General features: G+C 58.5%; 49 protein-coding genes, 6 tRNA genes, 3 rRNA genes and 1 pseudogene (1 of these 59 cut by a window edge). 31 read left to right on the forward strand and 28 right to left on the reverse strand.

What is annotated here, in order from left to right:
- Positions 1-133: 133 nt before the first annotated feature.
- A complete protein-coding gene (locus tag QMK52_RS25120) occupies positions 134-2347 on the forward strand; it encodes a TonB-dependent receptor (protein ID WP_005786778.1) in 2214 nt (737 codons plus the stop codon).
- Between the two features lie 43 nt (positions 2348-2390).
- On the opposite strand, the gene QMK52_RS25125 is transcribed toward QMK52_RS25120, so the two are convergent.
- Positions 2391-2858, reverse strand: coding sequence for an SRPBCC family protein (locus tag QMK52_RS25125; RefSeq protein ID WP_194440390.1), 468 nt, complete (start codon positions 2856-2858; stop codon positions 2391-2393).
- A gap of 99 nt (positions 2859-2957) precedes the next feature.
- On the opposite strand from QMK52_RS25125, the gene QMK52_RS25130 reads away from it, so the two are divergent.
- Positions 2958-3359: a GFA family protein gene (locus QMK52_RS25130; protein ID WP_005786775.1), complete on the forward strand. Its 402-nt coding sequence runs from the start codon at positions 2958-2960 to the stop codon at positions 3357-3359.
- A gap of 1 nt (position 3360) precedes the next feature.
- On the opposite strand, the gene mrdA is transcribed toward QMK52_RS25130, so the two are convergent.
- The 6 genes from mrdA to QMK52_RS25160 form a co-directional block, all read right to left on the reverse strand.
- The gene (gene mrdA / locus QMK52_RS25135; RefSeq protein ID WP_005786773.1) at positions 3361-5253 is read right to left on the reverse strand and encodes a penicillin-binding protein 2; all 1893 of its coding nucleotides are present in this window, start codon (positions 5251-5253) and stop codon (positions 3361-3363) included.
- Positions 5254-5471: 218 nt separating this feature from the next.
- Positions 5472-5587 (reverse strand): 5S ribosomal RNA (gene rrf / locus QMK52_RS25140).
- 157 nt (positions 5588-5744) lie between these two features.
- Positions 5745-8636 (reverse strand): 23S ribosomal RNA (locus tag QMK52_RS25145).
- Positions 8637-8883: 247 nt separating this feature from the next.
- Positions 8884-8959, reverse strand: a tRNA-Ala gene (locus tag QMK52_RS25150).
- A gap of 30 nt (positions 8960-8989) precedes the next feature.
- Positions 8990-9066: transfer RNA gene (locus QMK52_RS25155), tRNA-Ile, on the reverse strand.
- 81 nt (positions 9067-9147) lie between these two features.
- Positions 9148-10684, reverse strand: a 16S ribosomal RNA gene (locus tag QMK52_RS25160).
- The 16S, 23S and 5S rRNA genes sit together here with 2 tRNA genes alongside, the layout of an rRNA operon.
- Positions 10685-11325: 641 nt before the next feature.
- Here QMK52_RS25160 and rhtA point away from each other — a divergent pair.
- The 4 genes from rhtA to QMK52_RS25180 all read left to right on the forward strand — a co-directional run bounded on the left by rhtA (position 11326) and on the right by QMK52_RS25180 (position 14123).
- Complete coding sequence (rhtA, locus tag QMK52_RS25165) at positions 11326-12213, forward strand: threonine/homoserine exporter RhtA (RefSeq protein WP_194440389.1); 888 nt, start codon at positions 11326-11328, stop codon at positions 12211-12213.
- Between the two features lie 162 nt (positions 12214-12375).
- On the forward strand, positions 12376-12657 hold the full coding sequence (locus QMK52_RS25170) for a hypothetical protein (protein WP_003190182.1): 282 nt from the start codon (positions 12376-12378) through the stop codon (positions 12655-12657).
- Positions 12658-12765: 108 nt separating this feature from the next.
- Complete coding sequence (locus QMK52_RS25175; RefSeq protein WP_005786768.1) at positions 12766-13497, forward strand: SDR family oxidoreductase; 732 nt, start codon at positions 12766-12768, stop codon at positions 13495-13497.
- 35 nt (positions 13498-13532) lie between these two features.
- Positions 13533-14123 (forward strand): 2-hydroxychromene-2-carboxylate isomerase, encoded by a 591-nt coding sequence (locus QMK52_RS25180; protein ID WP_005786766.1) that lies wholly within the window; start codon positions 13533-13535, stop codon positions 14121-14123.
- Positions 14124-14160: 37 nt separating this feature from the next.
- On the opposite strand, the gene QMK52_RS25185 is transcribed toward QMK52_RS25180, so the two are convergent.
- The 3 genes from QMK52_RS25185 to QMK52_RS25195 all read right to left on the reverse strand — a co-directional run bounded on the left by QMK52_RS25185 (position 14161) and on the right by QMK52_RS25195 (position 17681).
- Complete coding sequence (locus QMK52_RS25185; protein WP_005786764.1) at positions 14161-15969, reverse strand: aminopeptidase P family protein; 1809 nt, start codon at positions 15967-15969, stop codon at positions 14161-14163.
- Between the two features lie 49 nt (positions 15970-16018).
- Positions 16019-17179, reverse strand: coding sequence for a cysteine desulfurase family protein (locus QMK52_RS25190; protein WP_194440388.1), 1161 nt, complete (start codon positions 17177-17179; stop codon positions 16019-16021).
- Positions 17180-17411: 232 nt separating this feature from the next.
- Positions 17412-17681 carry a hypothetical protein gene (locus QMK52_RS25195; RefSeq protein ID WP_005786761.1) on the reverse strand — a complete coding sequence of 90 codons (270 nt, stop codon included), beginning with the start codon at positions 17679-17681 and terminating at the stop codon, positions 17412-17414.
- A gap of 487 nt (positions 17682-18168) precedes the next feature.
- On the opposite strand from QMK52_RS25195, the gene QMK52_RS25200 reads away from it, so the two are divergent.
- The gene (locus QMK52_RS25200; protein ID WP_005786759.1) at positions 18169-19272 is read left to right on the forward strand and encodes a sigma-54 interaction domain-containing protein; all 1104 of its coding nucleotides are present in this window, start codon (positions 18169-18171) and stop codon (positions 19270-19272) included.
- Here QMK52_RS25200 and QMK52_RS25205 read toward each other — a convergent pair.
- Positions 19261-19626: an antibiotic biosynthesis monooxygenase gene (locus tag QMK52_RS25205; protein ID WP_005786757.1), complete on the reverse strand. Its 366-nt coding sequence runs from the start codon at positions 19624-19626 to the stop codon at positions 19261-19263. The two genes, QMK52_RS25200 and QMK52_RS25205, sit on opposite strands and share 12 nt — an antisense overlap.
- A 100-nt stretch (positions 19627-19726) precedes the next feature.
- Here QMK52_RS25205 and soxR point away from each other — a divergent pair, with 100 nt between their 5' ends.
- Complete coding sequence (gene soxR, locus QMK52_RS25210) at positions 19727-20182, forward strand: redox-sensitive transcriptional activator SoxR (RefSeq protein WP_005786755.1); 456 nt, start codon at positions 19727-19729, stop codon at positions 20180-20182.
- A 74-nt stretch (positions 20183-20256) separates the two neighbouring features.
- A complete protein-coding gene (locus QMK52_RS25215) occupies positions 20257-20715 on the forward strand; it encodes a VOC family protein (RefSeq protein ID WP_005786753.1) in 459 nt (152 codons plus the stop codon).
- A gap of 106 nt (positions 20716-20821) precedes the next feature.
- On the opposite strand, the gene QMK52_RS25220 is transcribed toward QMK52_RS25215, so the two are convergent.
- The 4 genes from QMK52_RS25220 to QMK52_RS25235 are packed head-to-tail and all read right to left on the reverse strand — an operon-like array spanning position 20822 to position 25272.
- Positions 20822-22054, reverse strand: a complete 1233-nt coding sequence (locus QMK52_RS25220; RefSeq protein ID WP_320403611.1) for an MFS transporter — start codon at positions 22052-22054, stop codon at positions 20822-20824.
- Positions 22051-22767: a 2OG-Fe dioxygenase family protein gene (locus QMK52_RS25225; protein ID WP_005786749.1), complete on the reverse strand. Its 717-nt coding sequence runs from the start codon at positions 22765-22767 to the stop codon at positions 22051-22053. The genes QMK52_RS25220 and QMK52_RS25225 overlap by 4 nt, the downstream gene beginning before the upstream one ends.
- 4 nt (positions 22768-22771) lie before the next feature.
- Positions 22772-24139 carry an ATP-grasp domain-containing protein gene (locus tag QMK52_RS25230; protein WP_005786747.1) on the reverse strand — a complete coding sequence of 456 codons (1368 nt, stop codon included), beginning with the start codon at positions 24137-24139 and terminating at the stop codon, positions 22772-22774.
- On the reverse strand, positions 24136-25272 hold the full coding sequence (locus QMK52_RS25235; RefSeq protein ID WP_320403612.1) for a KamA family radical SAM protein: 1137 nt from the start codon (positions 25270-25272) through the stop codon (positions 24136-24138). The genes QMK52_RS25230 and QMK52_RS25235 overlap by 4 nt, the downstream gene beginning before the upstream one ends.
- Before the next feature lie 781 nt (positions 25273-26053).
- Between QMK52_RS25235 and QMK52_RS25240 the strand changes: the two genes are divergently transcribed.
- The 8 genes from QMK52_RS25240 to QMK52_RS25275 are packed head-to-tail and all read left to right on the forward strand — an operon-like array spanning position 26054 to position 32207.
- Entirely contained in the window at positions 26054-27256 is a 1203-nt protein-coding gene (locus QMK52_RS25240) for a PepSY-associated TM helix domain-containing protein (protein WP_005786742.1), read from the forward strand.
- Positions 27253-27789, forward strand: coding sequence for a hypothetical protein (locus tag QMK52_RS25245; RefSeq protein WP_005786740.1), 537 nt, complete (start codon positions 27253-27255; stop codon positions 27787-27789). The genes QMK52_RS25240 and QMK52_RS25245 overlap by 4 nt, the downstream gene beginning before the upstream one ends.
- Positions 27786-28109: a hypothetical protein gene (locus QMK52_RS25250; protein ID WP_005786738.1), complete on the forward strand. Its 324-nt coding sequence runs from the start codon at positions 27786-27788 to the stop codon at positions 28107-28109. The genes QMK52_RS25245 and QMK52_RS25250 overlap by 4 nt, the downstream gene beginning before the upstream one ends.
- The gene (locus QMK52_RS25255; RefSeq protein ID WP_005786737.1) at positions 28106-28666 is read left to right on the forward strand and encodes a DUF6162 family protein; all 561 of its coding nucleotides are present in this window, start codon (positions 28106-28108) and stop codon (positions 28664-28666) included. The genes QMK52_RS25250 and QMK52_RS25255 overlap by 4 nt, the downstream gene beginning before the upstream one ends.
- 19 nt (positions 28667-28685) lie before the next feature.
- The gene (locus tag QMK52_RS25260) at positions 28686-29606 is read left to right on the forward strand and encodes a metal ABC transporter substrate-binding protein (protein ID WP_005786735.1); all 921 of its coding nucleotides are present in this window, start codon (positions 28686-28688) and stop codon (positions 29604-29606) included.
- Complete coding sequence (locus QMK52_RS25265; RefSeq protein ID WP_005786733.1) at positions 29603-30349, forward strand: metal ABC transporter ATP-binding protein; 747 nt, start codon at positions 29603-29605, stop codon at positions 30347-30349. Before QMK52_RS25260 ends, QMK52_RS25265 begins: the two co-directional genes overlap by 4 nt.
- Positions 30346-31245 (forward strand): metal ABC transporter permease, encoded by a 900-nt coding sequence (locus QMK52_RS25270; protein ID WP_005786732.1) that lies wholly within the window; start codon positions 30346-30348, stop codon positions 31243-31245. The genes QMK52_RS25265 and QMK52_RS25270 overlap by 4 nt, the downstream gene beginning before the upstream one ends.
- Positions 31245-32207, forward strand: coding sequence for a metal ABC transporter solute-binding protein, Zn/Mn family (locus QMK52_RS25275; RefSeq protein ID WP_320403613.1), 963 nt, complete (start codon positions 31245-31247; stop codon positions 32205-32207). Before QMK52_RS25270 ends, QMK52_RS25275 begins: the two co-directional genes overlap by 1 nt.
- Here QMK52_RS25275 and QMK52_RS25280 read toward each other — a convergent pair.
- On the reverse strand, positions 32188-32913 hold the full coding sequence (locus QMK52_RS25280; RefSeq protein ID WP_320403614.1) for a UTRA domain-containing protein: 726 nt from the start codon (positions 32911-32913) through the stop codon (positions 32188-32190). The genes QMK52_RS25275 and QMK52_RS25280 overlap by 20 nt on opposite strands.
- Before the next feature lie 351 nt (positions 32914-33264).
- Between QMK52_RS25280 and QMK52_RS25285 the strand changes: the two genes are divergently transcribed.
- The 8 genes and pseudogenes from QMK52_RS25285 to QMK52_RS25320 all read left to right on the forward strand — a co-directional run.
- Positions 33265-34341: an ABC transporter substrate-binding protein gene (locus QMK52_RS25285; protein WP_005786727.1), complete on the forward strand. Its 1077-nt coding sequence runs from the start codon at positions 33265-33267 to the stop codon at positions 34339-34341.
- A gap of 177 nt (positions 34342-34518) precedes the next feature.
- Positions 34519-35325 (forward strand): alkaline phosphatase family protein, encoded by an 807-nt coding sequence (locus tag QMK52_RS25290; protein ID WP_005786725.1) that lies wholly within the window; start codon positions 34519-34521, stop codon positions 35323-35325.
- Positions 35326-35330: 5 nt separating this feature from the next.
- Positions 35331-36167, forward strand: coding sequence for an ABC transporter permease (locus QMK52_RS25295; RefSeq protein ID WP_194440666.1), 837 nt, complete (start codon positions 35331-35333; stop codon positions 36165-36167).
- Complete coding sequence (locus QMK52_RS25300; RefSeq protein WP_032876990.1) at positions 36154-36954, forward strand: ABC transporter permease; 801 nt, start codon at positions 36154-36156, stop codon at positions 36952-36954. The genes QMK52_RS25295 and QMK52_RS25300 overlap by 14 nt, the downstream gene beginning before the upstream one ends.
- Complete coding sequence (locus tag QMK52_RS25305; RefSeq protein ID WP_320403615.1) at positions 36951-37940, forward strand: ABC transporter ATP-binding protein; 990 nt, start codon at positions 36951-36953, stop codon at positions 37938-37940. Before QMK52_RS25300 ends, QMK52_RS25305 begins: the two co-directional genes overlap by 4 nt.
- Before the next feature lie 33 nt (positions 37941-37973).
- Complete coding sequence (locus tag QMK52_RS25310; RefSeq protein WP_320403616.1) at positions 37974-38627, forward strand: HAD family hydrolase; 654 nt, start codon at positions 37974-37976, stop codon at positions 38625-38627.
- A 361-nt stretch (positions 38628-38988) separates the two neighbouring features.
- The gene (locus QMK52_RS25315; protein WP_228309648.1) at positions 38989-41070 is read left to right on the forward strand and encodes a carboxy terminal-processing peptidase; all 2082 of its coding nucleotides are present in this window, start codon (positions 38989-38991) and stop codon (positions 41068-41070) included.
- Between the two features lie 180 nt (positions 41071-41250).
- Positions 41251-42291 (forward strand): annotated as a pseudogene (locus QMK52_RS25320) (GGDEF domain-containing protein); the annotation flags it as partial.
- Here the strand turns inward: QMK52_RS25320 and QMK52_RS25325 are convergent.
- The 4 genes from QMK52_RS25325 to QMK52_RS25340 all read right to left on the reverse strand — a co-directional run bounded on the left by QMK52_RS25325 (position 42288) and on the right by QMK52_RS25340 (position 44588).
- Positions 42288-42659, reverse strand: a complete 372-nt coding sequence (locus QMK52_RS25325; RefSeq protein ID WP_005786715.1) for a hypothetical protein — start codon at positions 42657-42659, stop codon at positions 42288-42290. The pseudogene QMK52_RS25320 and the gene QMK52_RS25325 overlap by 4 nt on opposite strands.
- The gene (locus tag QMK52_RS25330; RefSeq protein WP_320403617.1) at positions 42656-43003 is read right to left on the reverse strand and encodes a helix-turn-helix transcriptional regulator; all 348 of its coding nucleotides are present in this window, start codon (positions 43001-43003) and stop codon (positions 42656-42658) included. The genes QMK52_RS25325 and QMK52_RS25330 overlap by 4 nt, the downstream gene beginning before the upstream one ends.
- Before the next feature lie 97 nt (positions 43004-43100).
- Complete coding sequence (locus QMK52_RS25335; RefSeq protein WP_005786711.1) at positions 43101-43556, reverse strand: YkvA family protein; 456 nt, start codon at positions 43554-43556, stop codon at positions 43101-43103.
- A 291-nt stretch (positions 43557-43847) separates the two neighbouring features.
- Positions 43848-44588 carry an FKBP-type peptidyl-prolyl cis-trans isomerase gene (locus tag QMK52_RS25340; RefSeq protein WP_005786709.1) on the reverse strand — a complete coding sequence of 247 codons (741 nt, stop codon included), beginning with the start codon at positions 44586-44588 and terminating at the stop codon, positions 43848-43850.
- A gap of 247 nt (positions 44589-44835) precedes the next feature.
- Between QMK52_RS25340 and QMK52_RS25345 the strand changes: the two genes are divergently transcribed.
- Both QMK52_RS25345 and QMK52_RS25350 read left to right on the forward strand, forming a co-directional pair.
- Positions 44836-46644 (forward strand): di-heme-cytochrome C peroxidase, encoded by a 1809-nt coding sequence (locus QMK52_RS25345; RefSeq protein ID WP_005786707.1) that lies wholly within the window; start codon positions 44836-44838, stop codon positions 46642-46644.
- Between the two features lie 29 nt (positions 46645-46673).
- Complete coding sequence (locus tag QMK52_RS25350; RefSeq protein ID WP_005786705.1) at positions 46674-47807, forward strand: catalase family protein; 1134 nt, start codon at positions 46674-46676, stop codon at positions 47805-47807.
- Positions 47808-47896: 89 nt separating this feature from the next.
- Here the strand turns inward: QMK52_RS25350 and QMK52_RS25355 are convergent.
- The 4 genes from QMK52_RS25355 to QMK52_RS25370 form a co-directional block, all read right to left on the reverse strand.
- Positions 47897-47973, reverse strand: a tRNA-Asp gene (locus tag QMK52_RS25355).
- 19 nt (positions 47974-47992) lie between these two features.
- Positions 47993-48068 (reverse strand) — tRNA-Val (locus tag QMK52_RS25360).
- Positions 48069-48244: 176 nt separating this feature from the next.
- A tRNA-Asp gene (locus QMK52_RS25365) sits at positions 48245-48321 on the reverse strand.
- 19 nt (positions 48322-48340) lie between these two features.
- Positions 48341-48416, reverse strand: a tRNA-Val gene (locus QMK52_RS25370).
- A 159-nt stretch (positions 48417-48575) separates the two neighbouring features.
- Here QMK52_RS25370 and rdgC point away from each other — a divergent pair.
- The 3 genes from rdgC (at position 48576) to sugE (ending at position 50981) form a co-directional block, all read left to right on the forward strand.
- On the forward strand, positions 48576-49496 hold the full coding sequence (rdgC, locus tag QMK52_RS25375) for a recombination-associated protein RdgC (RefSeq protein WP_005786703.1): 921 nt from the start codon (positions 48576-48578) through the stop codon (positions 49494-49496).
- A 98-nt stretch (positions 49497-49594) separates the two neighbouring features.
- Positions 49595-50554: a bile acid:sodium symporter family protein gene (locus QMK52_RS25380; RefSeq protein ID WP_005786701.1), complete on the forward strand. Its 960-nt coding sequence runs from the start codon at positions 49595-49597 to the stop codon at positions 50552-50554.
- 112 nt (positions 50555-50666) lie between these two features.
- Positions 50667-50981: a quaternary ammonium compound efflux SMR transporter SugE gene (gene sugE / locus QMK52_RS25385; RefSeq protein WP_010211634.1), complete on the forward strand. Its 315-nt coding sequence runs from the start codon at positions 50667-50669 to the stop codon at positions 50979-50981.
- A gap of 107 nt (positions 50982-51088) precedes the next feature.
- Here sugE and QMK52_RS25390 read toward each other — a convergent pair whose 3' ends face one another.
- The 3 genes from QMK52_RS25390 to QMK52_RS25400 form a co-directional block, all read right to left on the reverse strand.
- On the reverse strand, positions 51089-52963 hold the full coding sequence (locus QMK52_RS25390; RefSeq protein ID WP_005786697.1) for an MFS transporter: 1875 nt from the start codon (positions 52961-52963) through the stop codon (positions 51089-51091).
- 59 nt (positions 52964-53022) lie between these two features.
- On the reverse strand, positions 53023-54171 hold the full coding sequence (locus QMK52_RS25395; protein ID WP_320403618.1) for a TDT family transporter: 1149 nt from the start codon (positions 54169-54171) through the stop codon (positions 53023-53025).
- Between the two features lie 111 nt (positions 54172-54282).
- Entirely contained in the window at positions 54283-55470 is a 1188-nt protein-coding gene (locus QMK52_RS25400; protein ID WP_320403619.1) for an MFS transporter, read from the reverse strand.
- Between the two features lie 91 nt (positions 55471-55561).
- Here QMK52_RS25400 and QMK52_RS25405 point away from each other — a divergent pair, with 91 nt between their 5' ends.
- On the forward strand, positions 55562-56101 hold the full coding sequence (locus QMK52_RS25405; protein WP_320403620.1) for a TetR/AcrR family transcriptional regulator: 540 nt from the start codon (positions 55562-55564) through the stop codon (positions 56099-56101).
- A gap of 36 nt (positions 56102-56137) precedes the next feature.
- Here QMK52_RS25405 and QMK52_RS25410 read toward each other — a convergent pair whose 3' ends face one another.
- Positions 56138-56418, reverse strand: partial view of an ABC transporter permease gene (locus tag QMK52_RS25410; RefSeq protein ID WP_005786689.1) — the 3' end only. 499 nt of this gene lie beyond the right edge of the window; only the last 281 of its 780 coding nucleotides appear in the window; its start codon lies off the right edge, out of view; the stop codon is at positions 56138-56140.

Below are 56418 nucleotides of genomic sequence, written 5' to 3' on the forward strand. Positions count from 1 at the left end.
AGTGCGCAATCGAATAAATTTGTTGCAGGACATTAATAATAATCACTATCATTTGCGCCGGAGTCGTATCCGCGCAGTGAGGAAGCGCAACGTCGCTGCCCCCTTCCTCATAAGTTAGCCGTCTGGATCGACCATGCCCCTCTGCAATCTTTTCGCTGCGCCATTTCGCCCGACCCTGCTCGCCCTTTGCTGCTCCGTGAGCCTTGCTGCACAGGCGGCAACCCCCGAGGCCGCAGACAACGTGCTGGAACTGGGCGCCACCAACATCAATGCCCAAGCACCCGCGCCCACGGCGCTGCCCCCTGAGTTTGCAGGTGGCCAGGTTGCACGCGGCGGCCAACTGGGTGTGCTGGGCAACCAGGACATCATGGATGTGCCCTTCAGCATGTCCTCCTACACCGAAAAGCTGATTCGCGACCAGCAGGCGGAAACCGTCGGCGACGTGTTGCTCAATGACTCCTCGGTGCGCCAGGCCTCGGGGTATGCGAACCAGTCACAGACGTTCATGATTCGTGGCCTGCCGTTGAATGGCGATGACATTTCCTATAATGGTTTGTACGGTGTCCTGCCGCGCCAGATCATTTCCACTGACGCCTTGGAGCGCGTGGAGGTATTCAAGGGCCCTAACGCCTTTATCAACGGCGTCACCCCCACCGGCTCGGGGATTGGTGGCGGCGTGAACCTGCAACCCAAGCGCGCCGATGATGTGCCACTGCGTCGTTTCAGTACCGACATCAGCAGTGATGGGCGGATTGGCGAACACTTGGATATTGGCCAGCGCTTCGGCGAAGACAACCGGTTTGGCGCACGGGTCAACCTGTCCCAGCGCGAAGGCGATACCGGGATTGATGATGAAAACCAGCGTTCGAAGCTGTTTGCCGTCGGCCTTGATTACCGCGGCGATGCGTTGCGGCTGTCCGGTGATTTTGTGTATCAGAAGCAGCGTATCAACGGTGGGCGTAACTCGGTGTTCCTTGGCACCATCACCCAGGTGCCGGATGCGCCGTCGGCAGACACCAACTACGCGCCAAGCTGGAGCAGTACCAACCTTGAAGACACCTTGGGGATGCTGCGCGCCGAATATGACCTGAATGAAAACTGGACCGCCTACGCGGCAACCGGTGCCAAGCACAGCCGTGAAATGGGGCGCTACTCGTCGGTGACCTTGAGCGATAATCTCGGCAATGCCAGCGCCAGCGGCTCGACTATCGCCCACGAAGAAAACAATACCAGTGCCATGGGTGGCCTCAATGGCAAGTTCCACACCGGCCCGGTGAGCCATCGGCTTAACTTCGGCCTGGCAGGCATCTGGACCGAGGCGCGCAACGCCTATGTATTTGCCAGCGCAAAAAACCCGACCAATATCTACAACCCCGTAACCGGCGCGCCGCCGGCCCTCAACAGCCCACGCAATACCCCAGGCACCGACTTCAGCGATCCGACCATCACCGGCAAGACATTCGTGCGCAGCGTCGCGGTATCCGACACCTTGGGGTTCTTCGATGACCGCCTGTTAGTGACCGTTGGTGCACGTCGCCAGCAGATGGTGGTGCAGAGTTACAACTACATGAGCGGTACCCGCACCGCCAACTATGACGAATCGATCACCACACCGGTCTACGGCATTGTGTTCAAACCGTGGGAGCACGTATCTCTGTATGCCAACCGCATTGAAGGCCTGGCTCAGGGCCCGACGTCGCCGCTCAAATCAGGCAACCTGACGGTCATCGGTGGCGGGCAAGCTTATGCGCCTGCCCGGTCCAAGCAGATCGAAGCGGGTGTCAAAGTGGACATGGGCACCTATGGCGCGACCCTGGGTGTATATCGTATCGAGCAGCCCGGCGCGGGTTATGCCGAAGCCATCGACGCCACCACCGCCCGTTATGTGCGGGAAGGTCAGCAGATCAACAAGGGCGTCGAGCTCAACGTATTCGGCGAACCGGTCAGCGGCCTGCGCTTGCTGGGCGGGGTAACCCTGATGAAAACCGAACTCAAGGGTACCCTCAACGGCGCCAACGATGGCAACCGCGCCATTGGCGTACCCTCATTCCAGCTCAATGCCGGGGTGGATTGGGATGTGCCCGGCCTGCAAGGCGTAAGCCTCAGCGGGCGTATGCTGCGCACCGGCGGGCAGTACGCCGACGCGGCCAACAACCTGAGCCTGCCGGCCTGGAACCGCTTCGACGTGGGTGCGCGCTACACCTTCGCCGTGGACAAGCGCGAGGTGACATTGGGTGCCACGGTAGAGAACGTCGCCAACCAGAAATACTGGGAGTCGGCCCAGGGCGGGTTCCTGAGCCAGGGTGATCCGCGAGTGGCGAAGTTGTCGGCGTCGATTGATTTCTAGAACGTGATTACGTTGGGGGGCTGATCTGCCCCCTTTCCCACCATCATACTGGTCGGGTTTCGCTCAGATAGGTTTCGATATTGCCCATCTGCTCATCCCAACCACGGGAGTTCATCTTGAACGCCTTCTGGCGCCGCGCCTCGGGAACCTGGTCGAAACCGGATTCGACAACCCGCAGCAGGATGCCGGGGGCGCGATCCTCGATGGTGAACTCCACCAGGGTCGGTGTTTCGTTGTCGTAGTCGACGCCCTCTTCCACTGCGAAAGGATGCCACCAGAAAGAGAACAGGGTTTGCGGCAGGACGCGTTCGATCCTGGCCTCCCAGACTACATGTTCGTAACCTGGGTAAGTAATTGGCGCTTCGATGGTTTGCCCGGCTACAAAGGTTTTGCCCTTGAGCGCGATACCGAACCAGCTGCCAAATTGCTCGGCATCCGTGAGAGCCTCCCAAACCTGTTTACGCGATGCATTGAGCAGGACTTTGCGTTCGATTCGATCTAATACGTGCATGAGTCACCTCCTTCTTTGAACAGTAGGCGACATCGACCAATGCGCAACCTTGCATTGTGCGCGATGATGATGACCCCCTCCTTGACCTGGCCATAGGTTATGACTGACCCATTGAATGGAAGTTGCTTGTGCAAAGGTGTGCGCTATCAGGTGGACAGCCTGGACATGCCCATCAGCCACTGCCATTGCGACAGCTGTCGCAAAGCACACGCAGCTGCGTTTGTTGCCACTGCCGGGGTGATGCGCGAGCATTTTCGCTGGACGCACGGTGAAGAGCTTTTGGCATCCTTTGAATCCTCGCCGGGGAAACTCCGACGCTTCTGCTCGCGCTGCGGCTCACATCTGATTGCCGAACGGGGGCATCAGCCCCACGTGATCGTGCGGGTGGCGACGCTGGACGATGATCCCGGCGTCAGGCCCACCTCGCATATCTGGATGGCCCATGAGGTGCCATGGCTGGCCTATGACGGCGTAGAGCGCTGGGTCGAGTGGCAGGCCTGAGTCAGACGCGTGGGTCGCCTGGCGCTTTGGCTGGCGTCGCATATTGCGGCTTGAGATGACCTTCCTGATCAAGCAACCAGGCATCCATGATTTGCCGCACTACCGGCCCAGCCACACGGCCTCCGGCCTCACCGTTTTCAATCATGACGGAAATCACGATTTTCGGATGTTCGGCCGGCGCAAAACCGACGAACAAGGCGTTATCGCGATGACGCTCCAGCGTCTTGTTGCGGTTGTAGCGCTCACCCTGCTTGATCGCCACTACCTGGGCGGTGCCGCTCTTGCCGGCGATGCGGTATTGGGCGCCTTGCGCTGCCGCCCTGGCGATACCGCGTGGGTCGTGCATCACCAATTGCATACCATGGTTGACCTGCTCCCAATCACGCGGATCTTTTAAGACTACGTTGGGCATCGGGTTCTCATCCACCGGAGGCACTCCGTTGATGGTCTTGGCCAGGTGCGGACGGTTCCAGATGCCTTTATTGGCGATCAATGCGGTGGCTTGAGCCAGTTGCAGCGGCGTCACCTGCATATAGCCCTGGCCGATGCCGAGGATCACGGTTTCGCCTGGGAACCAGGGCTGGCGACGGGTCGCACGCTTCCAGGCTTGAGAGGGCATCAGACCTGCGGACTCTTCGAACATGTCCAGGGACACCTTCTGACCAAGGCCGAACTCGGCGAGGTAGTCGTGCAGGCGATCGATGCCTAGCTTGTGGGCCAGGTCGTAGAAGTAAGTGTCGTTGGAACGCATGATGGCGGCGTCCATGTCTACCCAACCGTCGCCACTGTGGTTCCAGTTGCGGTATTTGTGATCGAAGTCCGGCAGCTGGTAATAACCGGGATCGAACACCCGGGTTTGCGGGGTAACAACGCCACTGTCGAGACCCGCGATCGCCACTTCCGGCTTGATGGTTGAACCCGGCGCATAGAGCCCACGTAGCACGCGGTTGAACAGCGGCCGATCAATGGAATCGTGCAGCGCGGCGTATTCCTTGAAGCTGATGCCGGTGACGAACAGGTTCGGATCGAAACTCGGTTTGCTGACCATAGCCAGTACTTCACCGGTTTGCGGGTCCAGAGCCACGACCGAACCACGCCGGTCGCCCAGGGCTTCTTCGGCGGCTTCCTGAAGCTTGACGTCGAGGCTCAGGACGATGTTTTTGCCAGGGATCGGATCGGTGTGCTTGAGCACGCGTAGTACGCGCCCCTGGGCATTGGTCTCGACCTCTTCATAACCGACATGGCCGTGCAGCTCGGCCTCGTAAAAACGCTCGATCCCGGTTTTACCGATGGATTGGGTACCGCGGTACTCCACGGAATCAAGGGTCTTGGATTCTTTCTCATTGATGCGGCCGACATAGCCGATGGAGTGGGCAAAGTGCGCACCCAGCGGGTAGTGGCGGACAAACTGGGGCTCGACGTCCACCCCTGGTAGACGGAACTCGTTGACGGCCAAAACGGCGATCTGTTCTTCGTTCAACTCATAGAACAACGTGACCGGAACAAACGGGTGACGAGCCTGCTTAAGCGCCTTATCGAACATCGCTCGGTCTTCGGCAGGCAGATGCAGCAGATTGACGATCGCGTCCAGCTCACCCTTGAGATCGGTGGTGCGTTCACGGGTGATGGTCAGGTTGTAACTCGGACGGTTGTCGGCCAGGACTACACCATTACGGTCATAGATCAAGCCGCGAGTTGGCGTGATCGGCAGTACGTGAACCCGATTGTTTTCCGAGATCGTGGAGTGGTAGTCGTACTGCACCACTTGCAGAAAATACATACGCCCCACCAGGGCACAGGTGATGCCTACCACTAGCAGTGCACAGGCCAGCAAGCGTTTGTTGACCAGGCGGTTTTCTTTTTCGTGATCTTTGATAGGTATCGGTTCAGGCATTTCTACAGCATCTCGTTGGAAAATAGCGACGCCGCCTCCTGCGGGTAACGATCAGTCCTTGTGAAAATGTGCTGCACCATACCAAAAATGCAGAAACACTTTGCATTGATTTCCCCAACGGCACGTTATTTAAGCGAGAGTCCCAGAGGCAGCCGGCTTTTCAACCGCCCAAAACAAAACCCCTGTTTGCGTTAGCAAACAGGGGTTTCGGAATTTAATCTTGACGATGACCTACTCTCACATGGGGAAACCCCACACTACCATCGGCGATGCATCGTTTCACTGCTGAGTTCGGGATGGGATCAGGTGGTTCCAATGCTCTATGGTCGTCAAGAAATTCGGGTACTGAGTCGCGACCAGTTGGCCTCGCTTCAGCAAATTGGGTATGTGACAGCTTTCGGTGTTTTGTGAGCGTCGAACTTTCGGTTCATCTTCGTCTTCACACACCGCAATCTGATGCTCTTTCGAGAAACAAATTGCTTGGGTGTTATATGGTCAAGCCTCACGGGCAATTAGTATTGGTTAGCTCAACGCCTCACAGCGCTTACACACCCAACCTATCAACGTCGTAGTCTTCGACGGCCCTTCAGGGAACTCAAGGTTCCAGTGAGATCTCATCTTGAGGCTAGTTTCCCGCTTAGATGCTTTCAGCGGTTATCTATTCCGAACATAGCTACCCGGCAATGCCACTGGCGTGACAACCGGAACACCAGAGGTTCGTCCACTCCGGTCCTCTCGTACTAGGAGCAGCCCCTCTCAAATCTCAAACGTCCACGGCAGATAGGGACCGAACTGTCTCACGACGTTCTAAACCCAGCTCGCGTACCACTTTAAATGGCGAACAGCCATACCCTTGGGACCGGCTTCAGCCCCAGGATGTGATGAGCCGACATCGAGGTGCCAAACACCGCCGTCGATATGAACTCTTGGGCGGTATCAGCCTGTTATCCCCGGAGTACCTTTTATCCGTTGAGCGATGGCCCTTCCATACAGAACCACCGGATCACTAAGACCTACTTTCGTACCTGCTCGACGTGTCTGTCTCGCAGTCAAGCGCGCTTTTGCCTTTATACTCTACGACCGATTTCCGACCGGTCTGAGCGCACCTTCGTACTCCTCCGTTACTCTTTAGGAGGAGACCGCCCCAGTCAAACTACCCACCATACACTGTCCTCGATCCGGATAACGGACCTGAGTTAGAACCTCAAAGTTGCCAGGGTGGTATTTCAAGGTTGGCTCCACGCAGACTGGCGTCCACGCTTCAAAGCCTCCCACCTATCCTACACAAGCAAATTCAAAGTCCAGTGCAAAGCTATAGTAAAGGTTCACGGGGTCTTTCCGTCTAGCCGCGGATACACTGCATCTTCACAGCGATTTCAATTTCACTGAGTCTCGGGTGGAGACAGCGCCGCCATCGTTACGCCATTCGTGCAGGTCGGAACTTACCCGACAAGGAATTTCGCTACCTTAGGACCGTTATAGTTACGGCCGCCGTTTACCGGGGCTTCGATCAAGAGCTTCGCGTTAGCTAACCCCATCAATTAACCTTCCGGCACCGGGCAGGCGTCACACCCTATACGTCCACTTTCGTGTTTGCAGAGTGCTGTGTTTTTAATAAACAGTCGCAGCGGCCTGGTATCTTCGACCGGCATGAGCTTACGGAGCAAGTCCTTCACCCTCACCGGCGCACCTTCTCCCGAAGTTACGGTGCCATTTTGCCTAGTTCCTTCACCCGAGTTCTCTCAAGCGCCTTGGTATTCTCTACCCAACCACCTGTGTCGGTTTGGGGTACGGTTCCTGGTTACCTGAAGCTTAGAAGCTTTTCTTGGAAGCATGGCATCAACCACTTCGTTAACTAAAAGTTAACTCGTCATCAGCTCTCGGCCTTAGAATCCCGGATTTACCTAAGATTCCAGCCTACCACCTTAAACTTGGACAACCAACGCCAAGCTGGCCTAGCCTTCTCCGTCCCTCCATCGCAATAACCAGAAGTACAGGAATATTAACCTGTTTTCCATCGACTACGCTTTTCAGCCTCGCCTTAGGGACCGACTAACCCTGCGTCGATTAACGTTGCGCAGGAAACCTTGGTCTTTCGGCGTGGGTGTTTTTCACACCCATTGTCGTTACTCATGTCAGCATTCGCACTTCTGATACCTCCAGCAAGCTTCTCAACTCACCTTCACAGGCTTACAGAACGCTCCTCTACCGCATCACTTACGTGATACCCGTAGCTTCGGTGTATGGTTTGAGCCCCGTTACATCTTCCGCGCAGGCCGACTCGACTAGTGAGCTATTACGCTTTCTTTAAAGGGTGGCTGCTTCTAAGCCAACCTCCTAGCTGTCTAAGCCTTCCCACATCGTTTCCCACTTAACCATAACTTTGGGACCTTAGCTGACGGTCTGGGTTGTTTCCCTTTTCACGACGGACGTTAGCACCCGCCGTGTGTCTCCCATGCTCGGCACTTGTAGGTATTCGGAGTTTGCATCGGTTTGGTAAGTCGGGATGACCCCCTAGCCGAAACAGTGCTCTACCCCCTACAGTGATACATGAGGCGCTACCTAAATAGCTTTCGAGGAGAACCAGCTATCTCCGAGCTTGATTAGCCTTTCACTCCGATCCACAGGTCATCCGCTAACTTTTCAACGGTAGTCGGTTCGGTCCTCCAGTTAGTGTTACCCAACCTTCAACCTGCCCATGGATAGATCGCCCGGTTTCGGGTCTATTCCCAGCGACTAGACGCCCTATTAAGACTCGCTTTCGCTACGCCTCCCCTATTCGGTTAAGCTCGCCACTGAAAATAAGTCGCTGACCCATTATACAAAAGGTACGCAGTCACCCAACAAAGTGGGCTCCCACTGCTTGTACGCATACGGTTTCAGGATCTATTTCACTCCCCTCTCCGGGGTTCTTTTCGCCTTTCCCTCACGGTACTAGTTCACTATCGGTCAGTCAGTAGTATTTAGCCTTGGAGGATGGTCCCCCCATATTCAGACAAAGTTTCTCGTGCTCCGTCCTACTCGATTTCATGACTAAGAGATTTTCGCGTACAGGGCTATCACCCACTATGGCCGCACTTTCCAGAGCGTTCCGCTAATCTCAAAGCCACTTAAGGGCTAGTCCCCGTTCGCTCGCCACTACTAAGGGAATCTCGGTTGATTTCTTTTCCTCAGGGTACTTAGATGTTTCAGTTCCCCTGGTTCGCTTCTTGCACCTATGTATTCAGTACAAGATAACCATCTTATGATGGCTGGGTTCCCCCATTCAGACATCTCCGGATCAAAGTCTGTTTGCCGACTCCCCGAAGCTTTTCGCAGGCTACCACGTCTTTCATCGCCTCTGACTGCCAAGGCATCCACCGTATGCGCTTCTTCACTTGACCATATAACCCCAAGCAATCTGGTTATACTGTGAAGACAACATTCGCCGAAAATTCGAATTTCTCGATTAAGAGAACTCACAAATTTTACCTTAGCCTGATCCGTTACCAGTGAAAGTAACGTTCAGTCTATCTTTCTATCACATACCCAAATTTTTAAAGAACGAACTAGTCAAAGACTAGAAATCAACATTCACCATCACAACGATGGAATGCTCATTTCTAAGCTTTATACAAACAGAAGCAGTAGTGGTGGAGCCAAACGGGATCGAACCGTTGACCTCCTGCGTGCAAGGCAGGCGCTCTCCCAGCTGAGCTATGGCCCCGTATTTCTACAGGCGTTTCCCACACAAAATTGGTGGGTCTGGGCAGATTCGAACTGCCGACCTCACCCTTATCAGGGGTGCGCTCTAACCAACTGAGCTACAGACCCAATTTCGGGCTGCTTCTTTCGTCTTCTTCAATGAATCAAGCAATTCGTGTGGGAACTTATGGAGCAGCTGATGTCGTCGATTAAGGAGGTGATCCAGCCGCAGGTTCCCCTACGGCTACCTTGTTACGACTTCACCCCAGTCATGAATCACACCGTGGTAACCGTCCTCCCGAAGGTTAGACTAGCTACTTCTGGTGCAACCCACTCCCATGGTGTGACGGGCGGTGTGTACAAGGCCCGGGAACGTATTCACCGCGACATTCTGATTCGCGATTACTAGCGATTCCGACTTCACGCAGTCGAGTTGCAGACTGCGATCCGGACTACGATCGGTTTTGTGGGATTAGCTCCACCTCGCGGCTTGGCAACCCTCTGTACCGACCATTGTAGCACGTGTGTAGCCCAGGCCGTAAGGGCCATGATGACTTGACGTCATCCCCACCTTCCTCCGGTTTGTCACCGGCAGTCTCCTTAGAGTGCCCACCATTACGTGCTGGTAACTAAGGACAAGGGTTGCGCTCGTTACGGGACTTAACCCAACATCTCACGACACGAGCTGACGACAGCCATGCAGCACCTGTCTCAATGTTCCCGAAGGCACCAATCCATCTCTGGAAAGTTCATTGGATGTCAAGGCCTGGTAAGGTTCTTCGCGTTGCTTCGAATTAAACCACATGCTCCACCGCTTGTGCGGGCCCCCGTCAATTCATTTGAGTTTTAACCTTGCGGCCGTACTCCCCAGGCGGTCAACTTAATGCGTTAGCTGCGCCACTAAAAGCTCAAGGCTTCCAACGGCTAGTTGACATCGTTTACGGCGTGGACTACCAGGGTATCTAATCCTGTTTGCTCCCCACGCTTTCGCACCTCAGTGTCAGTATTAGTCCAGGTGGTCGCCTTCGCCACTGGTGTTCCTTCCTATATCTACGCATTTCACCGCTACACAGGAAATTCCACCACCCTCTACCATACTCTAGTCAGTCAGTTTTGAATGCAGTTCCCAGGTTGAGCCCGGGGATTTCACATCCAACTTAACAAACCACCTACGCGCGCTTTACGCCCAGTAATTCCGATTAACGCTTGCACCCTCTGTATTACCGCGGCTGCTGGCACAGAGTTAGCCGGTGCTTATTCTGTCGGTAACGTCAAAATTGCAGAGTATTAATCTACAACCCTTCCTCCCAACTTAAAGTGCTTTACAATCCGAAGACCTTCTTCACACACGCGGCATGGCTGGATCAGGCTTTCGCCCATTGTCCAATATTCCCCACTGCTGCCTCCCGTAGGAGTCTGGACCGTGTCTCAGTTCCAGTGTGACTGATCATCCTCTCAGACCAGTTACGGATCGTCGCCTTGGTGAGCCATTACCCCACCAACTAGCTAATCCGACCTAGGCTCATCTGATAGCGCAAGGCCCGAAGGTCCCCTGCTTTCTCCCGTAGGACGTATGCGGTATTAGCGTCCGTTTCCGAACGTTATCCCCCACTACCAGGCAGATTCCTAGGCATTACTCACCCGTCCGCCGCTCTCAAGAGAAGCAAGCTTCTCTCTACCGCTCGACTTGCATGTGTTAGGCCTGCCGCCAGCGTTCAATCTGAGCCATGATCAAACTCTTCAGTTCAAACATCTTTGGGTTTTTAAGAAACCCTAAACTTGGCTCAGCAATCGTTGGTTACATCTTTGATTTCTCGCGGAGTAACTTGTGATGCTGATAATCTTGTTGACTATCAGTCTGACTCCACAAGCACCCACACGAATTGCTTGATTCAGTTGTTAAAGAGCGGTTGGTTAAGATCTTTCGTCTCAACCGAGGCGCGCATTCTACAGCAGCCTCATTTGCTGTCAAGTGATTATTTTCAGAAGCTTTCGAAGATTTCTTCAACAACTTCAACCACTTGCGCTTAAGATCTCTCCGAAGCGGGAGGCGAATTTTACAGCGTTACACGCTGCTGTCAACACCTCTTTTTCAACTTCCTTTTGGCTTCGATGAACTGAAGCAACTTGCTGCCGAGAACTACGTAACTCATTGTTTACCAAGGAGTTTTCCGTTTCGACTGCGCCGGAAGTGGGGCGAATTATAGGCTTCCAGAATCTGCCGTCAACTCTTAATTTGGGTTTTCTATTAAATCCGCGGCAAACTCAAGAATTACACTATATAGACAACCACTGCGTGCGATTTGAGCAATATATTGCTCATCGCTTAACAGTTAAGCATCATAGCGTCTTCTGCTTATTGACTACGACCTCAGAAGAGCCCTCTCAATGACCACTTCACCCCGCAGCCTGGCCTCGGCACTGTTTCCCGTCGGCCTGCTGTTGATCGCCATGGCCTCCATCCAATCCGGGGCATCATTGGCCAAGAGCATGTTCCCCGTTGTCGGCGCACAAGGCACCACCGCCCTGCGTTTGATTTTTGCCAGTGCGATCATGCTGCTCATATTGCGACCATGGCGCGCCAAGCTGACGGCCAAGTCACTGCGCACAGTGATCATCTACGGGATGGCGCTAGGTGGCATGAACTTCCTCTTCTATATGTCACTGCGCACTGTCCCCCTGGGAATTGCCGTAGCGCTCGAATTCACAGGCCCGCTTGCTGTAGCTATCTATGCCTCGCGCCGAGCTGTCGACTTCGTGTGGATTGCTCTGGCGATCATTGGCCTGCTTCTGTTGATTCCGATGGACAAGGCCAGTAGCGGCGTTGATCTGATAGGGGCCGCTTACGCGCTGGGCGCCGGCGTATGCTGGGCGCTCTACATTTTGTTTGGCCAAAAGGCGGGAAATGACAATGGCGTCCAGACCGCCGCGCTCGGCGTAATGATTGCCGCCCTCTTCGTTGCACCGATCGGCATCGTGCATGCCGGCGCCGCGCTGCTGACGCCAGCACTGATCCCTGTCGCCATCGGCGTGGCGATTCTGTCCACTGCACTGCCCTACACCCTTGAGATGGTCGCACTAACACGCCTTCCCGCCCGTACTTTCGGCACACTGATGAGTATCGAGCCGGCGTTCGGCGCCCTCTCCGGCCTGTTTTTCCTGCACGAGCATCTATCGCTCGCCCAGTGGCTGGCCATCACCTGCATTATCCTGGCCTCGGTCGGTGCCACTTTGACGATGCGCCACGAATCCAAACCACTGGTACCCGCCGACTGATCATCTTTAACCCCAGCTCTGGTATTTGCCGCTCATTTAGGCCATGTTTAGGCCGTAACCGAATGTCATTCATGGAGAATTTCGACACGGACTGCATGAACGCTTCGCTCGAGAGCGAGTAAAGCAGCCCTGTTCTTTGCAGGGCGGCTATTAAGGATGGGAATGAAACGAATTTTGATACTGTTGCTGGTTGTAGGCATCGCGGGTTGTGCCGCCACCACTAAAACAGAAGTGAAACGCGGTAAAAAAGGACTGCATATCAACTGTTCGGGCCTGTCCTCCTCCTGGGACCAGTGCTACACCAGTGCCGCCAATTCATGCGGCGCCAAGGGTTATCGAGTGATTGCCAAGTCCGGCGACAACTCCGAAGAGCCAGGGGACTATCCCTTCGGTCTCAACCCTGCCGGCTATACCAGCCGCAGCATGATCGTCATCTGCAAATAGCTGCCCGAGCAGTCTCCCTGACTGCTCATCTTAAATTTCCACACAGGCCAGGCCATTTACGACATGGCGACTAAACTCCTGCTCGATCATCGAGCCAATGGAGTTCCCATGACGCACAACAACAAAATCGTATTGGTGGTAGGCGCCGGTGACGCAACCGGCGGCGCCATAGCCAAGCGCTTTGCCCGCGAAGGTTACATCGCCTGCGTGACCCGTCGTAGTGCCGACAAACTGCAACCACTGGTAGACAGCATTCAATTGGCGGGCGGGCAAGCCCATGGCTTTGCCTGTGATGCACGTAAAGAAGAAGACGTGATCGCACTGGTAGAGCAAATCGAAACGGAGCTGGGGCCCATTGAAGCGTTCGTCTTCAACATCGGTGCCAATGTGCCTTGCAGCATTCTGGAAGAAACCGCACGCAAGTACTTCAAGATTTGGGAGATGGCGTGTTTCTCCGGTTTCTTGAACGCGCGCGAAGTCGCCAAGCGTATGGCCACCCGTAAACGCGGCACCATCCTGTTCACCGGCGCCACTGCCGGCTTGCGCGGGGCCGCGGGATTTGCCGCATTCGCCGGGGCCAAACACGGTATCCGCGCCCTGGCCCAAAGCATGGCGCGGGAATTAGGCCCGATGAACATCCACGTCGCCCATGTAGTAGTCGATGGCGCCATCGATACCGAGTTCATCCGCGAGAACTTCCCGCAAAAATATGCTCTCAAGGATCAGGACGGCCTCCTCAACCCTGACCACATCGCCGAAAACTACTGGTACCTGCACAGCCAGCCCCGGGACGCCTGGACGTTCGAGATGGACCTGCGCCCCTGGAACGAACCCTGGTAACACGCCCCTATAACAATAAGCAGCGAGTATCGACCATGAGTAAAACCCTGGAATTTTTCTTTGATCTCGGTAGCCCCGCGACTTACCTGGCCTATACCCAACTATCGGCACTCTGCGCCGAGACCGGCGCGCATCTGGTCTATCAACCGATGCTGTTGGGCGGCGTATTCAAGGCTACTGGCAACGCCTCACCGATCACTGTGCCGGCCAAGGGTCGCTACATGCTGGATGACTTGGCGCGCTACGCCAAACGCTACAATGTACCGCTCAGGTTCAACCCGCACTTTCCCATCAATACACTGGTACTGATGCGCGCAATCACCGGCATACAAATCCATGAGCCTGAGCGCTTCCCCGACTTTATCGACTGCCTGTTCCGCGCCCTCTGGGTGGAAGGCCGACACCTGGGCGATCTCGAGGTCGTGGCCCATGTGCTGACCGAGCATGGGTTCGACCCAGAGCAGGTATTGGCCCTGTCCAATGATGAAGCCGTCAAAAGCGCGCTCAAAGACAAAACCGAACAAGCCGTTAAACGCGGCGTGTTCGGTGCCCCCAGCTTTTTTGTAGGCAATCAGCTGTTCTTTGGTCAGGACCGGCTGGATTTCGTGCGCGAAGCCCTCAGCTAAATATCACTTGCAGCCGGCACAGGCCGGCTGCAGCCAATCAAATAGCTGTGGTACGCACCTGCAACCACTCAAGCGCCGCACCACTGAGCAACGGGCTCAAGCGCTCACGCACCTGGGCGTGATAGGCGTTGAACCATTCGCGCTCATCCGCCGTCAGCAACGACGGTTCCAGGCAACGGGTGTCAATCGGGCACAAGGTCAGGGTTTCGAACTTGAGGAACTCCCCAAACTCGGTCTTGCCCGCTTCACGGTTCAACACCAGGTTTTCGATGCGTACACCCCAACGACCAGGGCGATAAGTCCCCGGCTCGATGGAAGTAATCATCCCGGGGTGCATCGCTGTTTGTGGCGCGGCAGCGGCCTGGTAGGCAATAACCTGCGGCCCCTCATGCACATTGAGGAAATAACCTACGCCATGACCTGTACCGTGACCGTAGTCCACCCCTTCGGCCCAGATCGGCGCACGGGCAATCGCATCCAGCAACGGTGAGAGAATACCTTTGGGGAAGTGTGCACGGGACAGGGCAATCACACCCTTGAGTACCCGCGTGCAATCGCGCTTCTGCTCATCACTCGGGGTACCGATGGGCACCATCCGCGTGATGTCCGTGGTGCCCCCCAGGTACTGGCCACCGGAATCGATCAATAGCAAGCCATCGCCTTCGATCAGGGCATGCTCTTGTTCAGTCGCGTGGTAATGCGGCATGGCGCCGTTGGCGTTGAACGCAGCAATGGTGTTGAAGCTCAGCGACACATAGCCAGGGCGACGGGTACGCGCCGCAGTCAAGTGTTCGTCGATCGTCAGTTCGGTAATGCGCTCGCGGCCCAGGGCGCTGTCGAGCCAGGCAAAAAATTCGCACAACGCAGCGCCATCCTGCTCCATGGCCTGACGGATATGTTCCGCGTCCGCCAGGCTTTTGCGGGATTTTGCGAGCGTGGTCGGGTTGAGTCCTTCAACCAGCTTGACGCCGGCATCGAGATTTTCCAGCAAGCCGGCCGTCACGCGTGCGGGGTCCACTTGCAAACTGGCCCCCGACGGTACGGCACGCAGTGCATTGGCCACTTCGCTGTAGTCGCGCAACGTCACGCCATCCTGCTCGAGCATCGCCCGCAACTCGGCATCGACCTTGCCCAGCGCGACAAACAACGTAGCCTGCTGTTGGTTGATCAACGCAAAAGATACAAACACCGGGTTGAAGGACACATCACCGCCACGCAGGTTGAACAACCAGGCGATGTCGTCCAGCGTCGCGATGAAATGCCAATCGGCGCCCTTGTCTTTCAAGCTGGCGCGCAGTGCGGCGAGTTTCTCGCCACGGCTGACGGTGGCTTGAGGCGGCAGATGCTGGTAGATCGGCTGGTTCGGTAGCGTCGGGCGGTCTTGCCAGACTTCGTCGAGCAGGTCGATATCAGTGCGCAAGCGGGCGCCGCGCTCGGCAAGCTTGCCCCCCAGAGTACGTGCCGAAGCCACGGCCATGACCGCGCCGTCCACAGCCACTACGCCACCTTCAGGGGTTTGCTCGGCCAGCCATTCCAACGGCCCAGGCTGGCCCGGCTGCAGCTTTACCAACTCAATGCCACTGCCCTTGAGTTCCTTGGTCGCCTGTTCCCAGTAACGACTATCGGCCCAGACCCCGGCAAAATCCGCTGTGACGATCAGTGTCCCCACCGAGCCATGGAACCCCGACAACCATTGGCGCCCCTGCCAGTAGCCCGGCAAGTATTCGGACAAGTGCGGGTCAGCCGATGGCACCAGCAGGGCGTGAATGCCCTCGCGGCGCATCAGTTCACGGGTATGCGCCAGGCGCTGGGGAACCGTTCCATGGGTCAAAGGCTGCGTACTCATTGTGTCTCCTGCTAACCACGAATAATTATTATATGTTGCCAATGATAAATCAGACCGCCCAAAACGCCGGTGCGCTGGCCAGTGCGGCCTTGATCAGCCGGGCCGCTTCGTCGATATCCTGTTCGGTGGTAAACCGGCCCAGGCTCAAGCGGATAGTGCGTCCGGCGCTGCGAGCATCATGCCCCAAGGCCAGGAGCACATGGGACGGCGCATTGCTCGCCGAATTGCACGCCGAAGTCGCGGAAAAGGCAATGCCCGCGCTCAGTGTGGCAGAGTTGAACTCACCCTCGCTGAACGTGAGGCTCAGGGTATGTGGGATACGTTGGGTTGGGCTGCCATTGAGGCGCAAGCCGGTAACCGACGTCAGGTGATCCAGCAGGCGCTGGCGCAACGCTACAATACGAGCCTTCTCATCAGCAAAGGACGCTGCCGCCAAGGCAAACGCCGTCCCCATGCCGGCAATTTGATGGGTCGCCAGGGTGCCGGAACGCAAGCCCCCTTCGTGTCCACCGCCATGAATCTGCGCCAGCACTTTCTGTTGCGCCAAAGGCCCGACATACAACGCGCCGATACCTTTGGGGCCGTACAGCTTGTGCGCGGAGAACGACATCAAATCCACCGGCCACAGGCCCAGGTCGATGGCTACCTTGCCAGCCCCTTGCGCCGCGTCCACATGAAACAACGCGCCATGCTCACGTACCCGCGCACCGATGGCCGGGATGTCATTCAGGGTGCCCAACTCGTTATTGACCAGCATCAGCGAGACCAGGAAGGTGTCCTCGCGCAGGGCTTCGCTGACCGCTTCGACGCTGATCAAGCCGTCCGCATCCGGCACCAGGTAGGTCACCGCCACGCCGGCTTCCTGCAGTTGCCGAGCAGTATCCAGTGTGGCCTTGTGCTCGATCTGGCTGGTGATGATATGCCCACCCGCCACACCACGGGCCTGGGTCACCCCCTTGAGTGCCAGGTTGTTGGACTCCGTGGCGCCGGAGGTCCAGACGATCTGCTCCGGCTGGGCGCCGACCAGCTCGGCGACCTGGCGACGCGCCTGTTCAACCGTGTGCCGGGCCGCCTGGCCGAATGCATGGGAACTGGACGCCGGGTTACCAAAGTTGGCATTGAAGCCCAGGCACTCGACCATCACCTGGATAACCCGCTCATCCACCGGCGTGGTAGCGGCGTAGTCAAAATACAACGGACGTTTATTCATGACGTTAAAACTCGCAGAGCGTGCTCCCGAAAGCAGCCTCTCGGGGGGCATCGACCGGAACAGAGGTCGTCAGGTTTAACCGATCGAATGCCATTAAAGAAGGTAACTTTATTTAAATGTGCGTAGGAACGCTCCTGGAATTGAGCTTAACAGGCTGAAGTAGCTCCATGGCAAACAAAAAGCCCGAGGTTCCTTAAGGGAATCCTCGGGCTTTTTATCGCAAAAGGCCGGCTCAACTGGGGCGACCATGCAGGACTACGCTGCGCTCGGCGTTCATTTCACCCTGGCGATCAAAAGAGAAAGGCTTCTGTGGCTGGCCAAGCAACGTAGCGCGCTGCTGCTGATATTCGTCAAACGACAAGCCGCGACGGCTCAGCGCCTCCAGGGCCAATTGCCGGGTCTCCTCGGCGGTGTATGGACGCAATTCCGGGGCTGGATGGGACGCACATCCGGCAAGGACAGAGGTAACAAGTAGCAGCGAAACAGCGAGGAAACGGTTCATGGCGGCGGCTCTGCGAGAGGGGTTTCAAGTCAATGAACACAGGCTACTCCCGGTCCCTTCCACTGAAAAATCATCGCCCGTGATAGTCGCTATCAACCGGCACGCCACCTTCAACAATCGGCCGCCAATATTCCTTAAAGATCTATAAATATGCAAAAACATCCATTTACGGAATAAATCATTTTATCTATAAATAGCTTCACACGTCAGCAACTGTGCAGTGGCAACAGCCAACCCCAAAACTGCGGTCAGACAACAACTCCCTTTCTCGGCAGCGAGCGCCATACCCATACAGATCAAGGCCTGAACCCGTTGGTACAGCCCTTGTTCAACCTACTTCGCCTCTGTTGCTCAGTACCCCGCCGTTAAAGGAGCTGTTAACTAGTGTTCCCGTTGCTACCGCAGCTGTATGCCAGCCTGACGGGGCCGTTGGGGCATTGAGCCAGTCCCTGCCGATCCCGACGTTCTACTCCTGAAAGAGGTGCCCATGCAGCTTTTGACCCTACCGCCCTCGCCCGCCCTTGCGACCTCGATCCGCGCCACGGCCCAGGTCTTCGAAGACCCCAAATCCCAGGCACTGCTCGACCATATCCGACAAGTGGCGCCCAGCGAAGCCAGCGTGCTGATCATCGGCGAGACCGGCACCGGCAAAGAGCTGGTGGCGCGGCATATCCACAACCTCAGCGCCCGGCGCAACCGGCCGTTCGTGGCGGTGAACTGCGGGGCGTTCTCTGAATCTCTGGTGGAAGCCGAGTTGTTCGGCCATGAGAAAGGCGCGTTTACCGGCGCCCTCAGCGCCAAGGCCGGCTGGTTCGAAGAGGCAGACGGCGGCACCTTGTTTCTCGATGAGATCGGCGACCTGCCGATGGCCATCCAGGTCAAGCTGCTGCGGGTGTTGCAGGAGCGCGAAGTGGTGCGCCTGGGCTCGCGCAAAAGCATACCTATTGATGTAAGGATCCTGGCCGCCACCAACGTACAACTGGAAAAGGCCATCAACGCCGGGCATTTTCGCGAAGATCTGTACTACCGCCTCGATGTGGTCAGTCTGGAGCTGAGCCCGCTGCGCGAGCGCCCCGGCGATATCCTGCCGCTGACCCGCCACTTTATCCAAGCCTACAGCCAGCGCCTGGGCTACGGCCCGATCACCATCAGCAGCGAGGCCGAGCACAAACTCAAGCGCTACAGTTGGCCGGGCAATATTCGCGAGCTGGAAAACGTGATTCACCACACCTTGCTGATCTGCCGCAACGGCGTGATCGAACGCGACGATCTGCGCCTGTCAAATATGCGCATCGAGCGCCAGGACGACAGCCAGCACGCCACCGACAACAGCGCCGAAGCCTTGCTTGCGCGGGCGTTTCAAAAGCTCTTCGAGGAACAGGCCGGCGCCCTGCATGAAAAAGTCGAGGACGCTTTATTACGCGCCGCTTACCGCTTCAGCCATTACAACCAGGTGCACACCGCCAACCTGCTGGGCCTGAGCCGCAACGTTACGCGCACGCGCCTGATCAAGATCGGCGAACTGGCGGTAAACAAACGCCGGCCCGGGCAAACGCTGCAGGGCGAACGGATGCTGCATTTATCCATTTAAGCGGCAGTGCAAAGCATCGTCCTGACTGCGCTCAAAACTGCGCAACACCTGGAATGATCCGAAGGTCACAGCCGTCGCTTGATGCGCGCGGATCAGTGTCCAGAAATCTTCGTCGCCGTGCTCGAAACGCTTGAAGGCTGCTTCTCCGTCCTCGCGGGATTGCCATTGCAGGTAATTGAGCACCCGCCGCCCATCATCACTGACCTGCACACTGGCGCTCAGAAAGCCGCCATGGCTTGCAGCGAGGCGCTCGCTCTGGGTGGTCAAAGCCGCCACCAGGGCTGATTGCTGGCGGGGCTCGATCTGAAATTCGATCAATTGAGTGAAGCTGCGATTTTTCTCTGATACCTGCATGAGCACTCCCCTTTCTCTGTAGGCAGAATCTTGCGATTCGATGTCACGCAGGGTAAAACCTCTAGTTAAGTCGAGGTCAAGCACTGTTTGGGAGTCTTACATGCTCAGCAACGAACTCAGCGTCGGTCAGTTGGCCGCCCGCAGCGGCGTAGCGGTCACCGCCCTGCACTTCTACGAATCCAAAGGACTGATCAAAAGCAATCGCAATGCCGGCAATCAACGCCGCTATCCACGGGACGTACTGCGCCGGGTGGTGCTGATCAAAATCGCTCAACGCCTGGGCATTCCGCTGGCGACCATTGGCGAGGCATTGCGGGCCCTGCCCGATGGGCGTACACCGAACGCTCACGACTGGGAGCGGCTGTCGGCGTTGTGGCGTGAAGATCTGGATGAGCGCATCAACAAGCTGATGCTGCTGCGCGACAAGCTCAATGGTTGTATCGGGTGCGGGTGCCTGTCGATGGAGGCGTGCCCGTTGCGCAATCACGATGACCAGTTGGGTGAGCGTGGCCCCGGTGCGCAACTGCTGGAGCCCACGCTTGATTCCGATCGGTAAAGCCGGTTGCGCAATGCAACGTGACCTATAGTGAAAAGGCTGTAACTCCATAACCACAATCAAAGGAGAACGTTATGAGCGTTAAACCTATTCCCGAGGGTTACCACGGCATTACTCCCTACCTGGGCATCAACGAGGCCGCAAAGGCGATCGAGTTCTACAAAAAGGCCTTTGGCGCCTCAGTGTTCATGCGCCTGGACATGCCCGACGGCAGGGTCGGCCATGCGGAGCTGCGTATTGGCGAAGCGGTGATCATGCTGGGCACGCCCTGTGACGAAACGGCCCTGCGCAATCCCGACTCACATCCCAGTGTCGGTTTGCACCTGTATGTGAATGACGTGGACGCACAATTCAAACAGGCGGTTGATGCCGGCGCCAGCGTAGTGTCCGAGCCGCAGGATCAGTTCTATGGGGATCGCTCGGCGAGTGTGAAGGATCCGTTCGGTCATCTCTGGTTCCTGGCCACCCATAAGGAGGACCTGACCGAGGAGCAAATCCGCCAACGTGCCATGCAGATGTTCAAGCAAAATTAACCCTGTGGGCGTGAGCTTGCTCGCGCCTGCAACACGCCACGCCTTGCCCCAGGTTCCAATCGGCCTGTTCCGGCAAGCTAAAGGCCTACGTGGAGTCTGGAACACTTCAAGGGCTTGTCGATCTGACACCCCGGTACGCATTGCGCCCCAGCCATATCGTCATGACCAACAAGGCGGTCAATGGCAGCCCATGGAACAACACGATCACCTGGGCCGGCGTCCACGTCACATAGAACGGCCCGACCACCAGCATGCCCACGCCAAAACCGGCCATCTGGATCAGGGTCAAGAGGCTGAACAGCGGCAAGCGCAAGCTATCGGGCTCGCTTTGCGCACGGGAGATCAACGCCACCTCGGACAATCCATCGCCCAGCCCTGCCCACACCACCAGCAACAGCGCCAGCCACAGTTCGGTCTGCTGGAATGTCAGGATAAAGCCGCTGGACATCAACGCCACACCGAGCATGAACAAGCGCTCCATGCCTTGGGTGCCACGACCTTTCAACACTGCACTGGCGATGCGCGCGCCAACAAACTTGCCACAGGCCCACACGGCCAGCAGATAGCCCATGACCGTCTTGGCCGTGTCCGGTGAAATGTACTGCGACAGCACTGGCCAGCCGACGTTATGGGCCGCGCTGCCAAGGGTGTCGAGCATGCTGATCAACAACATCGCGGCCAGCACCGGCGCACCGCGCAATCCCTTGGTCAGCTCGTGCCATTCGGCGGCCAGCCCGCGATGCGCGGCAACAGCAACGCTAAACAACGCGCGCAAGGGCAAGACCAGGCAAGCGGCAATCACATAGGTGCCGATGTTGACGGCAAACACCGCTTCAAATCCTCCCGTGGCGATCAGCAAGCCGGAGAGCAAACTGCCGAAGACCGCGCCGGTGGCAGCCGCCGAGGTGATCCATGCGTTGGTATTCACCCGCTGCTCAAGCGCGACCCAGGTGGGCAACTGACTGTTGAGGCCAATGGCAAACAGCGAATTGCACAGGCCGATGCCGAAGGCGATAAAGGGAAGAAGGGTGAGTTGATGGGCCGGTAACAATACCAGCAGCGGCGTCAGCAACAGCGCCCGGGCCAGGTCCAGCCCCGCCAACGTCCCACGCCCGGCAAACCGCCGGAAAAACGGGATGCCAAACAGGCTGGCGACAATCCCGCCGGTGACCCGGCACGCCAGGAAGATGCTGACAAACACTACGCTCTGGCTGAGCCAGTACACATAAGTGGACAACGCCACCATGTTGAGGAACGCGCCAAAATCCGACACACCGCGAGCAAAGATGATCAGGCGAGCGTTGCGGGTCGACAGATTCAGTTGTTGATCGTGGCTCATGCAGGCTGTGCCTCCTCGACACTGCGCAGGCTTACCAAGAGCACATCGCGCCAGGCCGGTGCCGTCTCCACCCGCGGTCGCACCTCCCCGGCCCGATGGTAGAACCCACGGTCGTTGATCACGATAGTCTCCAGAAATTTCTCCATCGGCAGTTTCAGCAGCCGGCTGTGCTCCGTTTCGTCGGCAAACACCTCCGACACCACCGGCACCGTGTTGCATTCGCCAATAAAGTGCATGAACACCCAATCCAGGCCGTCCTGGTGAATCCCCGAAGTGGTCGGGCTGCTCGATGGCCCATCCGCCCGCACCCGAAACTGATGGATATCGATCGTATAGGTCTGTTCGCCCAGGTGCGGGGCAATCACTGCAAGGTCCGTCGCCAGCAGCTTCTGCATGAGTGGGTGCTCGATAAAGCCCTCCTCGCTGTAGCTCAGGTGGTTCACGCCCTGGCGATAGTTCACCGCGTAGGTGACCGGCGATTTGAACGCCGTATTCCTGTCGATCTGCAATTGCCGTGACGGTAACAGACGATAGCGCAAGATGCGCCGTTCGCGGTGGGTGTAAGTCCTGAACGCCTCGTCGCGCACCAGGTTATCCCAATACGCGCGAAAGCTTTGCTCCTCACCGGGTTCAACTTTGACCAGTTCGCGAAAGTCCGGGCGATGACAAAAGTGATGTTCGCGCAAAAGCGCCGAAATCTGAGGGATGTCCATATCGCTATCCTGCAACCGGTGGATCGATGAGGATGCGCAGGTGTTGCTGCAACGCATCGTGCAAGGCATGGGCGTCGGCGGCATTGCCAACCTGGGCCCAGCATTTGAGCAAATAATGCTCCTCGATATCCGCGTCAATGTAGTGGCCGGGGTCCTGCGGGGCGTATTCCAGCACCGAGCGGTGTTGGTCCAGGAACTGCAGGCCGTCAATGCCCCTGAAAAGGCCACTGTGCTGCGGATAAATCGCCAGCATCGCGTAGTGTTGCCGCGCCTCGGCGTTCTTATGTGCGCCGGCCTCCAACTGTGCATTGATGCCCTTCTCGCCCAACAACAATCCCATATACAACTGATAAGGATCGATACCGGCCAAGTCGCGGAACGCCGAGTTCACATACAGTCCGCCCAGGCGCGGGTTGATCTCGATGACCACCGGCCCTGCGTCCGTCATGCGAAACTCGAAATGCACCACGGCGTTGGTCAGGCCCACCGCGTGCAGGCAGTCCACCGCGTACTGGCGGATCTGCTCGCACTGGGCCTGGCTGAACGACGTCGGAGGGGAAATCAGCAGGTTCTCAAGGACCGTGCCGCTGCGCTCGGTCAGCAGCAGTTTTTCATTGATCAGCAGCGGATGGACACGCTCGCCGGCAATCACACATTCCACACTGCCTTCGATGCCAGGAATATAACCTTCCAACAGAATGCTGCGCCCTGGCAGGTATTCACGCCGCAGCCCGTCCTCAGGCGGCAGGGCGTGCGCACAGCCGTAGAAGTCCGCATAAGCGGCGGCGCCATGATCACTCACGAAATGCCGATAGTGGCTGCGTAGCTCCTCCCAGTTCGAGCATTTTTTGATAAACGCCGAAGCCCCGCCAAAGGGCGGTTTGGCGATCAGTGGATAACCCACGCGCTCGGCGCCTTGCTGGAGTTCCGGTTCGTTGTTGCACAGCACGAACGGTACCGAACGCAACTCATGCTGTTTCAACACGCGGCGCATCAAGAACTTGTTATTGCACGCCGCAATCGCCTCTGGGTGGCTGTAGACCAAGCCCAACCGCTGACACGCCTGCGCAACGATACAGCCCACCTCCCCTTGTGCGGACGGGTGCCCGGCCTGGCAGAAAATCCCCCGCACCTGATAACGCCCGTCCAACTGTCCGACCAACTCCAGGATGGACTGCTCACTGAGCGTTTCGAGCAGGAACACTTCGTCACTGTCGGCCGTGAGTCGTTGCAGCTGCTTGCGCCCCGCCACGGCGGCCGTCAAACACGCCAAGCCGTGGGTGCGAGCCGCCGTGAAATGCGGTTCCCGGTAGCGGTAGCGAGCGCAAGCGCTGTCATCCACATCAATAAACAGAATCGCATCCTGTTTCATACCGCATCCTGCCAACTGCACCAGTGGCCCTCCCAGTTGCGAAAACGGTAAGTACGCTGCCCATCGCGAACTTCAAAATGCGGTAAGTCTTCAGGCTTTTCAAAGTCCAACAATGGCACGGTGAACTTGCCTTGTGCGTGAGGCAGTACATATTCGGGCAGGGCAATATTGGATACGCGGCGTTTGAGCCGATCCATTATGACGATGGCTTGGCTGATCGAGGCCTTATACTCTGAAGCACCGGGTGAAAACGGCATGAAGTGATATAAGTAATAGGGCTTTACGCCCAGACGATAAAGATCAATGAATAATTTATGCAACGTCGCTTCATCATCATTCACGCCACGCAACAGCGGCATGTTAGAGAATACTATCGGTACCACACCCTGAATCCGTTTAACCGCGACGGCAAAATCAGCACTGAGTTCAAGGGGGTGGCAGACATGCACACCAAATGCATTGACTTTGTACTTGTCCAGCATCGCCACCAACTCATCGGTCACGCGAAACGGGTTGAAACTCAAGGCCCGCGAATGAATGCGTATCAGCAGGTCATCACGAATGCCGCGCAATGCGGCCAGCATCTCCTCAAGCTTGCGGTCGGCCAGCATCAGTGGGTCACCGCCGCTGAGAATCACCTCTTCAATCGCCGGGTTACTGCGAATGTACTCCACCGAATCCTTGAACGAGTCGGTGTTGGCGTTAGCTTTGTCGGTACCCACCTGCAGCGTGCGCAGCGCCTCGAAACAGAACTGGCAATAGGCATTGCAGGTGTTGGTGGTACGCAGGATCACGCGGTTGTCGTACTTGTGCTGGCAGATGGGCGTCTTCATCTCATGATTGAGTTCCCAGTTTTCGGAACTGCCGTCATAGTCGCCCTGCACCTGTTCGCTCCAATACGGTACTACCTGGCGCCACAGTGGGTGGTCCATCACCTCGCCGGTGGTGAGTGAACGCTTGATCAAATCAATGTAGTAAGGCGTGATCTGCATCTTGCGATCTTGCAAGTTGTGCTCGATATGCGCCGTTGTGGCCTCGCCCCATCCACCGCAGGCATTGCGCAGTGCAGGTTCATCGCGGATGGCATGCTTCTGCTGCCAGCGCCAGTCTTGCCACTGAACTGAACGATGCATGGCTTGATCAAAAATCGACATGAGTTTGAACTCTCTGTTAAGGCATAGGGACGCGTACTTTTCCAGCGCAGGAAAAGTATTATTCGCAACAATGACAACCGACGGGCAGGCGACAGACCACGATCAAGTAACTAATTTGATCATCGGCACCAGAGAGATATAACAGTTCACCACGTGATGGCGCGAATAAACGACTAGCACGGTCATGCAATCAACTTCCTTTTTATAATATTCCGACTTCCAAGTCCGCACTCACTAAAGCCGATGCCCGCCAATGTGTCAATACAATAACCTTGTGATTTTTCTGGAATTAACCTGCACCCGTGCCAACACCCTTTAATGACAAGGGGGGCTTTCGTTCAAGCCAAGCTATTTGAAAAACAAATAATACTGAAAGCAACGCGCGCCGCTGTTATAGAGAGGGTTATTTCTACTTATATAACTACGTAGCCGCACTTCCGCTGAGCCAGGGGCTGGGCGCGAGGCAGTGGCGCTCAAACGCATGGCTGATGACGAAATCACCCAGCGGCATGATCACGTCCCTGGAGGTCAGGCCCGGCCTCACGCAAGCCGCTGAACGCCTAGGGGCCGGTGTATTGCGTGTTCGATCAGCTCTCAAATCCGGCCTGAATGTGAACCTGAAACATTTTCTTTCATATGCGCCTTAGGGATTTCTCATTCTCATTCGTCTTAATTTAGATACAGCCCGTCGCGTCAGCAAAAGCTACGACTGGCCTTTTCCGGGCTTTCATTGCCCCCTTCGCTCAAGACCCTCATTCATATGTCGAAGAAGTCACGCTCCAAACTCTGGTTTCTCGTACATAGCTGGCTGGCGTTGCCCATCTGGTTCTTTGTACTGATCGTCTGTGTCACCGGCACCCTGGCCGTGGTGAGCCAGGAAATCGTGTGGCTGGCCAACCCGGATATCCGTGCGAGCAAGCCGTCGGATGACGCCCAGCCGCTGAGCTTTGACCAGGTGATCGCGGCCATCAAGCGCGATGAGCCCAAGGCAATCGTCCAGTCCATCATTCGCCCGGATGAGTCGCACTTCGCCCTGAGCGTCGGCCTCAGCTACCCGGATGGGCGCTCGGTGGACGTCTACGCCAACCCCTATACCGGAGCGATCCAGGGCATCAGCCCCTCGTTCAACTTTCAGCAATTTACCCGCGCCCTGCATGGCTGGTGGCTGGTGCCTTTCACCAATGGGTACAGCTGGGGCTGGTACCTGGTATCCGCGCTGGGCTTGCCACTGCTTGCCTCGCTGGTCACCGGGCTGGTGGTGTACAAACGCTTCTGGAAAGGTTTCCTGCGCCCTACCCTGCGTATCCGACACGGTGCGCGGATCTTCTGGGGCGACTTTCACCGCCTGAGCGGCATCTGGTCGATCTGGTTTATCGCGGTCATTTCAATCACCGGCACCTGGTTCCTGATCGAGGCGGCCTTGAGCGACAACCAGATATCCATTTCCAGTGAGCCCATCGTGCCGGTGATTGCCCGTGAAAAGGTGCCATTGTCGGCGTCGGGCGTCCCGGCACCGATGATCCCTATCGATAAGGCCATCGACATCGCCGCCGAAAAAATCCCGGGGCTGGACGCCAGCTTTGTGTTCATGCCAAGCAACGCGTACAGCCACCTGCAAATCGGCGGGCGCGGCTGGTACCCGTTGATGTTCCAGACCGCGCAACTGAACCCCTATGACGGTGAAATTGCCGTCTCGAACCTGTTGTCCGACCGCACCCCCCTGGAGTTCGTCACCGAGTCGATGCGCCCGTTGCATACCGGTGACTTCGGCGGCTTGTGGATCAAGTTGATCTGGGCCTTCTTCGGCCTGGTGCTGAGCATGATGGTATTGAGCGGCTTGCTGATCTGGACCAAGCGCACGGCCCTGGCCACCCTCAATGCCCTCAAGCGCGAAGCCAAGACGCAACGCCAACCCGCTTCTATCCCGGCCATGCACGCCAAAACCTCGGAGGCACAGCGATGAGCAAGGTCGCGACCGTACCGCCATCCCCACTGCGCGCCCTCTGGCTGAAATGGCGTTTTCACATCAATGTTCTGCTGTTGCTGATACCGCTGGGGTTCATGCCCAAGTACTTCGCCGACGCCGCACTGTTTCGCGGGGATACCGGTATCGGCGAGCGCGTAGCCGGGCAAGTGCAAGTCGGCCCCTGGAGCCTGACCCTGGCCGAGTTCCGCAATGAAGGCCCGAGCCCGAACCCGGCCGGGCCGATGAAATTCTTCAACGCCGCCCTGTGTGACACCTGCGCCAACGAAGTCAAGGCCACCTACCTGCGTATCGGTAAACCCCGCAGCCTGCGCGCCGCCGGGGTGATCTTCTTCGGTACGCCATACCGCATGGGCGCCGCCCTGCCAGTGCCGGAACGCACACCGGTGGACGCCGAAGTCTGGGTGACCATGGAAGGCTGGGACGGCAGCATGCACCAGGGTTCCATCCCGCTGAACCAGGCTTCGCCTGCCACCATTGCCTGGCTGAACAAGCAAGGAGTTAAACCATGACGTTCAAGCGCCTGACCCGCGCCGCACTGTTACTGTGCGCCGGCTTGAGTACCACCGCCTTTGCCCACAACCCGATGTGCGAATGCAAGGAAATCCCCGGCGAGCAGATCCAGTGCAAGGGCGGCTTTTCCGACGGCAGTGGCGCACCCGGCGTGACGCTGGATGTGATCGGCTACGACGAAACCATCCTGGTGCCCGGCAAGCTCGGTGAAGATTCGACCCTGACCTTCAAGAAGCCCGCAGCCGAGTTCTATGTGCTGTTTGATGCAGGCCCCGGCCACGTGGTGGAAATCGACCAAGCGGATATCCAGGCGCAATGAGTACTACACAGGTTGTACGCCCCGCCGGTGCCGGCCATGAAACGCTCTATGTGCTGCTGCTGTGCCTGCTCATCCTGGCGGTGGCGGGCACGGTCGTGGCGCTGCACGGTGAAACCCAGGAAATTGCGGCGCTGCCAAGCCACCAGTTGGACGCCCGCCGTGACCTGAGCGCCGCCGAGCAAGGCATCTACGCCGACCTGCGGGTGACTCTGGATGAAATCCACTTGTTGCAGCAGGAGCAAAGCGCCCTGCCGACACCTGAGCAACTGGCCGACGAAGGCTTCGCCCCCTTTGCCCAGGATGCCAGCTCGGTCAGCCGTGGTGGCCATCGCTGGCAGTTACTCCCCTCGGCCGCCTACCTGGGCTTGAGCCAGGCACCGGCCACCAGCGGCTCGCTGCTGATGCGCGTGCAGAGCGACGAGCCGGATATCTGGCTCAACCGCAGCGTCAATCTTGCCGCCCCCTCCGACCTCACTGACCAGGCACTGATCGCAGCCGGCTGGCAGCAAGTGGTTGCGCAATTCGATGCCGGCGTGACCCGCCAGCATCGTCACTGAACGAGAAGACCGATTGCCCATGTCTATTTCATCGCCCCTGTTGCGCCTGTTACTGGTCAGCTTCCTCAGCCTGCTGCTCGCTCCCCTGGCGAATGCCGAAGCAGCGAAACGCCTGCGTATCGGCATCACCCTCCACCCCTACTACAGCTACGTGGCCAATATCGTCGGCGACAAGGCCGAAGTGGTACCGCTGATCCCGGCCGGCTTCAATCCACACGCCTACGAGCCCCGCGCCGACGACATCAAGCGCATCGGCACCCTGGACGTGATCGTGCTCAACGGGGTTGGCCATGACGACTTCGCCGACCGCATGATCGCCACCAGCGAGCGCCCGGACATCAAGGTGATCGAGGCCAACGCCAACGTGCCGCTGCTGGCGGCCACCGGCAATGCCGCGCGCGGTGCGGGCAAGGTGGTCAACCCGCACACCTTCCTGTCGATCAGTGCATCGATTGCCCAGGTCAACAACATCGCCCGCGAGTTGGGCAAGCTCGACCCGGACAACGCCAAAACCTACACCCAGAACGCCCGCGCCTATGGCAAGCGCCTGCGCCAGATGCGCGCCGACGCCCTGGCCAAGCTGACCAGCGCCCCCAACCCGGACCTGCGCGTTGCCACGGTGCACGCAGCCTACGACTATCTGCTGCGCGAATTCGGCCTGGAAGTCACCGCAGTGGTAGAACCGGCCCATGGTATCGAGCCAAGCCCCAGCCAGTTGAAGAAAACCATCGATGAACTGCGCGCCCTGGATGTGAAGGTGATCTTTTCGGAGATGGATTTCCCGTCCACCTACGTCGAGACCATCCAGCGTGAATCCGGGGTCAAGCTGTACCCGCTGTCGCATATTTCCTATGGCGAATACAGCGCTGAAAAATACGAAGTGGAAATGACCGGCAACCTCAACACCGTAGTCCGCGCAATCCAGGAGTCAGGGGCATGACCGCGGCGCAACAACTGAACGCCGTCAGCGTCGGCCCGACCCTGAACTTCGACCAGGTCTCGCTGACCCTGGGGCGCACCGTGATCCTCGACGACGTGAGTTTCCAGGTACAGCCAGGCAGCATCCATGCGCTGGTCGGTCCGAATGGCGGCGGCAAAAGCTCGCTGATCAAGACTCTGCTCGGCCAAACGCCCCACCAGGGCCGTTTAAGCCTGGAGTGGCCGGCCGCGCCCGGCACCATTGGCTACGTGCCTCAGGCGCTGGAGTTCGACCGCGGCCTGCCGATGACCGTCGACGATTTCATGGCTGCCATGTGCCAACGGCGGCCTGCGTTCCTTGGCCTGTCCCGGCATTACGCAGCGGCGATCGGTGACGCACTTGAGCGCGTCGGCATGCATGACAAACGCAAGCGTCGCATGGGCGCGTTGTCCGGCGGTGAACGCCAGCGCGTGCTGCTGGCCCAGGGCCTGATCCCTGCACCGCAATTGCTGGTGCTGGACGAACCCATGTCGGCCCTTGATGAAGCCGGCATCCAGGTGTTCGAACGGCTGCTCAATGATTGGCGCCTGGCCGGGATCACCGTGCTGTGGATCGAGCACGACCTGGAAGCCGTCGGCCGCCTGGCTGACCGTGTCACCGGCCTGAACCGCCGCGTGCTGTTCGACGCCACGCCAAAAGAGGCGCTGACCCCGGACCGCCTGCTGACCCTGTTTTCCACTCACCCGCGGAGCCCGGCACAATGAGTTATGAAGCCTTTCGCTTGATGGTCCAGGGCTGGGCGTCTTCCGGTTACCTGCCGGAAGCCCTGGCCTATGGTTTTGTGGTCAACGCCCTGCTCGCTGGCTTGCTGATCGGCCCGGTGCTGGGCGGCCTGGGCACGCTGGTGGTGGTCAAGCGCTTTGCGTTTTTCTCCGAAGCGGTCGGCCATGCTGCGCTGACCGGCGTGGCCGTGGGCATCCTGCTCGGGGAACCCTACACCGGGCCTTACGGCAGCCTGTTCGGCTACTGCCTGCTGTTCGGCATCCTGCTCAACTATCTGCGCAATCGTACCGGCCTGGCGCCGGATACCTTGATCGGCGTGTTCCTGTCGGTGTCGCTGGCGCTGGGCGCCAGCCTGCTGCTGATCCTGGCCGGCAAGATCAACGTGCATATCCTCGAAAACGTTTTGTTTGGCTCGGTACTGACGGTCAACGGCAATGACTTGCTGGTACTGGCAATCGTCGGTTCGCTGGTCATGGCCCTGGCATTGCCGCTGTACAACCGCATCATGCTCGCCAGCTTCAACCCGCAACTGGCGGCGGTGCGCGGTGTGGCGGTGAAGACGTTGGACTACCTGTTCGTAATCCTGGTGACGCTGATCACCGTGGCTGCGGTCAAGGTGATCGGCGCGATCCTGGTCGGTGCGCTGCTGGTGATCCCTGCCGCCGCGGCGCGCCTGTTGAGTCAATCGCTCAAGGGTTTTTTCTGGGTCTCGGTGCTGATCGCCACTGTGAGTACCCTGTGCGGCATCCTGCTGCCGATCATCTTCGACCTGCCGATCCCGTCCGGCGCTGCAATCATTCTGGTTGCCGGTATCGCCTTCGCCTTCGCCGCCATCGCTCGCGGCACCGTGCCCAGCCTCAAAGGGAATCTTGGATAATGCGCCCTGTCTTTCGCCCAATGGCCCTGGCCATCGCTTGCTTGATCAGTACATCGGCACTGGCTGCCGTTGATGGTTTTGACCCGAAGGAATTCAAGGCCAATCACGGCCTCGGCCATGCCGCGCTGACCAAGGCCAAGTCGGTAAAACCGGTCAAGGTGTTGGCCTCGCTACCCATTACCTACGGTTTGGCCGAAGTGCTGCTCAAGGATACCGACGTGCAGCTTGAACGCGCCGCGCCAGCCAACCTACCCGGCTCGCGGCAGGTGTCCTACTTCACCGGCCGCGGCGCGGCGGCACTCAACACCTTGGCGCAGGACGCCGACGCCGCCATCGGCTTGCGCTCGCTGTGGGCCGATGATCCGCTGTACCCCGTGGCACGGCGCAGCAATATCCGCATCGTTGAAGTGGACGCTGCACGCCCGGTGGACGGTGGCTTGCCGGGCATTGCGGTACAACCGGGTGTCACCGATGGCCTCAACAGCCAACCCTGGCAATCGAGCAACAATCTGGGCCGTATGGCCGATGTATTGGCCGCCGACCTGAGCCGTCTCGCCCCAGGCGCCAAACCAAAAATCGATACCAACCTGGCTGCACTCAAGCAACGCCTGCTCAAGCTCACCGCCGACAGCGAGGCGCGCCTGGCCAAGGCCGATAACCTGAGTGTAGTCAGCTTGAGCGATCACTTTGCCTATTTGATCAGCAGCTTGAACCTGGAACTGGTCAGCACCGATGCTCGCCCAGACGCAGACTGGACGCCTGAAGCGCTGCAAAAACTCAGTGCGCAGCTCAAGGACAACGAAGTGGCGGTGGTGCTGCACCATCGTCAGCCGAGTGACGCGGTAAAAGCAGCTGTCACTGCAGGTGGCTCCACACTGCTGGTGTTGAATGTGGACGGCGCCGAACCGGTGACAGAGTTGCAAACCAATGTGGATCAGGTGATCAAGACGCTGACGCCATAACATCCACCCCAACATGAATCGCATCATGTCGCCAGAACTCCAGGTCACAATCGATCAGGCGCTGGTGTTGGTCATAGTTAACCCGGGCGATGCGCAAGCCCGGGCTGCCCACCGAGACGCGCAGCGCAGCGGCCGCTTCCACCGGCAGTGAGGTTGGCACAATCTCGAAACGCACCCGCCCGTAGTGCAAGTCATATTTGCTGGCATACAGCTCAGTCATCGACTGATTCAAATCACACGCCAGGATCCCCGGAAAATACTGCGGGTTCAGGTAGTGCTCCACGTACAACACCAGGCGTCCGTCAATCCTGCGGCCCCGGCAAATCTGGATCACGCTCGACAACGCCGGCAACTGCAACCACGCGCACACCGCCGCCGACGCCGGTTGCAAGCGTGCGGAAATGACCTGCGTGGAAGCCTCACGCCCCTGGTCGCTGACCATCGCGTGAAAGTGGCTGCGCTGCATCAGGTTATAGGCCAGCCGCGGTGGAGAGACGAACCAGCCCCGGCGCTCTTCGCGATAAATCTGCCCTTGGGCCTCCAGTTGTAACAAGGCTTCCCGCACGGTAATGCGGGTGGTACCAAACAACTCGCTGAGCTTGCGCTCGGCGGGCAATTTGCTGGCTGGCGGCAACAGGCCGTGGTCGATCTGCTCTTGCAGCGCCAGACCGATGGAGGTTACCGCCTTGATTGCCTCATCCCGCATCAACGTTACCTATCTGGACTAGACCAGCACCGTTCAGGTGCACAAATCGCGCTCTATCTGGGCTTTTGCTGCTGCGAGCCAGCCTAGGCATTACAGATGACCGACAGATGACAGCCGGTAGCCACCGCCTGCACCACCCCCTGCAATACATCGGCCAAGTCCAGGGCCTGCGGGCTGTTGGGCATGGTCTACGCTAAGTCTGAGCTGAGCGACACCCGTGCTTCAAAAACGACATCGACATGAAACTGTCATCCATCGGGCCTAAATTGGCTCAGGTATTGCTGACCTAGACCACACCCTCGCCAACGTTCGTATAAGACGCCGCGTGTAAAACGCCCAAAGGAGCTTCGGATGAAACAGCTTTTCCTGGCATCACTGTTAGGCTCGACCATTGCCATGTGCACCGCCGCCATGGCCGCTGATACCGATCTAAAAACCCTGGAAGCCGCCGCCAAGGCGGAAGGCGCCGTCAACAGCGTCGGCATGCCCGATGATTGGGCCAACTGGAAAGGCACCTGGGAAGACCTGGCCAAGACCTACGGCCTCAAGCACATCGATACCGACATGAGTTCGGCCCAGGAAATCGCCAAGTTCAAAGCCGAAAAAGACAACGCCAGTGCCGATATCGGTGACGTGGGCGCAGCCTTCGGCCCGATCGCGGTGAAGCAGGAAGTCACCCAGCCCTACAAACCCTCCACCTGGGCGCAGGTTCCGGATTGGGCAAAAGACAAGGACGGTCACTGGGCCCTGGCCTATACCGGCACCATCGCGTTTATCGTCAACAAGAAGCTGCTGCACGGCTCCGAAGTCCCGACCAGTTGGGCCGACCTGCAAACCGGCAAATACAAGGTGTCAGTGGGTGATGTAAGCACCGCAGCCCAAGCCTCCAATGCGGTACTCGCCGCCGCTATCGCCAACAAGGGCGACGAGAAAAACATCGCACCGGGCCTGCAGTTTTTCACCAGGATCGCCCAGCAAGGTCGCCTCTCGCTGTCCAACCCGACCATCGCCACCATGGAAAAAGGCGAAGTCGAAGTTGGCATTGTCTGGGACTTCAACGGCCTGAGCTACAAAGCCAAGATGGCCAACCCGGATGACTACGTGGTGCTGATTCCATCGGATGGCTCGGTGAAATCGGGCTACACCACCATCATCAACAAATACGCCAAGCACCCGAACGCCGCCAAGCTGACCCGCGAATACATCTTCAGCGATGCCGGCCAACTCAACCTGGCCAAGGGCAATGCGCGTCCGATCCGTGCGGAAACCGACCTGAAGCTGCCGGCCGATATCGCCAAGAACCTGATCCCGGGCGAGCAATACACCAAGGCCAACCCGCAGCCGATCAAAGATGCCGATGCCTGGGAAGCGACGTCCAAGAAGCTTCCGCAGATGTGGAACGAGCAGGTCATCGTAGAGATGAAGTAATCGGTCTCTCTGATACAAGTGCGGTCAGTGTGGGAGCTGGCTTGCCTGCGATAGCGGTCTGACATTCAACATTGGTGTCCACTGATACACCGCCATCGCAGGCAAGCCAGCTCCCACATTTGATCCCATTCCAAGTTGATACTGAGCCATACCCCCTGTTGCGGAGCCCCAGCCCCCATGAAGCACACTGTCATCCTTGTCGTGCTCGACGGCCTGAATTTCGAGGTCGCCCGGCACGCCATGGGGCACTTGCAGGCCTACGTCGGCGCAGGACGCGCAGCCCTCTACAAACTGGAATGCGAACTGCCCGCCCTGTCCCGCCCGTTGTATGAATGCATCCTCACCGGCGTGCCACCGATTGACAGCGGCATTGTCCATAACAACGTCTCGCGCCTGTCCAACCAGCGCAGCATTTTCCACTACGCCACCGATGCTGGCTTGGCCACGGCAGCGGCGGCTTACCATTGGGTCAGCGAGTTGTACAACCGCACGCCCTTCGTCGCCGCGCGTGATCGCCACACCGACAACAAGGCGCTGACGATCCAGCACGGGCATTTCTACTGGACTGACCACTATCCGGATTCCCATCTGTTCGCCGATGCCGAAAGCCTGCGGCTCAAGCACGCGCCCAACTTTTTGCTGGTGCATCCGATGAATATCGACGATGCCGGCCACAAGCATGGCCTCGACACCGCGCAATACCGCAACAGCGCCCGTTCGGCCGACATTATCCTGGCCGACTACCTACAAGGCTGGCTCGACGCCGGCTACCAGGTGCTGGTCACGGCCGACCACGGCATGAACAACGACCGCTCTCACAACGGCCTATTGCCGCAAGAGCGCGAAGTGCCGCTGTTTGTCCTCGGTGACGCCTTCAGCCTGGATGCCGACGCCGCGCCGAAACAAACCGATCTGTGCGGTACCGTTTGCGAGCTGCTTGGCGTGCCGCACGACAAACCGGTGTGCCGGGAGTTGCTCAAGTGAATTCGATGACCCGCGGCAAATGGCTGGCCCTGCTGTGCCTGGTGCCCTTCGCACTGTTCTTTATCGTGTTCGAGATCGCGCCTCTGGTATGGGTGCTGATCAACAGCCTTCAGACCGAAGAGTCCGGCTGGGGCCTGGAAAACTTCACCCGCATCTTCAGTTCAAAGTTCTACCGGCAGGCGATTCAGCTCAGCCTGGAGATCAGTTTCTACTCCAGCATCTTCGGCATCATCATCGCCACCCTGGGCAGCTACTCACTGCGACGGGTGGATTCGCCGCTGCGCAACTTCGTCACGGCCTTTGCCAACATGACCAGCAACTTCGCCGGCGTGCCCCTGGCCTTCGCGTTCATCATCCTGCTGGGCTTCAACGGCAGCATCACCATCATGCTCAAGCAGGCCGGGATCATTCAGGACTTCAACCTGTACTCCAAGACCGGCTTGATCATCCTCTACACCTACTTCCAGATTCCTCTCGGAGTGCTGTTGCTCTACCCGGCCTTTGATGCATTGCGCGAAGACTGGCGTGAGTCGGCTGCGCTGCTCGGTGCCAATGGCTGGCAGTTCTGGCGACATATCGGCTTGCCGGTGCTCACCCCTGCCCTGCTTGGCACTTTCGTCATCCTGTTGGCCAACGCCCTTGGCGCCTACGCCACGGTCTACGCCCTGACCACCGGCAACTTCAACGTGCTGCCGATCCGCATCGCGGGGCTGGTCTCTGGTGATGTGTCGCTGGACCCGAACATGGCCAGCGCCCTGGCCGTGGTGCTGGTAGCGCTGATGACGGTGGTCACCGTGGTCCATCAACTGCTGCTCAAGAGGAGCTACCATGTCTCGCGCTGATGCCGGCCCGGCCTCCCTCTACCATCGGGTAGTGGTGTACCTGCTGTTCCTTATTCTGGTACTGCCGCTGATCGGCACCTTTGTCTACTCGATCTCCAGCAGTTGGTCGGCGACTATCCTGCCCGCCGGCTTCAGCGTGAAATGGTACGTACAACTGTGGAGCGACCCGCGCTTTCTGATGGCGTTCGGGCAATCGTTGCTGGTGTGTGTGGGCGCGTTGATCCTTTCGGTGGTATTGATTTTGCCGCTGCTGTTCGTGGTGCATTACCACTTTCCCAAGCTTGATGCGCTGATGAACATTCTGATTCTGCTGCCCTTCGCGGTGCCGCCGGTGGTGTCTTCAGTCGGTTTGCTGCAACTGTACGGTTCCGGGCCGTTGGCGATGGTGGGTACGCCGTGGATTCTGATCGGTTGCTACTTCACCGTGGCGCTGCCGTTCATGTACCGGGCGATCACCAACAACCTGCAAGCCATCAACCTGCGCGACCTGATGGACGCCTCGCAACTGCTCGGCGCCAGCACCTGGCAAGCGGCGATCCTGGTGGTGCTGCCTAACCTGCGCAAAGGCCTGATGGTGGCATTGCTGCTGTCGTTCTCGTTCCTGTTCGGTGAGTTCGTGTTCGCCAACATCCTCGTCGGCACGCGCTACGAGACCCTGCAGGTGTACCTCAACAACATGCGCAACAGCAGCGGCCACTTCACCAGTGCCGTTGTGATCTCCTATTTCTTCTTTGTGCTGGTGCTGACCTGGGCCGCCAATATCTTGAACAAGGACAAAAGCCAATGAGCTTCGTCAGCGTCCAACATCTGCAAAAAAGCTACACAGGCACGCCAGTGTTCAGCGATATCAACTGTGAAATCGCCAAGGGCGAGTTCGTCACCCTGCTCGGCCCGTCCGGTTGCGGCAAGTCCACCCTGCTGCGTTGCATCGCAGGGTTAACCTCGGTAGACAGCGGCACAATCCTGCTGGATGGGCAGGACATCGTGCCCCTGAGCCCGCAGAAACGTCAGATCGGCATGGTGTTCCAGAGCTACGCGCTGTTCCCCAACATGACCGTGGAGCAGAACGTTGCGTTCGGCCTGCGCATGCAAAAGGTCAACGCCGACGACAGCCACAAGCGCGTGCAGGAAGTGCTGCAATTGGTTGAGCTAAAGGAGCTGGCCGGCCGCTATCCGCACCAGATGTCCGGCGGCCAGTGCCAGCGTGTCGCCCTCGCCCGCTCCCTGGTGACCCGCCCGCGCCTGCTGTTGCTCGATGAACCGCTGTCGGCATTGGATGCACGTATTCGCAAGCACTTGCGCGAACAGATCCGCCAGATCCAGCGCGAACTGGGGCTGACCACGATTTTCGTGACCCATGACCAGGAAGAAGCCCTGACCATGTCCGACCGCATCTTTCTGATGAATCAGGGCAAGATCGTACAAAGCGGCGATGCCGAAACCCTCTACACTGCGCCGGTGGATGCCTTCGCCGCCGGTTTTATCGGTAACTACAACCTGCTCGACGCCGACAAGGCCAGCCAGTTACTGCAACGCCCGATCAGCGGGCGCATCGCGATTCGCCCTGAAGCCATCGAGTTGAGCCGCAGCGGCGAGCTCGATGCGCTGGTGCGCAGCCACAGCTTGCTGGGTAACGTGATTCGCTACCGCATCGAAGCCCGTGGCGTGGAATTGGTGGTCGACGTGCTCAATCGCTCGGCCGACGACCTGCACCCGGACGGCCAGCGCCTGGCACTTTCCATCGACCCCAGCGCCCTGTGTGAAGTAGCCTGACAGGCAGCGACCTATTGAGAGAGAACATGACGGATGGCATTGGTAATTTTTGATCTGGACGACACCCTGATCCACGGCGACTGCGCCACCCTCTGGAGCGAGCAGATGGGCCGCCTGGGCTGGGTAGACCCTGAGTCGTTCATGCGCAGGAACAACGAATTGATGGACGCCTACAGCCGAGGCGAGTTGCGCATGGAAGACTTCATGGACTTCAGCCTGGAGCCGATGATCGGCCGCACCCCGGAAGAAATCGAGCATCTGGTGGAGCCGTGGGTCGAGGACGTCATCGAGCCGCTGATCTACAGCGACGCCACCAAGACCATCGCCCGCCACCGTGCGAATGGCGACCGGATCCTGGTGATTTCCGCCTCGGGCACTCACCTGGTCACGCCGATTGCGGCGCGTATCGGTATTGAAGAAGTGTTGGGGATTAACCTGGACGTCGGCCACGGCGTGTACAGCGGCAAGACCATAGGCGTGCTGACCTATCGTGAAGGCAAGATCACGCGCCTGCTGGAATGGCTGGAGCAGGAAGGAGAAACGCTGGAGGGGGCGTATTTCTACTCGGATTCGCGCAATGACTTGCCGCTATTGCTCAAGGTCGACCATCCGCAGGTGGTGAACCCGGACCCGGTGTTGCGCGCCCACGCCGAACAGGCCGGCTGGCCGATCCACCACTGGACCTGAATCAATAGAGATCAACCTGTGGGAGCTGGCTTGCCTGCGATAGCGGTGCAACAGTGAAGAATTCTTCATCTGGTGCACCGCTATCGCAGGCAAGCCAGCTCCCACACTGACTGCATTTCAATCCAGGATTCGGTCAGGCTGTTGGCAATATGGACTACATCGAATGTAGGACTGGGTTCTTCTAACCCTCCACATGCCCCTCAACGCCTTGCAATGCTTTCACAGTGCCTCCATAGTGAGTCTGGACTGAGCCCGTAGCAGTACCGTCGGGCTTTTTGCATTATGCGACCGGACCATATGGAACCGGCTCCCTCAAAGACGGCCTAATATGCGTTATCAATTGCCCCCGCGTCGAATCAGCATGAAGCATCTGTTCCCCAGCACCGCCCTCGCTTTTTTCATTGGTCTCGGCTTCGCGTCGATGTCGACCAATACGTTCGCAGCCAATAGCTGGGACAACCTTCAGCCTGATCGCGATGAGGTGATTGCCAGCCTTAACGTTGTCGAGTTGCTCAAGCGCCATCACTACAGCAAGCCGCCGCTGGACGACGCTCGCTCGGTGATCATCTACGACAGCTACCTCAAGCTGCTGGATCCGTCGCGCAGCTACTTCCTGGCCAGCGATATCGCTGAGTTCGACAAGTGGAAGACGCAGTTCGACGACTTCCTCAAAGGCGGCGACCTGCAGCCCGGCTTCACCATCTACAAGCGTTACCTGGACCGCGTCAAAGCGCGTCTGGACTTCGCCCTGGGTGAGCTGAACAAAGGCATCGACAAGCTCGACTTCACCCAGAAGGAAACCCTTCTGGTGGATCGCAAGGATGCCCCTTGGCTGACCAGCACGGCAGCGCTGGACGACCTGTGGCGCAAACGCGTCAAGGACGAAGTGCTGCGCTTGAAGATCGCCGGCAAAGAGCCCAAGGCCATTCAGGAACTGTTGACCAAGCGCTACAAGAATCAGTTGGCGCGCCTGGACCAGACCCGTGCCGAAGATATCTTCCAGGCCTACATCAACACCTTCGCGATGTCCTACGACCCGCACACCAATTATCTGTCACCGGATAACGCGGAAAATTTTGATATCAACATGAGTCTGTCCCTGGAAGGCATCGGTGCCGTCCTGCAAAGCGACAATGACCAGGTCAAGATCGTACGTTTGGTACCGGCAGGCCCGGCAGACAAGACCAAGCAGGTCGCCCCGGCAGACAAGATCATTGGCGTGGCCCAGGCCGACAAAGAGATGGTCGATGTGGTCGGCTGGCGCCTGGACGAAGTGGTCAAGCTGATCCGAGGGCCAAAAGGCAGTGTGGTGCGCCTGGAAGTGATTCCGCACACCAACGCACCGAACGACCAGACCAGCAAGATCGTGTCCATCACCCGTGAAGCGGTGAAGCTCGAAGACCAGGCGGTGCAGAAGAAAGTCCTTAACCTCAAGCAGGATGGCAAGGACTACAAGCTGGGCGTGATTGAGATCCCGGCCTTCTACCTGGACTTCAAGGCGTTCCGTGCCGGTGACCCGGACTACAAGTCCACCACCCGCGACGTGAAGAAAATCCTGACGGAACTGCAGAAGGAAAAAGTCGACGGCGTGGTCATCGACCTGCGCAACAACGGCGGCGGTTCCCTGCAAGAAGCCACCGAGCTGACCAGCCTGTTTATCGACAAGGGCCCAACCGTATTGGTCCGCAATGCTGATGGGCGTGTCGACGTGCTGGAAGACGAGAACCCGGGCGCCTTCTACAAGGGGCCGATGGCGTTGCTGGTCAACCGTCTCTCGGCCTCCGCTTCGGAGATTTTCGCCGGTGCCATGCAGGACTATCACCGTGCGTTGATCATCGGCGGCCAGACGTTCGGCAAGGGCACCGTGCAGACCATCCAGCCGCTGAACCATGGCGAGCTGAAACTGACGCTGGCCAAGTTCTACCGGGTTTCCGGGCAGAGCACCCAGCATCAGGGCGTGCTGCCGGATATCGATTTCCCGTCGATTATCGACACCAAGGAAATCGGCGAAAGCGCGCTGCCTGAAGCCATGCCATGGGACACCATCCGCCCTGCGATCAAGCCGGCGTCGGATCCGTTCAAGCCGTTCCTGACGCAGTTGAAAGCAGACCACGACACCCGCTCTGCCAAGGATGCCGAGTTCGTGTTTATCCGCGACAAGCTGGCCCTGGCCAAGAAGCTGATGGAAGAGAAAACCGTCAGCCTCAACGAAGCGGATCGCCGTGCACAGCACTCCAGCATCGAGAATCAGCAATTGGTGCTGGAAAACACCCGCCGCAAAGCCAAGGGTGAAGATCCGCTCAAAGAGCTGAAGAAAGAAGATGAAGATGCCTTGCCGACCGAAGCGGATAAAACCAAACCGGAAGACGATGCCTACTTGGCCGAGACTGGCCGGATCCTCCTCGACTACCTGAAGATCACCAAGCAGGTGGCCAAGCAGTAAATGATGGCAATTTAATGTGACCGCTCCACGCAGTGTCATCATATAGACATCATTCTGTCGTGAAATGAAAGGACCGCAGGCTTGACGCCTGCGGTCCTTTTTTTTTGATCGAGATCGTCATGACCGTGACCGAACCGCTGAATGCATTGGGCTCAATCCTGGTTCAAGGCAGTTTGCACACCGCAGGAAGCGCGCCAGATGTTGCCCAAGCCGGATAACGCCACGACTGCCCTCAGCGATGAAGGCAGTGACCTCAGCGCCCTGCTGAACGAACAGCCAGCGGTGGATCAAGACACCGCCACGGCTCAAGTGCTGGAAGCGTTCCATCACCAGGCCAATCTCAATTCACTGGCGGTGCTGGATGGCGGCGGTCGCCCGATCGGAATTGTGCACCGACACTCGCTGTCGGACGCGCTGCTCAAGCCGTTCGCGACCGACTTGTTTGCGCGCAAACCGATCAGCCGCTTGATGAGCGATGATTTCCTGGCGGTGGAATTGAGCCAGTCCTTGCAACAGGTCAGCCGTTTGTTGACCAGCCGCGCACGGCAGCGCATCGAAGAAGATTTCATCATCACGTTGAACGGTGACTATCTGGGCCTGGGCCGGGTGATCGACGTGCTCAAGCTGATCACCGAACTGAAAATCCAGCAGGCGCGCTACGCCAACCCGCTGACTTTGCTACCAGGCAACGTACCGATCCAGCAATGCCTGACTCGGCTGTTGCAGCAACAGCGCGAGTCGCTGATCTGTTATGTGGATATCGACAGTTTCAAGCCGTTCAACGATATCTACGGCTACGGGCGTGGGGATGAAGTGCTGCTGTGCCTGGCGCAATGCCTGAACGACCAGGTAGACCCCAGCCGCGACTTTGTCGGGCATATTGGCGGCGATGACTTTTTGCTGGTGCTGGGCCCGCAGGATTGGCGCAAGCGGCTCAACCAGTTGCTGGACGACTTCCATACCCAATGCCGACGCTTTTACCGCGCCGAGCACGTCGATGCTGGTTGCTTCGTGTCACTCAACCGCCAGGGCGTGCGCCAGGAGTTCGCCTTGCTATCGCTGTCTATCGGTGTGGTGCATCTGTATCCACAGGCCTGTGCGCAACTCGATGCCAGCCAGTTGGCGGAATTGGCCTCGCAAGCCAAGCACCACGCCAAGGACGTGGCCGGCTACAGCATCCATGTGATCGACAGCCTGGACATGTACTCAGCAGCGCTTTAAGCCTCGGCGGATTCCGGGTATTCGTACTCGAACACCCGCACCACTTCCGAAGCGTGCCAGGACGCAGCCGCCACGCCATCGGAGGGTCCGCTGAAGCGCCCTAGACGCTCCACACACTCAAAGAACCCGGTACGTGGCAGGCGGCTGGCACCCTGGCTGATCACCAGGGAACTGCGCAGCGGCTGCTCGGCCTTGGCATCCAGCGCCGCCAGATGCTCCAGGGCAGCCGCCAGGGTCTGCATGGCTGGCGTCGGAAATTGCAGGCGCTCAAGCAGCGCCCGGTACGTCAGCAAATGGCGCTGGCGACGCGCCTGATCCAATTCGTTGAGCAACCCGTCCCAGTGTTGACGGCTGATACGTAGGCTCAAGACTCATCCCCCCAACCTGCCACGCCCAATTCCCAGGCCAGGCTGCGGCGAATGGCGGCATCCGGCTGGCGTTCACCACTTTCAATCAAACCAAGGTACGAGGGGCTGATCCCCACCGTGCGTGCCAGGGTCTCGATAGCCAGGCCCTTGGCTTCACGCAAGCCGCGCAGGTCTGCGAGCGGTCGCAGGTCCTGGTCGATGGCGGCAGAGGCGGCAGAGGCGGCAGGGGAAGAAGCGGGTGTAGGTGGCTGCTGACCGGCAGCTTTTAGCAGCGCCTGGTACTGGTCCCATGGCAACACCGCATATTCGGGTGCGCCATCGCGTGAAATGATCTGAATATCCATGACTGCCCCGTAGGATAAAAACACTTACTAAGTAAGCTCTTTCCTTAGAAGTGTAATCCTAACAGCCACGAAGGTCGCTGGGGGATCCCCGGCATCATTAGTTTTTTTGTGGGTTTTCCTGGGCCAGCAGCTCAGGGGTTGCAGGGAGGCGCTCAACCACCGCGAGTTTTTCCGGGCGTTGCGCATCCCGCCAGGCGCGAAAGGCGCTCAGTTCGCCACTCAGGGTCTTCATGACCCATGCCAGCACCGCGATGTCGTCGAACATGCCGAACATCGGGATGAAGTCCGGGATCGCGTCAATCGGGCTCAGAAAGTACATCAACCCCGCCACCACCGAGATCAACGCCTTGGGGCTGATCGCTCGGTATTCGCCGCGCCAGTAAGCCAGGCACAGGGCTTGGAGCAATTTGAGATCATCCTTGAGCTGGCCCAGGCGATTGCCCTGGCTTGAGCCTTTGGCCGCAACGGCAAACAGCAAGGTCGGCAAACGTCCACGGCCCAGCAGGCGCGCGGCCATGGGCAGAAAACGGGTGAAATTGAAGGGTGGTTTCATCAGACACTCCAGTTCCAGGCGAGGTAAAAGGTTATCCACACAAATTGTGGATAACCTTGTGAACAGAGCCTGTTTTATCAGCTGAAAGCCACGGTTTATAAGGCTTACAGTCAGATCGGGCGTTTTTTGCGCACATAAAAAAAACCCAAGATTTCATTGACTTGGCCTGTATGTGCGGCTACCCGTGCTCGAGTCTTACATCAGACTGCGCGCAATGCTGCGGGTTCTATCGGATTTACCCAGAAACAACAACGCCCCGTCGAGACGGGGCGTTGTGTGCTCAGGCGCCGATTACTTCTTGGCGGCTGGTGCAGCAGGTGCGTCAGCAGCTTCTGCCTTGGCTGGGTCCTTGATGCCCAGCAGTTCCAGGTCGAATACCAGCACGGAGTTGGCTGGAATCGCCGGGCTCGGGCTCTGGGCGCCGTAGGCCAGGTCAGACGGGATGTACAGCTCGACCTTCTCGCCTACGTGCATCAGTTGCAGGCCTTCGACCCAACCCGGGATCACGCCGCTGACCGGCAGGTCAATCGGGCTGCCGCGATCCACGGAGCTATCAAAGGTGGTGCCGTTGGTGAGCTTGCCGGTGTAGTGAACAGTCACCACGTCGGTTGGCTTGGGCTGTGCGCCGTCGGCCTTCTTCACGATCTTGTACTGCAGACCGGAAGCGGTGGTGACGACGCCGTCTTTCTTGGCGTTGTCTTCGAGGAATTTCTTGCCGGCAGCTGCCGACTCTTCGCTCATTTTGGTCATGCGCTCTTCGGCACGCTTTTGCAGCGCGGCGAAGGCTTCGACCAGCTCGTCATCTTTGAGCTTCTGCTCTTTCTTGCCGACAGCATCTTCGATGCCTTGGGCTACCGCTTTGGAGTCCAGGTCATCCATGCCTTCTTGGGCAAGGCTCTTGCCCATGTTCAGGCCGATGCCGTAGGAAGCTTTTTGCGCCGGGGTTTTCAGCTCTACGCTGGTCTGCGAATCACAACCCGCAAGTACCAGGCTAACCAGGGCCACCGCCGCCGCCAACCGATGCTGTTTCATGCTATTTCCTTGTTCATGCGCCAAAAGGGCATTCGAATAAAGTCGCGAGCTTATCAGGCGGCCACGACCAATGGCTACCGGCATGTGAGCAGGAAACTTCTGATAAGTTCACGTGTTTAAAAGCATTTCCATTTATCATGGGGCACCGCGACGGATCGCGGGACCGCCTGCCAGCAGGCTCATCGCTACTTGCCGCACCTGTGGCGCAGTGGCATAACAACGCGACAATTCGACAAGGATAGTTATCTTGCGCACTTTTTCCCGTGTTTTACTCCTGATACTGATCGCCCTGGGCCTGATTCTGGCCGTGGTGCTCTATTACACCCTCAACCCCAAGCTACCGGACTACGTGCCAGTAAAGCAGGTGCACTACCAGGATCAATGGAGTGCCGCTGACCGTCAGACCTACTACTTCACGCCCCAGGGCACCCAGGTAAAGGGCCTGCACTACGACTGGTTCACGGCCCTGGAGCTGCCGTTCTCCGAGCAACGCTTTGCCGCGCCGGAATACCTGGCGCGCTTTGGTTTTCTGGTCGACCCCAAGCAAGTGCCCACCCCGCAAAACCCTGGCAACCTGCCGGTAGGCTTTGCCCGACACCAGAACGCCGACAGCCAGGTTCAATACCTGGATATCACCTGTGCGGCCTGCCACACCGGTCAATTGCACTTCAAGGGCCAGGCCCTGCGTATCGACGGTGGCTCGGCGCAACACGTGCTGCCCTCCAGCGTACCCACCTTGCGGGGCGGCAGTTTTGGCCAAGCCCTGGTCGCCAGCCTTGCCGCTACGTATTACAACCCGTGGAAGTTCGAGCGCTTCGCCCGCAAAGTCCTGGGTGATCAGTACGATACCCAGCACAATCAGCTGCGCCAGGACTTCAAACAATCGCTGAACCAGTTCCTCAAAGTCGCCTGGAATGATACCCATCGCGGCCTCTATCCCACCGAAGAAGGCCCCGGTCGTACTGACGCCTTCGGGCGCATCGCCAATGCCAGCTTTGGCGACGCTATTTCCCCCGACAATTATCGTGTCGCCAATGCCCCAGTGGACTACCCGCAGTTGTGGGATATCTGGACATTCGACTGGGTGCAGTGGAATGGCTCGGCTCAGCAACCCATGGCGCGCAATATCGGTGAAGCCCTTGGTGTAGGCGCAACCCTGGCCTTCTTCGACAGTGCCGGCCAACCGCTCCAGGGCGACGCTCGCTACCCGTCCAGCGTACGCGTGCGGGACCTGCACCTGATCGAAGAAACCCTGCAACGCCTCAAGCCGCCAACCTGGCCGGAGGACTTGTTTGGCGCCATCGACAAACCCCTCGCCGCCCAGGGCCGCGCACTCTTCGCCGAAAACTGTGCTGGCTGCCATATACCCGCGGTCACCGAGGAAAATGGCCGCCCGGTGCAGCAGTTGAAAATGCTGCCGGTGGACTACATCGGCACCGACCCCGGCACCGCCAGCAACATTGCCGACCAGCGTTATGACCTCAGCGCCCTGCAATGGGACCCGGCCGAACTGGCCCAACTCAATGTTGAACTACACCCTTCGCCCACCGCGCCACTGGATCTGAAAAAAATGTCCGTGGCCCAGGGGCTGGCCTACGTAACCGCCTTTGTCGAAGAACATGCCTACCGCGCCGCCGGCGTGACCCCGGCCGAGCGCCCGAGCCTGGATGGGTTCGGCCTGCCGATTGGCGTGCGCGAATTACGCGCCTATAAAGCGCGACCACTGGCAGGCGTATGGGCTACCCCGCCGTTCCTGCACAACGGTTCGGTGCCGACGATCTACCAACTGCTTTCGCCCCAGGACGAGCGCAGCACCACCTTCTATAAAGGCACGTTCAACTACGATCCACGCCATCTGGGCTTTGAAACCGCCTCGTTCAAGAATGCCTTCCTGTTCGATACCCGAATCACCGGCAATCACAACAGCGGCCACGAGTTCCGTGCTGGCGCACGGGGCAATGGCGTCATTGGCCGTGGCTTGCTGCCCCAGGAGCGCTGGGCGCTGCTCGAATACCTCAAAGTACTGGGCGGCCCGCTGGAGCACCAACTGCCATGATTATCCGATCGAACAACAAGGACCGTTCCATGCTCGCTCGTCTCTGGCTGCGTCTCGGCGCTTTTCTCGGCAAAACCCTGTTGTGGCTGGTGGGCGTTGGGCTGTTGGGGTGGCTACTGGCGACCGTATGGTTCGCCTGGCAGCACAGTGGCCCGGTGTCAGCGGATGAACAGATCCCGCCGGGTGAAGCAGCGATGACCCAAGGCATCATCCAGACCGCCGTACGCATCGTTGACCAGCACCGCGAAGGCACACGCTACCTGCGCGATGCCCATGCCAAGGCCCATGGTTGCGTGAAAGCCGAGGTCAGCGTTCTGGCGGATCTCGACCCGGCCTTGCGCCAGGGCGTGTTCGCAGAGCCGGGCAAGATCTGGCAGGCGACGATGCGCCTGTCCAACGGCAACGCCTACCCGCAATTCGACAGCATCCGCGATGCCCGCGGCATGGCGATCAAGCTATTGGATGTGCCGGGCAAGCAACTGATGGCCGACCAGCAAGCCCGCACTGAGCAGGATTTCGTGATGTTCAGCCACCCGAATTTCTTTGTCAGCGATGTCGCGGAATATGCGCAGAACATCGGCGCGCAAGCGGATGGCAAGAAGGTCCTGGCGTTCTTTCCCAAGCTCGACCCGCGCAGTTGGCAAGTACGTCACCTGTTTATCGCCCTGGCAACGCTGGCGCCCGCACCGGCCAGCCCGACGCAGACGACTTACTTTTCAGTGTCGCCCTACAAGTTTGGCGCGGCAAACGCCAAGTTTCGCGTCGCCCCCGACCCGCAAAGCTGCCCGGATTATGCGCTGCCCAAACAGAACCAGGCCCTGCCGAACTTCCTGCGCAGCGCCCTCAATCAGCAACTGTCCACCGACCGCGTAGCGGCCTGTTTCGTGCTGCAGATCCAACGGCAGAACCCGCAAAAGTTCATGCCCATCGAAGACACCAGCATCGAATGGAAGGAAAGCGACGCGCCGTATGAAACCGTAGCCAAGGTCAGGATTCCCGCTCAGGATTTCGACACTCCCGCGCAGAACCTGGCCTGCGATAACCAGTCGTTCAACCCGTGGTTTGGTTTGGAAGCGCACCGTCCCATCGGCGGTATCAATCGGTTGCGCAAGGCGGTGTATGAAGCGGTCAGCGATTACCGTCACAGCCGCAACGCACCGTAAGGAGCGGTAAATCGCAGGCGAAAAAAAACCCGCTCAATGAGCGGGTTTCTTGTGGCTACCTGGCGTTCAGTGTTCCAGGTTACCGAATATGGCGCAGCGGACGGGACTCGAACCCGCGACCCCCGGCGTGACAGGCCGGTATTCTAACCGACTGAACTACCGCTGCGCGTAACACTTGAAGCGAATGGTGGGTGATGACGGGATCGAACCGCCGACCCTCTGCTTGTAAGGCAGATGCTCTCCCAGCTGAGCTAATCACCCTTCGTTTCGGTGTGGGCGCATCATACACCAAAAAATCGTAATGTCTTGATTTAAATGCAATTTATTTAAAAAAAGTTTTCCGCACGATTTTTTGCCATATTCCGGACAAAGAAAAGCCCGCGATTAAGCGGGCTTTCTGTGGTGACCTGGCGTTCAGCGTTCCAGGTTACCGAATATGGCGCAGCGGACGGGACTCGAACCCGCGACCCCCGGCGTGACAGGCCGGTATTCTAACCGACTGAACTACCGCTGCGCGTAACACATGAAGCGAATGGTGGGTGATGACGGGATCGAACCGCCGACCCTCTGCTTGTAAGGCAGATGCTCTCCCAGCTGAGCTAATCACCCTTCGTTTCGGTGTGGCGCGCATTCTACGTAGCGACCCTATGTCTGGCAAGCACTTTCTTAAATCTTTTTTTTCAGCCCTTCCAATGGCTTAGGCAGGGTTGGCCTACGGCGTGATCAAGAGAATAATGCCCCCCTTTGTATAGAGGAGAGACTCACCCCATGTGGTTCAAGAACCTGCTTATCTATCGCCTGACCCAAGATCTGCCTGTTGATGCCGAGGCGTTGGAAGCGGCCATGGCCACCAAGCTGGCGCGCCCGTGTGCAAGCCAGGAGTTGACCACTTACGGTTTCGTCGCCCCCTTCGGTAAAGGTGAAGACGCTCCCCTGGTTCACGTCAGTGGAGATTTTTTGCTGATCGCCGCGCGCAAGGAAGAACGCATCCTGCCAGGTAGCGTGGTGCGTGACGCACTGAAAGAGAAAGTCGAAGAGATCGAAGCCGAGCAAATGCGCAAGGTCTATAAGAAGGAGCGCGACCAGATCAAGGATGAAATCATCCAGGCCTTCCTGCCGCGTGCCTTTATCCGTCGCTCGTCGACCTTTGCTGCGATCGCGCCGAAACAGGGCCTGATCCTGGTCAACTCGGCCAGCCCCAAGCGTGCCGAAGATCTGCTGTCGACCTTGCGTGAAGTGATCGGCACCCTGCCCGTCCGTCCGCTGACGGTAAAAACCGCACCGACCGCAATCATGACCGACTGGGTCACTACCCAGAAACCGGCCGATGACTTCTTCGTCCTCGACGAATGCGAACTGCGCGACACCCATGAAGACGGCGGCATCGTGCGCTGCAAGCGCCAGGACCTGACCGGCGAAGAGATCCAACTGCACCTGACCACCGGCAAGGTCGTGACCCAACTGTCCTTGGCGTGGCAGGACAAGCTGTCCTTCATGCTCGATGACAAGATGACCGTCAAACGCCTGAAATTCGAAGACCTGCTGCAAGACCAGGCGGAACAGGACGGCGGCGACGAAGCCCTGGGCCAACTGGATGCCAGCTTTACCTTGATGATGCTGACCTTCGGCGACTTCCTGCCGGCGTTGGTGGAAGCGCTGGGCGGGGAAGAAACCCCACAGGGCATCTAAACAACACCGATCCAATGTGGGCACGGTCAGTGTGGCTTGCCTGCTCCCACATTTGATCGCGTCGCCCTATTCAACACTCTAATAACAAGGACATCCCCATGCGTGCACTCGCCGCCTTGAGCCGCTTCGTCGGCAATACCTTCGCCTACTGGGTGTTGATCTTTGCCGTTGTCGCCTTCCTCGAACCCAGCTGGTTCATCGGCCTGAAAAGCGCCATCGTCCCGCTGCTGGGCCTGGTGATGTTCGGCATGGGGCTGACCTTGAAACTTGAAGACTTCGCCGAAGTCGCTCGCCATCCATGGCGCGTGGCCTTGGGCGTGGTCGCGCATTTTGTGATCATGCCGGGCGTGGCATGGTTGTTGTGCCAGGTCTTTCACCTGCCGCCGGAAATTGCCGTCGGCGTGATCCTGGTCGGCTGCTGCCCAAGCGGCACCTCGTCCAACGTGATGACCTGGCTCGCCCGCGGCGACCTGGCGTTGTCGGTGGCGATTGCCGCCGTCACCACCCTCCTCGCCCCACTGCTCACGCCAGCGTTGATCTGGCTACTGGCCTCGGCCTGGCTGCCGGTATCGTTCATGGAGCTGTTCTGGTCGATCCTGCAAGTGGTGCTGCTGCCGATCGTGCTCGGCGTGGTGGCGCAACGGGTGTTGGGCGAGCGGGTTCGCCATGCGGTGGACGTGCTGCCGCTCGTGTCGGTGGTCAGTATTGTGATCATCGTCGCGGCCGTGGTTGCCGCGAGCCAGGCGAAGATTGCCGAATCGGGCCTGCTGATCATGGCGGTGGTGATGCTGCACAACAGCTTCGGTTACCTGCTGGGCTACTTCACCGGGCGCTTGTTCAAGTTGCCGCTGGCGCAACGCAAGTCGTTGGCGCTGGAAGTCGGTATGCAAAACTCCGGGCTGGGTGCCGCGCTGGCCAGTGCGCACTTTTCGCCGCTGGCGGCGGTTCCCAGTGCGTTGTTCAGTGTCTGGCACAATATTTCCGGCGCATTGCTGTCGACGTATTTCCGCCGCATGAGCGAAAAGGAAGACCGTCGCGCCCTGGAAACCGCCCCGTAAGCTTGATCGCCTGAGCCGTTTTCGGCACTCTAGCAAGCTTCGCGAGGACGACCTCGCGACGCTATCAGGCGCTAACCAGGGGACGACCCCACTTTGTAGAAGCGAGGTCATCATGTCCTGGATCATTCTGTTTTTTGCCGGGTTGTTTGAAGTTGGCTGGGCCGTCGGCTTGAAATACACCGACGGTTTCAGCAAGCCACTGCCCACCGCCCTGACGATTGCCGCCATGGCCGTCAGCCTTGGGTTGCTGGGGCTGGCCATGAAAGAGCTGCCGCTGGGCACCGCCTATGCGATCTGGACCGGCGTCGGTGCCGTGGGCACCGTGATTGCCGGGATCATCCTGTTTGGGGAGTCCATGGCGTTGTTTCGGTTGGCGAGTGTGGCGTTGATTATTTGCGGGCTCATCGGGCTCAAGATTTCCACTTAAGCCACTACGCTATCGCAGGCAAGCCAGCTCCCACATTTGACTGTATTCACAATTCAAAAGGTGGGAGCTGGCTTGCCTGCGATGAGGCCCTGACAAACAACGGAAAACTACCTGACACTCCCCCGCAAACCACCCACTACTGCCTGCAACTGCACTGGCGTTGCCGCCTCCACAGCAATCGGCTCACCCGCCACCAACACCACCCGCGACCAGATCCGATGGAAGAAGCCCTTGTGCGGATCGCGACTGAAGAAACTCCCCCACAGCCCCTGCAACGCCATCGGAATCACCGGCACCGGTGTCTCCTCCAGAATGCGCGTCACCCCACCACGAAATTCATTGATCTCGCCATCGGCTGTCAGCTTGCCTTCCGGGAAGATGCACACCAACTCGCCATCCTTGAGGTACTGGGCAATCCGCGCGAACGCCTGTTCGTAGATCTGCATATCTTCATGGCGCCCGGCAATCGGAATCGCCCCGGCGGTGCGGAAGATAAAGTTGAGTACCGGCAAACGGTAGATCTTGTAGTACATGACAAAGCGAATCGGCCGACGCACCGCGCCGCCGATCAACAGCGCATCGACAAACGACACATGGTTGCACACCAGCAACGCCGCGCCTTCATCCGGAATGGCCTCCAGGTTGCGATGTTCCACGCGGTACATGGAATGGCTGAGCAGCCAGATCATGAAGCGCATGGTGAATTCGGGGACGATCCTGAAGATGTAGGTGTTGACCGCAATATTGAGCAGCGAAACCACCAGGAACAACTCGGGGATCGACAGCTTGGCCACGCTCAACAGCAGGATCGAAACGATGGCCGAGACCACCATGAACAATGCGTTGAGAATGTTGTTGGCCGCGATGACCCGTGCCCGTTCGTTCTCGGCGGTGCGCGATTGGATCAGCGCATACAGCGGTACAATATAGAAGCCACCGAACACGCCCAGGCCGAGGATATCGAACAACACCCACCAGGCCTGGCCGTAGCTGAGCACCGCGAGCCAATCGTTGGCCTGGACATTCTGCGGGAAGCCGCCGGAGTGCCACCACAGGAGCAGGCCGAACACCGTTAGGCCAAACGAGCCGAACGGCACCAGGCCGATTTCCACCTTACGCCCGGAAAGCTTTTCGCAGAGCATCGAGCCCAGGGCGATGCCCACGGAGAACACGGTGAGGATCAGGGTCACCACGGTTTCATCGCCGTACAACCACTCCTTGGCGTACGCCGGGATTTGCGTGAGATAGATCGCACCGACAAACCAGAACCACGAGTTGCCGACAATGGAGCGCGACACCGCCGGCGTCTGCCCCAGGCCCATGCGCAACGTCGCCCAGGACTGGGTGAAGATATTCCAGTCCAGGCGCAGTTGCGGCGTCGAAGCTGCCGCGCGCGGGATGCTGCGGCTGGCGAGGTAGCCCAGCACCGCCACGCCGACAATCGCCACCGCCACCACCGGCGCGTAATGGATGGAAGACATCATGACCCCGGCGCCAATGGTGCCGGCCAGGATCGCCAGGAACGTGCCCATTTCCACCAGGCCGTTACCGCCGACCAGCTCATCGTCGTGCAATGCCTGGGGCATGATCGAGTATTTGACCGGGCCGAACAGCGCCGAGTGGGTGCCCATGGCAAACAGCGCCAACAGCATCAATTCAAGATGATTGGTCAGGAAGCCCGCCGCGCCGACGGCCATGATCACGATCTCGCCGATCTTGATCGCACGGATCAACGCGTCCTTGTTGAATTTCTCGCCAAACTGTCCGGCCAATGCCGAGAACAAAAAGAACGGCAAGATAAACAACAACGCACACAGGTTGACCCAGATAGAGCGGTCGCCCTCGATGCTGAGCTTGTAAAGGATGGCCAGGATCAGCGATTGCTTGAAGATGTTGTCGTTGAACGCGCCCAGCAACTGGGTGATGAAAAACGGCAAGAAACGCCGCGTGCGCAGCAAGGTGAATTGGGAAGGATGGCTCATCGTCGTCCGTGTTCCTGCGTGGCCTTTATTTATCAGGCCACGACTTTACCTAATCCTGCTTACTTATTCGCTAGTCCTGCAATGCAGGGCGAAACAAAAAGCTCGCCTTTATAAGCCCCCTGCACGGTGCGCTTGGCCACGATCAGCCACATCAACGCCAACGCCACCACCAGCGCACTGCCAAAGATGCTGAAGAACCCCAAATGCAACACGTTCGCCAGTTTCAGCGTGGCCAGGGCATACACCCCCAACGGGAAAGTAAAGCCCCACCAGCCGAGGTTGAACGGGATTCCGGCGCGCAGGTAACGCAGGGTGATCAGCACGGCGATCAACATCCACCACAGGCCAAAACCCCATAGGGTGATACCTGCAATCAGGCCCAGGCCATGGGCCATTTCACCAACATTCTCCAGGCTATTGGCGGCGAAGATCGCCGGCGCATCGCCCCCCAACAGCAACATGCCCAAGGCACCGGTACCAATCGGCCCCAGCGCCAACCAGCTCGACGCCGCCATATTGGCGTGGGGCAACTTATGCAAAGCCATGCGCAGCATCAGGATGGTCAGGATGCTGAACGCCACCGGCAGGGAAAACGCCCACAGTACGTAGCTGGTCACCAGCATCACCAGTTGCGAATGGGCATCGGCCAGGTGCGGCGCGAGCAAGCCGCCGCTGGCCGCCGCCACTTCGGCCGCCACCACGGGCAACAGCCAGACGGCGGTCATCTGGTCGATGCTGTGCTCCTGGCGTGTGAACATCATGAACGGGATGAGTACGCCGCAGGCAAGGGCCATGACCACGTCCAGCCACCACAGGGCTTCGGCCAACGGGATTACATCACTGCCCCAACGTGGCAGGCCGAACAACAGCAATCCGTTGAGAATGGTCGCCAGCCCCATGGGGATGGTGCCGAAGAACATCGAAACCGTGGAGTGCCCGAAAATGCGCCGCGCCTCGTGGAAAAACATCAACCAACGGGCGGCATACAACACGCTGAACAACACGAACAGGCCGATGGTGAACATCCACAGGCCTTCAGCGACAGCGTGCAAGCCTGGCAAAGTGACCGGCAACTGAGCCAGGGCCAGTGCCAACACCCCGGTGCCCATGGTGGCGGCAAACCAGTTCGGGGTGAACTGGCGGATCACTTCCCGGGGACGGGTCAGGTGGCTGAAAGGTTTGTAACGGTGGGTGGTCGAGCAGGTCATGATTTGATCCTCTTCCTCGCATGAGGTTGAGGCCATGGTAGAACCTGAATGAATATCTATATAACGGGTAATATCTCTAACTGTTATCTACTTTATAGATATATGCCTTGCCTACGCAGCTGCACGGCTCCGCGCAGAGCCCTGCCCTAACTGCCCGCCCAGAGCGCCCAACGCCAACAGGATGAGGACCGCAGCGTAGCCATCGGTGGTGACGACAAGGCCAAACTCCCGGCTCAGATTGCCCGCCACCAACGCCGGTACGCAGAAGGCCAGGTAGCTCAGTACGTAGAATGCCGACATCAACCCCGCACGCTCATGGGGCAACGCCAACCCGACGATACTGCGCACGCTGCCCATAAAGCCGCCGCCGAAACCAAAGCCGGCGATTACACTGGCGACAAAGAACAACCACAGGCTGGCCGTCTGCACGGCAACCAACAACAGGCTCACGCCAATGGCCATCAGCACCGCCGACAGGCGCATGACCTTGTCAGCTGCACGGTTGCGCAGGCTGTAGATCATGACCGCGCCGCTTAACGTGACCACCGCGACCAGCCCCCCGCCGATCAAATGCGAGGTCGACCCGGTGGCGACCCGCACCAGCGAAGGCGCCAAAGAAGAAAAGAACCCACCCAGCGCCCACACCGCCACATTCAACGGCATCGCCAACCACAGGGCCCGACGCGCTTGCGGTGGCACATGCAGGGTGGGCGCCAGGGACTTCAAGGCCCCCGGTATACGACTGACCGTCTCGGACAACCGCCAGACATACACGGCCTGCAGCACCATCAAACCCAGCAGAGTGAGATAGATCAATTGCGTCGGCCGTGGTGCGTACTCCACCAGCAAACCGCTGCCCAGCCCGCCACTGGCCATGCCCAGCATCGGCGCAAGACTGTTGAGCATCGGGCCGCGCACCCGGTCAGTATCGAGCAGCGTCGCACTCAGCACCGCTGTGGCAGTACCGGTCGCAAAACCCTGTAATGCACGGGCAGCGAGCAGATAGGCCGTACTGTCCGCGTTGATAAACAGCAGCATCGCCACGATATTCAGCAGCAACGCGGCAAAGATCACCGGCTTGCGCCCCAGGTAATCGGAAAGCGAGCCCACCGTCAGCAGCGCCGCCAACAGGCTTAGGGCATAGACGCCAAAGATAGCCGTCAGCATCGCGGCCGAAAAATGCAGGTTGTCCTGATACACCTGGTACAACGGCGTCGGCGCGCTGGAGGCGGCGAGAAAGGTCAACACTGTGATCACGAGGAACGTCAGGCTGGACCGCTGTGAAATGACGCTGATCATGGGCACGCTCCGCTAAAGCTAATATTTTGCTTTTGTGGAGTGTGCTACTCGCTGGCGCTTAAAGCAAATTCTTTGTGTTAAGGTTTTACCCATGGCAATCAAAGAAGGCCTCCGCCCGGGGGGCCGTAGTGCCCGGGTACAAGAATCCGTCCACAGGGCGGTGCGCCAATTGCTGGAAACCCATGAGCGTTCCGGTGTCACCGTGCCAATGATTGCGGCGTGCGCCGGCGTCACGCCGTCGACCATTTACCGGCGCTGGGGCGACCTGTCAGTACTGCTCGCCGACGTCGCCCTGGCACGTATGCGCCCCGATACCGAACCGGCCAACACCGGTAGCCTGCGCGGCGACCTGCAAGCCTGGGCCGAGCAATACCTGGATGAGATGAGTTCGGACGTAGGCCGCAATATGATGCGCGACGTGCAAAGCAGCCCGACGCCGGGGTATTGCGTGAGCATCCTGAGCGGGCAGTTACAGGTGATTATTGATCGCTATCCGCTATCAGCGCCACCGAGCGTGGACCAACTGATCAACCTGCTGGCGGCGCCGACGGTGTTTCGTATTCTGTTTTCGGCCCAGCCTTTGGCGGTAGAAGAACTGCATGCCCTGATAGAGCTGGCCCTGAAAAACTAAAAACCTCCCACATTTTTACTGCATTAAGCTCAGTACTTATGTACGCATCCCGCGCCCACTCACCAGCAGCCGCGCACAACCGATATACAGCACCACGGTCGCCACGATCATAAAGGTGATCGCTACGCTGATCTTGATATCCGACACGCCCAGAATGCCGTAGCGGAAGGCGTTGACCATATGCAGCACCGGGTTGGCCAGCGACACGGTCTGCCAGAACGGCGGCAGCAAGGTAATGGAATAGAACACCCCGCCCAGGTAGGTCAGCGGCGTCAGCACGAACGTCGGGATGATCGAAATATCATCGAAGTTGCGCG

Origin of the sequence: Pseudomonas sp. P9_2, from assembly GCF_034008255.1 — a bacterium.
Lineage (GTDB): Bacteria > Pseudomonadota > Gammaproteobacteria > Pseudomonadales > Pseudomonadaceae > Aquipseudomonas > Aquipseudomonas synxantha_A.

What these genes read in the sequence shown, in the direction of transcription:
- QMK52_RS25120 (WP_005786778.1), top strand. Translation starts at nt 134, where the DNA reads ATGCCCCTCTGCAATCTTTTCGCTGCGCCATTTCGCCCGACCCTGCTC.
- QMK52_RS25125 (WP_194440390.1), bottom strand. Translation starts at nt 2,858, where the DNA reads ATGCACGTATTAGATCGAATCGAACGCAAAGTCCTGCTCAATGCATCG.
- QMK52_RS25130 (WP_005786775.1), top strand. Translation starts at nt 2,958, where the DNA reads ATGACTGACCCATTGAATGGAAGTTGCTTGTGCAAAGGTGTGCGCTAT.
- mrdA (WP_005786773.1), bottom strand. Translation starts at nt 5,253, where the DNA reads ATGCCTGAACCGATACCTATCAAAGATCACGAAAAAGAAAACCGCCTG.
- rhtA (WP_194440389.1), top strand. Translation starts at nt 11,326, where the DNA reads ATGACCACTTCACCCCGCAGCCTGGCCTCGGCACTGTTTCCCGTCGGC.
- QMK52_RS25170 (WP_003190182.1), top strand. Translation starts at nt 12,376, where the DNA reads ATGAAACGAATTTTGATACTGTTGCTGGTTGTAGGCATCGCGGGTTGT.
- QMK52_RS25175 (WP_005786768.1), top strand. Translation starts at nt 12,766, where the DNA reads ATGACGCACAACAACAAAATCGTATTGGTGGTAGGCGCCGGTGACGCA.
- QMK52_RS25180 (WP_005786766.1), top strand. Translation starts at nt 13,533, where the DNA reads ATGAGTAAAACCCTGGAATTTTTCTTTGATCTCGGTAGCCCCGCGACT.
- QMK52_RS25185 (WP_005786764.1), bottom strand. Translation starts at nt 15,969, where the DNA reads ATGAGTACGCAGCCTTTGACCCATGGAACGGTTCCCCAGCGCCTGGCG.
- QMK52_RS25190 (WP_194440388.1), bottom strand. Translation starts at nt 17,179, where the DNA reads ATGAATAAACGTCCGTTGTATTTTGACTACGCCGCTACCACGCCGGTG.
- QMK52_RS25195 (WP_005786761.1), bottom strand. Translation starts at nt 17,681, where the DNA reads ATGAACCGTTTCCTCGCTGTTTCGCTGCTACTTGTTACCTCTGTCCTT.
- QMK52_RS25200 (WP_005786759.1), top strand. Translation starts at nt 18,169, where the DNA reads ATGCAGCTTTTGACCCTACCGCCCTCGCCCGCCCTTGCGACCTCGATC.
- QMK52_RS25205 (WP_005786757.1), bottom strand. Translation starts at nt 19,626, where the DNA reads ATGCAGGTATCAGAGAAAAATCGCAGCTTCACTCAATTGATCGAATTT.
- soxR (WP_005786755.1), top strand. Translation starts at nt 19,727, where the DNA reads ATGCTCAGCAACGAACTCAGCGTCGGTCAGTTGGCCGCCCGCAGCGGC.
- QMK52_RS25215 (WP_005786753.1), top strand. Translation starts at nt 20,257, where the DNA reads ATGAGCGTTAAACCTATTCCCGAGGGTTACCACGGCATTACTCCCTAC.
- QMK52_RS25220 (WP_320403611.1), bottom strand. Translation starts at nt 22,054, where the DNA reads ATGAGCCACGATCAACAACTGAATCTGTCGACCCGCAACGCTCGCCTG.
- QMK52_RS25225 (WP_005786749.1), bottom strand. Translation starts at nt 22,767, where the DNA reads ATGGACATCCCTCAGATTTCGGCGCTTTTGCGCGAACATCACTTTTGT.
- QMK52_RS25230 (WP_005786747.1), bottom strand. Translation starts at nt 24,139, where the DNA reads ATGAAACAGGATGCGATTCTGTTTATTGATGTGGATGACAGCGCTTGC.
- QMK52_RS25235 (WP_320403612.1), bottom strand. Translation starts at nt 25,272, where the DNA reads ATGCATCGTTCAGTTCAGTGGCAAGACTGGCGCTGGCAGCAGAAGCAT.
- QMK52_RS25240 (WP_005786742.1), top strand. Translation starts at nt 26,054, where the DNA reads ATGTCGAAGAAGTCACGCTCCAAACTCTGGTTTCTCGTACATAGCTGG.
- QMK52_RS25245 (WP_005786740.1), top strand. Translation starts at nt 27,253, where the DNA reads ATGAGCAAGGTCGCGACCGTACCGCCATCCCCACTGCGCGCCCTCTGG.
- QMK52_RS25250 (WP_005786738.1), top strand. Translation starts at nt 27,786, where the DNA reads ATGACGTTCAAGCGCCTGACCCGCGCCGCACTGTTACTGTGCGCCGGC.
- QMK52_RS25255 (WP_005786737.1), top strand. Translation starts at nt 28,106, where the DNA reads ATGAGTACTACACAGGTTGTACGCCCCGCCGGTGCCGGCCATGAAACG.
- QMK52_RS25260 (WP_005786735.1), top strand. Translation starts at nt 28,686, where the DNA reads ATGTCTATTTCATCGCCCCTGTTGCGCCTGTTACTGGTCAGCTTCCTC.
- QMK52_RS25265 (WP_005786733.1), top strand. Translation starts at nt 29,603, where the DNA reads ATGACCGCGGCGCAACAACTGAACGCCGTCAGCGTCGGCCCGACCCTG.
- QMK52_RS25270 (WP_005786732.1), top strand. Translation starts at nt 30,346, where the DNA reads ATGAGTTATGAAGCCTTTCGCTTGATGGTCCAGGGCTGGGCGTCTTCC.
- QMK52_RS25275 (WP_320403613.1), top strand. Translation starts at nt 31,245, where the DNA reads ATGCGCCCTGTCTTTCGCCCAATGGCCCTGGCCATCGCTTGCTTGATC.
- QMK52_RS25280 (WP_320403614.1), bottom strand. Translation starts at nt 32,913, where the DNA reads ATGCGGGATGAGGCAATCAAGGCGGTAACCTCCATCGGTCTGGCGCTG.
- QMK52_RS25285 (WP_005786727.1), top strand. Translation starts at nt 33,265, where the DNA reads ATGAAACAGCTTTTCCTGGCATCACTGTTAGGCTCGACCATTGCCATG.
- QMK52_RS25290 (WP_005786725.1), top strand. Translation starts at nt 34,519, where the DNA reads ATGAAGCACACTGTCATCCTTGTCGTGCTCGACGGCCTGAATTTCGAG.
- QMK52_RS25295 (WP_194440666.1), top strand. Translation starts at nt 35,331, where the DNA reads ATGACCCGCGGCAAATGGCTGGCCCTGCTGTGCCTGGTGCCCTTCGCA.
- QMK52_RS25300 (WP_032876990.1), top strand. Translation starts at nt 36,154, where the DNA reads ATGTCTCGCGCTGATGCCGGCCCGGCCTCCCTCTACCATCGGGTAGTG.
- QMK52_RS25305 (WP_320403615.1), top strand. Translation starts at nt 36,951, where the DNA reads ATGAGCTTCGTCAGCGTCCAACATCTGCAAAAAAGCTACACAGGCACG.
- QMK52_RS25310 (WP_320403616.1), top strand. Translation starts at nt 37,974, where the DNA reads ATGGCATTGGTAATTTTTGATCTGGACGACACCCTGATCCACGGCGAC.
- QMK52_RS25315 (WP_228309648.1), top strand. Translation starts at nt 38,989, where the DNA reads ATGAAGCATCTGTTCCCCAGCACCGCCCTCGCTTTTTTCATTGGTCTC.
- QMK52_RS25330 (WP_320403617.1), bottom strand. Translation starts at nt 43,003, where the DNA reads ATGGATATTCAGATCATTTCACGCGATGGCGCACCCGAATATGCGGTG.
- QMK52_RS25335 (WP_005786711.1), bottom strand. Translation starts at nt 43,556, where the DNA reads ATGAAACCACCCTTCAATTTCACCCGTTTTCTGCCCATGGCCGCGCGC.
- QMK52_RS25340 (WP_005786709.1), bottom strand. Translation starts at nt 44,588, where the DNA reads ATGAAACAGCATCGGTTGGCGGCGGCGGTGGCCCTGGTTAGCCTGGTA.
- QMK52_RS25350 (WP_005786705.1), top strand. Translation starts at nt 46,674, where the DNA reads ATGCTCGCTCGTCTCTGGCTGCGTCTCGGCGCTTTTCTCGGCAAAACC.
- rdgC (WP_005786703.1), top strand. Translation starts at nt 48,576, where the DNA reads ATGTGGTTCAAGAACCTGCTTATCTATCGCCTGACCCAAGATCTGCCT.
- QMK52_RS25380 (WP_005786701.1), top strand. Translation starts at nt 49,595, where the DNA reads ATGCGTGCACTCGCCGCCTTGAGCCGCTTCGTCGGCAATACCTTCGCC.
- sugE (WP_010211634.1), top strand. Translation starts at nt 50,667, where the DNA reads ATGTCCTGGATCATTCTGTTTTTTGCCGGGTTGTTTGAAGTTGGCTGG.
- QMK52_RS25390 (WP_005786697.1), bottom strand. Translation starts at nt 52,963, where the DNA reads ATGAGCCATCCTTCCCAATTCACCTTGCTGCGCACGCGGCGTTTCTTG.
- QMK52_RS25395 (WP_320403618.1), bottom strand. Translation starts at nt 54,171, where the DNA reads ATGACCTGCTCGACCACCCACCGTTACAAACCTTTCAGCCACCTGACC.
- QMK52_RS25400 (WP_320403619.1), bottom strand. Translation starts at nt 55,470, where the DNA reads ATGATCAGCGTCATTTCACAGCGGTCCAGCCTGACGTTCCTCGTGATC.
- QMK52_RS25405 (WP_320403620.1), top strand. Translation starts at nt 55,562, where the DNA reads ATGGCAATCAAAGAAGGCCTCCGCCCGGGGGGCCGTAGTGCCCGGGTA.